Annotated in this window: 52 protein-coding genes and 1 pseudogene (1 of these 53 cut by a window edge); 26 read left to right on the forward strand and 27 right to left on the reverse strand. The window is 71.9% G+C overall.

Going from position 1 to position 52,030, the window contains the following annotated elements; translation table 11 throughout:
• On the reverse strand, positions 1 to 805 hold the 5' portion of the coding sequence (locus ABZ738_RS09910) for a PLP-dependent aminotransferase family protein (RefSeq protein WP_357212216.1). Its footprint begins 593 nt before the window's first position; only the first 805 of its 1,398 coding nucleotides appear in the window; it begins with the start codon at positions 803 to 805; its stop codon lies off the left edge, out of view.
• On the opposite strand from ABZ738_RS09910, the gene ABZ738_RS09915 reads away from it, so the two are divergent.
• Positions 804 to 1,721 carry a DMT family transporter gene (locus ABZ738_RS09915; protein WP_131052871.1) on the forward strand — a complete coding sequence of 306 codons (918 nt, stop codon included), beginning with the start codon at positions 804 to 806 and terminating at the stop codon, positions 1,719 to 1,721. The genes ABZ738_RS09910 and ABZ738_RS09915 overlap by 2 nt on opposite strands.
• 33 nt (positions 1,722 to 1,754) lie before the next feature.
• Here the strand turns inward: ABZ738_RS09915 and ABZ738_RS09920 are convergent, their stop codons facing one another.
• From ABZ738_RS09920 to ABZ738_RS09940, 5 genes are all read right to left on the reverse strand, one after another.
• Positions 1,755 to 1,946 carry a DUF397 domain-containing protein gene (locus ABZ738_RS09920; protein ID WP_131052872.1) on the reverse strand — a complete coding sequence of 64 codons (192 nt, stop codon included), beginning with the start codon at positions 1,944 to 1,946 and terminating at the stop codon, positions 1,755 to 1,757.
• Entirely contained in the window at positions 1,939 to 2,820 is an 882-nt protein-coding gene (locus tag ABZ738_RS09925) for a helix-turn-helix transcriptional regulator (RefSeq protein ID WP_357212219.1), read from the reverse strand. Before ABZ738_RS09925 ends, ABZ738_RS09920 begins: the two co-directional genes overlap by 8 nt.
• A 273-nt stretch (positions 2,821 to 3,093) precedes the next feature.
• Entirely contained in the window at positions 3,094 to 3,561 is a 468-nt protein-coding gene (locus tag ABZ738_RS09930; protein WP_357212221.1) for a hypothetical protein, read from the reverse strand.
• 109 nt (positions 3,562 to 3,670) lie between these two features.
• Positions 3,671 to 5,599 (reverse strand): DUF2075 domain-containing protein, encoded by a 1,929-nt coding sequence (locus tag ABZ738_RS09935; protein WP_357212223.1) that lies wholly within the window; start codon positions 5,597 to 5,599, stop codon positions 3,671 to 3,673.
• 125 nt (positions 5,600 to 5,724) lie between these two features.
• Positions 5,725 to 6,060 (reverse strand): nucleotide pyrophosphohydrolase, encoded by a 336-nt coding sequence (locus ABZ738_RS09940; protein ID WP_131052875.1) that lies wholly within the window; start codon positions 6,058 to 6,060, stop codon positions 5,725 to 5,727.
• Between the two features lie 76 nt (positions 6,061 to 6,136).
• Between ABZ738_RS09940 and ABZ738_RS09945 the strand changes: the two genes are divergently transcribed.
• The 4 genes from ABZ738_RS09945 to ABZ738_RS09960 all read left to right on the forward strand — a co-directional run bounded on the left by ABZ738_RS09945 (position 6,137) and on the right by ABZ738_RS09960 (position 10,807).
• Positions 6,137 to 7,426, forward strand: coding sequence for a serpin family protein (locus tag ABZ738_RS09945; RefSeq protein ID WP_357212225.1), 1,290 nt, complete (start codon positions 6,137 to 6,139; stop codon positions 7,424 to 7,426).
• 135 nt (positions 7,427 to 7,561) lie between these two features.
• On the forward strand, positions 7,562 to 9,178 hold the full coding sequence (locus tag ABZ738_RS09950; RefSeq protein WP_131052877.1) for a flavin monoamine oxidase family protein: 1,617 nt from the start codon (positions 7,562 to 7,564) through the stop codon (positions 9,176 to 9,178).
• 208 nt (positions 9,179 to 9,386) lie between these two features.
• Complete coding sequence (locus ABZ738_RS09955) at positions 9,387 to 10,502, forward strand: sialidase family protein (RefSeq protein WP_131052878.1); 1,116 nt, start codon at positions 9,387 to 9,389, stop codon at positions 10,500 to 10,502.
• Positions 10,499 to 10,807 (forward strand): MoaD/ThiS family protein, encoded by a 309-nt coding sequence (locus ABZ738_RS09960; protein WP_131052879.1) that lies wholly within the window; start codon positions 10,499 to 10,501, stop codon positions 10,805 to 10,807. Before ABZ738_RS09955 ends, ABZ738_RS09960 begins: the two co-directional genes overlap by 4 nt.
• A gap of 34 nt (positions 10,808 to 10,841) precedes the next feature.
• Here the strand turns inward: ABZ738_RS09960 and ABZ738_RS09965 are convergent, their stop codons facing one another.
• Genes ABZ738_RS09965 through ABZ738_RS09980 form a run of 4 tightly spaced genes read right to left on the reverse strand, consistent with a single transcriptional unit; the run spans position 10,842 to position 14,099 of the window.
• Positions 10,842 to 11,468, reverse strand: coding sequence for a response regulator transcription factor (locus ABZ738_RS09965; protein ID WP_131052880.1), 627 nt, complete (start codon positions 11,466 to 11,468; stop codon positions 10,842 to 10,844).
• Positions 11,465 to 12,667, reverse strand: a complete 1,203-nt coding sequence (locus ABZ738_RS09970) for a histidine kinase (protein ID WP_357212228.1) — start codon at positions 12,665 to 12,667, stop codon at positions 11,465 to 11,467. The genes ABZ738_RS09965 and ABZ738_RS09970 overlap by 4 nt, the downstream gene beginning before the upstream one ends.
• An 11-nt stretch (positions 12,668 to 12,678) precedes the next feature.
• Positions 12,679 to 13,122: an ABA4-like family protein gene (locus ABZ738_RS09975; protein WP_131052882.1), complete on the reverse strand. Its 444-nt coding sequence runs from the start codon at positions 13,120 to 13,122 to the stop codon at positions 12,679 to 12,681.
• Positions 13,119 to 14,099, reverse strand: a complete 981-nt coding sequence (locus tag ABZ738_RS09980; RefSeq protein WP_357212230.1) for a hypothetical protein — start codon at positions 14,097 to 14,099, stop codon at positions 13,119 to 13,121. The genes ABZ738_RS09975 and ABZ738_RS09980 overlap by 4 nt, the downstream gene beginning before the upstream one ends.
• Positions 14,100 to 14,268: 169 nt before the next feature.
• On the opposite strand from ABZ738_RS09980, the gene ABZ738_RS09985 reads away from it, so the two are divergent.
• Positions 14,269 to 15,279 carry a CehA/McbA family metallohydrolase gene (locus ABZ738_RS09985; protein WP_357212232.1) on the forward strand — a complete coding sequence of 337 codons (1,011 nt, stop codon included), beginning with the start codon at positions 14,269 to 14,271 and terminating at the stop codon, positions 15,277 to 15,279.
• A gap of 21 nt (positions 15,280 to 15,300) precedes the next feature.
• Here ABZ738_RS09985 and ABZ738_RS09990 read toward each other — a convergent pair whose 3' ends face one another.
• From ABZ738_RS09990 to ABZ738_RS10010, 5 genes are all read right to left on the reverse strand, one after another.
• Positions 15,301 to 15,501, reverse strand: a complete 201-nt coding sequence (locus ABZ738_RS09990) for a DUF4926 domain-containing protein (protein ID WP_357212234.1) — start codon at positions 15,499 to 15,501, stop codon at positions 15,301 to 15,303.
• 3 nt (positions 15,502 to 15,504) lie between these two features.
• Entirely contained in the window at positions 15,505 to 16,665 is a 1,161-nt protein-coding gene (locus ABZ738_RS09995) for a WXG100 family type VII secretion target (protein WP_357212236.1), read from the reverse strand.
• Complete coding sequence (locus tag ABZ738_RS10000) at positions 16,655 to 16,981, reverse strand: type VII secretion target (protein ID WP_131052606.1); 327 nt, start codon at positions 16,979 to 16,981, stop codon at positions 16,655 to 16,657. Before ABZ738_RS10000 ends, ABZ738_RS09995 begins: the two co-directional genes overlap by 11 nt.
• A complete protein-coding gene (locus ABZ738_RS10005; RefSeq protein WP_131052607.1) occupies positions 16,968 to 17,369 on the reverse strand; it encodes a YbaB/EbfC family nucleoid-associated protein in 402 nt (133 codons plus the stop codon). Before ABZ738_RS10005 ends, ABZ738_RS10000 begins: the two co-directional genes overlap by 14 nt.
• 77 nt (positions 17,370 to 17,446) lie before the next feature.
• A complete protein-coding gene (locus ABZ738_RS10010; protein ID WP_131052608.1) occupies positions 17,447 to 18,211 on the reverse strand; it encodes an SDR family oxidoreductase in 765 nt (254 codons plus the stop codon).
• Between the two features lie 160 nt (positions 18,212 to 18,371).
• On the opposite strand from ABZ738_RS10010, the gene sigJ reads away from it, so the two are divergent.
• Positions 18,372 to 19,256 carry an RNA polymerase sigma factor SigJ gene (gene sigJ, locus ABZ738_RS10015; protein ID WP_131052609.1) on the forward strand — a complete coding sequence of 295 codons (885 nt, stop codon included), beginning with the start codon at positions 18,372 to 18,374 and terminating at the stop codon, positions 19,254 to 19,256.
• Positions 19,257 to 19,266: 10 nt separating this feature from the next.
• On the opposite strand, the gene ABZ738_RS10020 is transcribed toward sigJ, so the two are convergent.
• Together ABZ738_RS10020 and ABZ738_RS10025 are read right to left on the reverse strand one after the other, a co-directional pair.
• Positions 19,267 to 19,890 (reverse strand): DUF6518 family protein, encoded by a 624-nt coding sequence (locus tag ABZ738_RS10020; RefSeq protein ID WP_176094209.1) that lies wholly within the window; start codon positions 19,888 to 19,890, stop codon positions 19,267 to 19,269.
• Between the two features lie 64 nt (positions 19,891 to 19,954).
• Complete coding sequence (locus ABZ738_RS10025; RefSeq protein ID WP_131052611.1) at positions 19,955 to 20,578, reverse strand: hypothetical protein; 624 nt, start codon at positions 20,576 to 20,578, stop codon at positions 19,955 to 19,957.
• Positions 20,579 to 20,736: 158 nt separating this feature from the next.
• Between ABZ738_RS10025 and ABZ738_RS10030 the strand changes: the two genes are divergently transcribed.
• Positions 20,737 to 22,353 carry a serine/threonine-protein kinase gene (locus ABZ738_RS10030; RefSeq protein WP_357212239.1) on the forward strand — a complete coding sequence of 539 codons (1,617 nt, stop codon included), beginning with the start codon at positions 20,737 to 20,739 and terminating at the stop codon, positions 22,351 to 22,353.
• A gap of 105 nt (positions 22,354 to 22,458) precedes the next feature.
• On the opposite strand, the gene ABZ738_RS10035 is transcribed toward ABZ738_RS10030, so the two are convergent.
• Complete coding sequence (locus ABZ738_RS10035) at positions 22,459 to 23,232, reverse strand: FadR/GntR family transcriptional regulator (protein WP_357212242.1); 774 nt, start codon at positions 23,230 to 23,232, stop codon at positions 22,459 to 22,461.
• Positions 23,233 to 23,420: 188 nt separating this feature from the next.
• Here ABZ738_RS10035 and ABZ738_RS10040 point away from each other — a divergent pair, with 188 nt between their 5' ends.
• The 12 genes from ABZ738_RS10040 to ABZ738_RS10095 all read left to right on the forward strand — a co-directional run bounded on the left by ABZ738_RS10040 (position 23,421) and on the right by ABZ738_RS10095 (position 36,064).
• Positions 23,421 to 24,662: a sugar ABC transporter substrate-binding protein gene (locus tag ABZ738_RS10040; RefSeq protein ID WP_131052614.1), complete on the forward strand. Its 1,242-nt coding sequence runs from the start codon at positions 23,421 to 23,423 to the stop codon at positions 24,660 to 24,662.
• Between the two features lie 70 nt (positions 24,663 to 24,732).
• The gene (locus tag ABZ738_RS10045) at positions 24,733 to 25,686 is read left to right on the forward strand and encodes a sugar ABC transporter permease (protein ID WP_236145676.1); all 954 of its coding nucleotides are present in this window, start codon (positions 24,733 to 24,735) and stop codon (positions 25,684 to 25,686) included.
• Complete coding sequence (locus ABZ738_RS10050) at positions 25,683 to 26,498, forward strand: carbohydrate ABC transporter permease (protein ID WP_131052615.1); 816 nt, start codon at positions 25,683 to 25,685, stop codon at positions 26,496 to 26,498. The genes ABZ738_RS10045 and ABZ738_RS10050 overlap by 4 nt, the downstream gene beginning before the upstream one ends.
• Positions 26,499 to 26,505: 7 nt before the next feature.
• Positions 26,506 to 27,654: a galactonate dehydratase gene (gene dgoD, locus ABZ738_RS10055; protein WP_131052616.1), complete on the forward strand. Its 1,149-nt coding sequence runs from the start codon at positions 26,506 to 26,508 to the stop codon at positions 27,652 to 27,654.
• A gap of 2 nt (positions 27,655 to 27,656) precedes the next feature.
• The gene (locus tag ABZ738_RS10060; protein WP_236145677.1) at positions 27,657 to 28,280 is read left to right on the forward strand and encodes a bifunctional 4-hydroxy-2-oxoglutarate aldolase/2-dehydro-3-deoxy-phosphogluconate aldolase; all 624 of its coding nucleotides are present in this window, start codon (positions 27,657 to 27,659) and stop codon (positions 28,278 to 28,280) included.
• A 75-nt stretch (positions 28,281 to 28,355) separates the two neighbouring features.
• Positions 28,356 to 29,315 carry a sugar kinase gene (locus ABZ738_RS10065; RefSeq protein WP_357212245.1) on the forward strand — a complete coding sequence of 320 codons (960 nt, stop codon included), beginning with the start codon at positions 28,356 to 28,358 and terminating at the stop codon, positions 29,313 to 29,315.
• Between the two features lie 26 nt (positions 29,316 to 29,341).
• The gene (gene manD / locus ABZ738_RS10070; RefSeq protein WP_131052619.1) at positions 29,342 to 30,571 is read left to right on the forward strand and encodes a D-mannonate dehydratase ManD; all 1,230 of its coding nucleotides are present in this window, start codon (positions 29,342 to 29,344) and stop codon (positions 30,569 to 30,571) included.
• A complete protein-coding gene (locus tag ABZ738_RS10075) occupies positions 30,561 to 31,127 on the forward strand; it encodes a gluconokinase (protein ID WP_131052620.1) in 567 nt (188 codons plus the stop codon). The genes manD and ABZ738_RS10075 overlap by 11 nt, the downstream gene beginning before the upstream one ends.
• A 219-nt stretch (positions 31,128 to 31,346) precedes the next feature.
• On the forward strand, positions 31,347 to 33,176 hold the full coding sequence (locus ABZ738_RS10080; RefSeq protein WP_131052621.1) for an AMP-dependent synthetase/ligase: 1,830 nt from the start codon (positions 31,347 to 31,349) through the stop codon (positions 33,174 to 33,176).
• A 301-nt stretch (positions 33,177 to 33,477) separates the two neighbouring features.
• A complete protein-coding gene (locus tag ABZ738_RS10085; protein WP_357212248.1) occupies positions 33,478 to 34,047 on the forward strand; it encodes a hypothetical protein in 570 nt (189 codons plus the stop codon).
• Positions 34,044 to 35,414 (forward strand): histidine kinase, encoded by a 1,371-nt coding sequence (locus ABZ738_RS10090; RefSeq protein ID WP_357212250.1) that lies wholly within the window; start codon positions 34,044 to 34,046, stop codon positions 35,412 to 35,414. The genes ABZ738_RS10085 and ABZ738_RS10090 overlap by 4 nt, the downstream gene beginning before the upstream one ends.
• Positions 35,411 to 36,064 carry a response regulator transcription factor gene (locus tag ABZ738_RS10095; RefSeq protein ID WP_131056940.1) on the forward strand — a complete coding sequence of 218 codons (654 nt, stop codon included), beginning with the start codon at positions 35,411 to 35,413 and terminating at the stop codon, positions 36,062 to 36,064. The genes ABZ738_RS10090 and ABZ738_RS10095 overlap by 4 nt, the downstream gene beginning before the upstream one ends.
• Here ABZ738_RS10095 and ABZ738_RS10100 read toward each other — a convergent pair.
• From ABZ738_RS10100 to ABZ738_RS10110, 3 genes are read right to left on the reverse strand one after another with little or no spacing between them, the layout of a single operon-like run.
• Positions 36,034 to 36,732, reverse strand: coding sequence for a lysoplasmalogenase (locus ABZ738_RS10100; protein WP_357212252.1), 699 nt, complete (start codon positions 36,730 to 36,732; stop codon positions 36,034 to 36,036). The two genes, ABZ738_RS10095 and ABZ738_RS10100, sit on opposite strands and share 31 nt — an antisense overlap.
• Positions 36,729 to 37,586 carry a sterol desaturase family protein gene (locus tag ABZ738_RS10105; protein WP_131056935.1) on the reverse strand — a complete coding sequence of 286 codons (858 nt, stop codon included), beginning with the start codon at positions 37,584 to 37,586 and terminating at the stop codon, positions 36,729 to 36,731. Before ABZ738_RS10105 ends, ABZ738_RS10100 begins: the two co-directional genes overlap by 4 nt.
• Positions 37,583 to 38,299, reverse strand: coding sequence for a GntR family transcriptional regulator (locus tag ABZ738_RS10110; protein ID WP_131056937.1), 717 nt, complete (start codon positions 38,297 to 38,299; stop codon positions 37,583 to 37,585). The genes ABZ738_RS10105 and ABZ738_RS10110 overlap by 4 nt, the downstream gene beginning before the upstream one ends.
• Positions 38,300 to 38,504: 205 nt before the next feature.
• Between ABZ738_RS10110 and ABZ738_RS10115 the strand changes: the two genes are divergently transcribed.
• On the forward strand, positions 38,505 to 39,197 hold the full coding sequence (locus tag ABZ738_RS10115; protein ID WP_357212255.1) for a hypothetical protein: 693 nt from the start codon (positions 38,505 to 38,507) through the stop codon (positions 39,195 to 39,197).
• Between the two features lie 158 nt (positions 39,198 to 39,355).
• Here ABZ738_RS10115 and ABZ738_RS10120 read toward each other — a convergent pair whose 3' ends face one another.
• Entirely contained in the window at positions 39,356 to 40,930 is a 1,575-nt protein-coding gene (locus ABZ738_RS10120; protein ID WP_176094195.1) for an FMN-binding glutamate synthase family protein, read from the reverse strand.
• A 51-nt stretch (positions 40,931 to 40,981) separates the two neighbouring features.
• Positions 40,982 to 42,109 (reverse strand): N-acetylmuramoyl-L-alanine amidase, encoded by a 1,128-nt coding sequence (locus tag ABZ738_RS10125; RefSeq protein ID WP_357212258.1) that lies wholly within the window; start codon positions 42,107 to 42,109, stop codon positions 40,982 to 40,984.
• A 358-nt stretch (positions 42,110 to 42,467) separates the two neighbouring features.
• Between ABZ738_RS10125 and ABZ738_RS10130 the strand changes: the two genes are divergently transcribed.
• The 4 genes and pseudogenes from ABZ738_RS10130 to ABZ738_RS10145 all read left to right on the forward strand — a co-directional run bounded on the left by ABZ738_RS10130 (position 42,468) and on the right by ABZ738_RS10145 (position 47,927).
• Positions 42,468 to 44,123, forward strand: a complete 1,656-nt coding sequence (locus ABZ738_RS10130; RefSeq protein WP_357212260.1) for a protein kinase — start codon at positions 42,468 to 42,470, stop codon at positions 44,121 to 44,123.
• Between the two features lie 36 nt (positions 44,124 to 44,159).
• A complete protein-coding gene (locus ABZ738_RS10135) occupies positions 44,160 to 45,059 on the forward strand; it encodes a hypothetical protein (RefSeq protein ID WP_236146059.1) in 900 nt (299 codons plus the stop codon).
• 86 nt (positions 45,060 to 45,145) lie between these two features.
• Positions 45,146 to 45,787 (forward strand): annotated as a pseudogene (locus ABZ738_RS10140) (hypothetical protein); the annotation flags it as partial.
• 898 nt (positions 45,788 to 46,685) lie between these two features.
• On the forward strand, positions 46,686 to 47,927 hold the full coding sequence (locus ABZ738_RS10145; protein WP_357212262.1) for an MFS transporter: 1,242 nt from the start codon (positions 46,686 to 46,688) through the stop codon (positions 47,925 to 47,927).
• 11 nt (positions 47,928 to 47,938) lie between these two features.
• On the opposite strand, the gene ABZ738_RS10150 is transcribed toward ABZ738_RS10145, so the two are convergent.
• The 4 genes from ABZ738_RS10150 to ABZ738_RS10165 form a co-directional block, all read right to left on the reverse strand.
• Positions 47,939 to 48,310 (reverse strand): YchJ family metal-binding protein, encoded by a 372-nt coding sequence (locus tag ABZ738_RS10150; RefSeq protein ID WP_131057111.1) that lies wholly within the window; start codon positions 48,308 to 48,310, stop codon positions 47,939 to 47,941.
• Between the two features lie 203 nt (positions 48,311 to 48,513).
• On the reverse strand, positions 48,514 to 49,056 hold the full coding sequence (locus tag ABZ738_RS10155) for a hypothetical protein (RefSeq protein ID WP_357212264.1): 543 nt from the start codon (positions 49,054 to 49,056) through the stop codon (positions 48,514 to 48,516).
• Positions 49,057 to 49,199: 143 nt separating this feature from the next.
• Positions 49,200 to 49,808, reverse strand: coding sequence for a class F sortase (locus tag ABZ738_RS10160; protein WP_357212266.1), 609 nt, complete (start codon positions 49,806 to 49,808; stop codon positions 49,200 to 49,202).
• Positions 49,809 to 49,933: 125 nt separating this feature from the next.
• Complete coding sequence (locus tag ABZ738_RS10165) at positions 49,934 to 50,425, reverse strand: hypothetical protein (protein ID WP_131057740.1); 492 nt, start codon at positions 50,423 to 50,425, stop codon at positions 49,934 to 49,936.
• 906 nt (positions 50,426 to 51,331) lie between these two features.
• Between ABZ738_RS10165 and ABZ738_RS10170 the strand changes: the two genes are divergently transcribed.
• Positions 51,332 to 51,919: a hypothetical protein gene (locus ABZ738_RS10170; protein WP_357212268.1), complete on the forward strand. Its 588-nt coding sequence runs from the start codon at positions 51,332 to 51,334 to the stop codon at positions 51,917 to 51,919.
• The last annotated feature ends 111 nt before the right edge of the window (positions 51,920 to 52,030 follow it).

Raw genomic sequence — 52,030 nt, forward strand, 5'->3', positions numbered from 1 at the left:
CGGCGTCGCGTACCGCCTCGGCGACCGGGGCCCGCCGGTCGGCCGCCAACGTGGCACCGTGCGGGTTGGCGTGCAGCGGCTGGCAGTAGAACAGCCGCGCGCCGGTCCGGGCGAAGGCGGCGGCGAGCTGGTCGGGGCGTACCCCCTCGGTGTCGGCGGGCACCGGCACCACCCGCAGCCCGGCGGCCCGCGCGGCGGCCAGCGCACCCAGATAGGTCGGCGACTCCACGAGCAGGGTGTCGCCGGACGTGGCGAGCGCCCGCAACGCCGTCGACAACGCGGCCTGACCTCCCGGGCAGATCACCATGTCGTCGGCGCGCAACCCGGTGCCCGCCTCGCGGGCGAACCAGGCCCGCAGATCCGCCCGCCCCTCGGTCGGACCGCGCTGCCACGCGGCGGGTTGCCGGGCGGCACGCGCGAGCGCGGTACCGAGCGCGACGGCCGGTTGCAGCTCGGCGTCGAGGTACCCGCCGGACAACGGAATCGCGCCTTCCGGCGGTAACGCCAGTAACGCCTGCATCTCCTGCTCGCCGGCCGGGCGGGGACCGAGCGCCACCGTCTGCCAGGACAGGTCGGGCGCCGGTCGCTCGTCCGGCCGGGCGGCCACGAAGGTGCCCCGGCCGGACCGCGCCTCGATCAGCCCTTCGCCCACCAACTGTCGAATGGCCTCGGCGACGGTGACCGGCGACGCGCGGTGCCGGGCGGTCAGCTCGCGTACCGACGGCAGTCGGGCGCCGGGCTCCGCAGCCGCCGCCAGCCGCCGCAGGTCCAGGACAACGCGAGCGGATGCGTTATCGTGATCCATGAGAGCACAGAGTAGCGGTACTGTCCGCGCGGCGATAACGGTGGACCGGCCGCTCGGCCTCGCCCTCGGCGCGCTCGGCGTCCTCACGTTCTCCCTGTCGCTGCCCGCGACCCGCGTCGCCGTGCAGCACCTCGACCCTTGGTTCGTCGCCTTCGGCCGGGCCGTCGGTGCCGCGCTGCTCGCCGGGGCGTACCTGCGACTCACCGCAGCCCCACCACCCACCCGCCGCCAGTGGCGACGCCTGGCGGTCGTCGCCCTCGGCGTGGTCGTCGGGTTCCCGCTGTTCACCTCGCTGGCCCTGACCACCCAGACCGCCGCCCACGGTGCCGTCGTCGTCACCGTGCTGCCCGCCATGACCGCCGTGTTCGCGGTGCTGCGCGCCGGGGAACGCCCACCGAGACGGTTCTGGGCCGCCGGTGCCGCCGGCCTGCTCGCCGTCCTCACCTTCCTCGTCGCCACCGGCACCGTGCACGGTGCCCTGTCCCTGGCCGACCTCTATCTGCTGGCCGCCGTCGTCCTCTGCGGCCTCGGCTACGCCGAAGGCGGCGCACTCGCCCGCGAACTCGGCGGCGCGCAGACCATCTGCTGGGCCCTGCTGCTCGCGCTGCCGGTCACCGTGCCCGTCACCGTCGTGGCCGCCGTGACCCACCCGCCGACGGCCGACGTCGCCGCCTGGTCGGCCTTCGGCTACCTGACCACGGTCTCCATGTTCCTGGGCTTCTTCGCCTGGTACGCGGGCCTGGCCCGGGGCGGCATCGCCCAGGTCGGCCAGATCCAACTCGCCCAGCCGGTGCTGACCCTGCTCTGGTCCGCGCTGCTGCTCGCCGAGACCGTCAGCGCGGCGTCGATCGTCGCCGCGCTGGTCGTGCTCGTCTGTGTCGTGTGGACCCAACGCACCCGCGTCCCCGCCGGGTGAGTGGTCTCGGCAACGGTGAGTGAGGTGTGTGCCTCAGCGGGACTTGGTGGCTCGGACGAAGCTGGTCCACTCCGTGGGGGAGAAGGCGAGGACAGGCCCGGCCGGGTCCTTGCTGTCGCGAACGGCGACGAGGCCGGGCAGGTTGTCGGCGACCTCCACGCAATTGCCGCCGTTGCTGCCGCTGCGGGTGCTCTTACGCCACTGGGCTCCAGCCAGATCAGCCATGGTGGACCTCCCCGATGATCTTGTTGATGAGCTGCCTTGATTCTGCCTCATCCAGGGACAGGTCATCGAGGCTTGCCCACACCTCTTCGTAGGCTGCGTATTCCTCGGGCCGGTCCAGATAGAGCGCTCCGGTCCATGATTCGCAGTAGACCACCGACGGTTCGGGCGTGGTCCGCTTGCCAGGTGGGAAGTCGAGGATGACGAACGTACCCGCCTCTGCTCCTCGGTGCATCCTCGCAGTCAGTGGAAGCACCCGGATGGACACGTTCGACATCTCGTCGGCCGTCAGGAGATGACGAAGCTGGTCGGCCATGACCGCAGCATCGCCGACGGTGCGAATAAGTGCCGCTTCGGCGAGGACGACCTCGAACTTGGGGGCCTGCGGGAGTAGACGTTTCAAAATCTCCTGCCGTTGCAGGCGCACCCTCACCAAGCGTTCCCGTTCCACTTCGGTAGCGTCGGCTCGCTGCTGATAGACCGCTTGTGCATAGTCACAGGTCTGGAGCAGGCCAGGGATAAGAGTGTCTTCGTACTCCCGAAGCTGGTGGGCGGTGGATTCCAGCCCCACGTATAGCTCGAACCAGTCAGGGATGGCGACCCCGTAGGAGTGCCACCAGCCTTTGGCCTTGGTCTCGGTGGCCAGAGCGACGAGGGCGGTGGTCAGCTCGGGTGTGGCGGCGTACAGCTCACACATGACCTTGACGTCGAGCGGGCGGGCCGGGCCGAGGCCGCTCTCCATGCGCCACATCTTCTGTCGGCTGCACTGCATCGCCTCGGCAGCGCCGTCGAGGGTCATGCGTGCTTCGGTGCGAAGGTCGCGCAGTGCTCGCCCGAGCTGTCGCCGGGGGACTGTCGATCCCATGTCGTCGGCCATCCGCCACCCTCCCGTGTTGCGTTTTGTTACATCCGCACGCCATCGGTGAAACGTCGAACGGTTGCGTGAAAATGATCGGTATCAGCGCCGTCCGCGCGAAAGTGCCTGAGCCTCTGACCTTACAAGAAGTTCCGACAACGAGCCATCACCGCGCAATTCCCCTGGGCGTCGCACATCTGTCGTCTGACGCTGCGCTGAGGTGCGCTGAAAAGCGGCCGTGCAACATCTTGTGATTCATGTACGCGAGTTTCAATGATTGCGGAAATGGCGACGTCAGCCGTCGATGACCCTGAGGTAGACGGTGCCGCTGGTGGTGTCGAGGTACACGACCCCGTGGTACTTCGTGGTCCGCACGTCGGCGGCATACTGCTCGTTGACCTGCCAGTTCCCGCTGTCTGGCAGGAAGGGACGAAGCGCGGCACCCAGCGTGCCGTCCCACCCGGCAGGAGCGGGCTGCCACTCGTACTGTTCGACGGCCGACACTCGGTCGCCAGGCTGCAACACGACCAACGCCTCGATGCGAATGTCGGTCGGACCGGGCGCGCGGGAATCGCCCGTCCCGGCGGCGCCCGCCTGCCAGTGCACCTCCGCGACGTCGCCGAGGTGCGGGAAACGCTTGGTGATCGGTTCCCGGTCGGTGCGTACGGGTGGTGGGCTCACGGTGGTGGTCCGCGCCGTCGGACGCCCGTGGTCGGGTGTGCCGGTGACACAGCCGGTGAGGCCCAACAGGACTGCTGTCACCAGGAGCCCAGTGCGCAGATCAGCCAATCGAACGTCCCTCCGCGCGATCCTCGGAGGCGTGGCGTTCGGGCCCGGTGCCGCCGTGAAGGTCGGAATTCTCTGGCCCACCCTAAGGTCGAGAAGCGGCCGTCGTGCCGCCGCCGGCCTCGGAGGGCTCGTACGTCGTCTCGACCGGACGTCGGACATCGAGAAGCGAGGCCAGGTAGTCGCGGGTCTCCGGGTCGGTGGAGTACAGGACGGTTCCGCGCATGCCCCGTGTCATGAGCACCTTGTAGGTGTTGCGGATCAGGCGGTCCGCCTCGTCGTCGCTGAGCGCCTTGCGGCTGCGGAACGCCGGGTCCTTCGACTCCGCCCGATCGGTGACCAGGCGGCCGTCCCGAGCGACGAGGTCCGGTCCGAGGATGACGCCCGACCACGCGTACTCGAAGCCCTGCGCCGTGTAGACGCAGCCCACCTGGCCGAATCCGTTCGGATCGGTGGCCCAGAACGCGCTGCCCGGTGCGTCGCCCACACTCCGGTCGCTCTTGACGTTCCACGGCCGCGCCCAGCTTCCGATCTGCACGTCCGCCACCAGGGAGTCGTCCGGGCAGGGGTCACTCCACGGCCAGCAGTAGCCCGCCGACATGCGGGCGGTCTCACCGGCGGCCTGCCGACCGGCCAGGAACGCCTCCATCTCCTCGGGTGACTCTGCCAGCCGCAGGTCGAGCCGGCCGTCGCCGGTCCAGACCGAGGGCTCACCACCGTCGAGGCCGAGCAGGTCGAGAACCCACTGCTCGTACGCGTCGCTGCCGCCGCACCGGAACTGGTCGTGCAGCGAGACGACCTCGACGTGCAGGTCGAGCTGTGCGGCGTACGCGGAGATGACCTCGACGTTGCCCAACTCGCCCGGCTTGACCACCTGGTGCTCGTCGAGCAGGAACACCGGCACCCGTGCCGCCGCGATCAGCTCGTCGATCTGGGGGCGTGCCTTGTCCCGCTTGGCCTTGGGCGTGAACCGGTTGACCGACGTCTCCCGGATGCGGTGTGCCTCGTCGCAGATCAGCACGTCGAGGCCGTTGCGTTCGGCGGTCATGAAGCTGTTGAAGTACCCGAACAGGTTCTTCAACCGCGACGAACCCTTGCCGGCGTACTTGCGCAGGGTCTGGGTGAACGACCGGGAACCGGTGGCGTGCATGACCGAGCGGTTCTGCCGGGCCAACTCACCGAGGACCGACAGGGCGATCACGCTCTTCCCACTGCCGGGGCCGCCCGAGACCACCACGACCGACTTGCGGTCCCCGGCGCGGGAGCGTTCCACGGCGTGCAGCACCAGTTCGTACGCCAGGCGCTGCTCGTCGAGCAACGTGAAGTGCGACCGCTGCTTCAACTCGGCTGCCGCGTACGACAACAGGTGCTTGCTCGGTCGGACGGCGCTGGTGAGGAACCGGTCGGCGGCGGCCGCGCCCGACGTGGGGGCCAGGTGGGTACGCAGGTGGTCGAGGAACTGGCCGCGCCGCTGCTTCGTGAAGATCCGGCTCTGCTCGGTGGCCCTGAGCTGGAAGAGTTCGTCGACGTCCCGGTCGACGGCGTTGTGCAGGTAGGCGACACCGGCGATCGGGGCACGTCGGTCGGAGAGCACACCGAGAAAGTCACCGAGGTACTCGCAGTAGTCACTGACCTGCACGCCCGGGTGCAGGCGCGGTTCGCGGGCGTGCTCGACCAGCACCAGCGTGTCGGACCCCTCGTAGGACTCCGCCCGCGACCACTGCTTGAGTTCCACCACCACGTAGGAGTCCTCGTCGGTGCGGGGGTGCGTGCCCACCAGGACCACGTCGACACGCTTGCTGGTCAATGGCAGTTGGTACTCGACGAGCATCTCGACCTGACCGAGTCCGGCATCGGCCAGATCCTGCGCGAGCACCGGCAGGCTCCGCTCCCAGGACCTGCGTTCGGCCGGGCTCACGCGACGGCCGATCGCGTCGATGATCCGGTCGGCGAGATCGCCGTTGGCGGCGTGACGGAGAAGTCCCTCGGCGGAGGTGCGGAACGCTGACAACACTTGCCCCCGGGCAGCACGAAATGATCGTGCGCATGGGGGGCGTGTCCGGTCGGCGCCGGAAGCCCGTCGTTACGCGCCTGTACGCGCCGGACTTTAGCGGAGAGATCATTTCTCCGCACGCACCGCTACCGCTTCGCCACCGAACCCTTGGCCTCGCTGACGGGATAGCGGGTGGCGACCTCGGTGAGCTTGTCCCGGGCGGCGTCCTCCAGGTCGATGTCGAGGACGTCCGCGAGTCGCGTCAGGTAGATCATCACGTCGCCGATCTCCGCGCGTACGCGGGCACCCGCCTCGGGGTCGGCCATGACCGCGCTCGCCTGCTCGGGGGTGAGCCACTGGAACTCGGCGAGCAACTCGCCGACCTCGCCCGCGAGGGCCATGGTGAGGTTCTTGGGCGTGTGGAACTGCTGCCAGTCCCGCTCGTCGGCAAAGGCGCGTACCCGCTCGGTCAGGTCTTTCACCGAGGCATGGTCTCACGGTGCGGGCCGCGAACCGTCGACCTGGCCCTACCGCACATACTTCGACTACCATCAATGTATGGTGTCGCGTCGATCTCTCTTGCGGACGGTGCCGCTCGCCGCCGCCGCGCTAACCGCCACCCGAGACCGTTCCCGTTGGTGGAACGAGTCGTCCACCTCGACAGAACCGACCCGCGTCCCGCCCGACCCGGCCGCGATGGCCGCCGCCGCGACTGCGGTACGCGGCTTCTCCGCCGGCCTCTACCGCGAGCTGGCATCGAGTCGCCCCGGCGGTAACGTGGTGTGCGCGCCGTACTCGGTCAATCTCGCACTCGCGATGACGCGGGCGGGTGCCCGCTCGACCACGGCGGACGAGATGGATGCCGTGCTCCACGCGCCGAATCCGCGGCCCGGCGCGCTCGACAGCGGGCTCAACACCGTCGCACAGTCGCTCGCCAACCGGTACCAGAACGGTGACGGCGTCGCGCGGCCCCTGCTGACCACGGCCAACGCTCTGTGGACGAGGCTCGACCTGGGCCTGCGCCACGGTTTCCAGAACACTCTGGCCGGCTACTACGGTGCCGCGCCGCACCCGGTCGACTTCCGGGGCGCTCCGGAGGCGACCCGCCAGGAGATCAACACCTGGGTGTCCGATCGGACCAACGCGAAGATCCCGGAGCTGTTGCCCTCCGGTGTCCCGACCCCCGACACCAGTCTGATCCTCACCAACACGACCTATCTGAAGGCGGCCTGGCTCTACCCGTTCAGGGCGACGGCCACGGCGGCGGAGCGGTTCACCAGGGATGACGGTGCCGGTGTCGACGTCGCGATGATGCGTGGGCCTTTCGACGGGATGGGCTACCAGGAGGGCGATGGGTGGCGCGCGGTCGACGTGCCGTTCGCAGGTGACGGACTGGGCATGGCGATCGTCATGCCGACCCGCAACGACCTGGCGGCGATCGAGGCCAACCTCGACGTCACGTGGCTGGGTGCATTGCTCACCGGCTTCCGGAACGCCCTCGTCGAACTGCGCCTGCCCCGGTGGACTTTCCGCCTGCCGGCGGAGTTGGCTGCCGCGCTGGGCAACCTCGGCATGCCGACCGCGTTCAGCTCGCGGGCCGACTTCACCGGCATGAGCACCGAACCGGCCCTGAGTATCGACGACGTGCTGCACGAGACGTTCATCGCCGTGGACGAGAAGGGCACGGAGGCGGCGGCCGCGTCGGCTGTCATCGTACGGCCGCCGTCGATCCCGCAGGGTCCGCAGTTCTTCGTGAACCGGCCGTTCCTGTACGTCATCCACGACCGGTTCACCGGTGTGCCGCTGTTCCTCGGGCGGGTGCACGACCCGCTGGTCACCGGCCCGTAGGGCGGCCTCCTCGCTGATCCGGGCGCCCGCCGCCTGCCCGGTGGCGCGCGCTGACCGGTCGGGCGGGTGTTACCGATGGGCTACGCCGATGAAACACGCCGCTGAGATCGTCGTCCATCGATCAAGGAGGCGGCGATGACGACACCCACCACGCGACGGCAGTTTCTCCAGGCGGTCGGGGTATCCGGCGGTGCCGGGGTGCTCTACGGGACGATGGGCGCGCTCGGGTTGGCTCCCGCCGCGCAGGCCGCACCGCCGTTCCGCGCGCCGAACCGGTCGGACTTCACGCTGACCGGGCGGTCCGCGAAGTCCGTCGTCGTGCTCGGCGCGGGCATCGCCGGACTGACCACGGCGTACGAGTTGGGCAAGGCGGGTTACCGGGTGACCGTGCTGGAGGCGCGGAGCCGCCCGGGTGGGCGTAACTGGACGGTGCGCGGTGGCACCAGCGAGACCGACCTCGACGGGCACACCCAGCGCGCCCGGTTCACCGGTGGGCAGTACATGAACGCCGGTCCGGCGCGGATCGCCCAGCACATGGTGACCATGGACTACTGCCGGGAGCTGGGCGTCCCGGTCGAGATCTTCGGCAACCAGAACGCCGACGGCTACTACTACAACGAGGACGTCGGTCCGCTCTCCGGCACACCGATTCGGCACCGCGAGGCGAAGGCGGACGTCTACGGGTACGTCTCCGAGCTGCTCGCCAAGGCCACCGACCAGGGTGCGCTCGACGGGCAGCTCACCGCCGACGACAAGGAACGTCTGCTGGAGTTCCTGCGCGGATTCGGCGCCATCGGCGGCCGGGTGGCGGGGAACCCGGCGGCCAGTTGGCGGTACGCGGGCACCAACCGCCGTGGCTACCAGGTCGAACCGGGCGCCGGCAACGAGGCGGGTACGCCGAAACTGACCCCGCACTCCCTGCCGGACGTGCTGGCCAGCGGCGTCGGCCGGTACTTCTCCTTCGAGTTCGGCTACGACCAGGCGATGCTGATGTTCCAGCCGGTCGGCGGAATGGATCGCATCGCGTACGCCCTGGAGGAGGCCGTGGGGCGCGGACGCATCAGCTACGGCGCGGAGGTGCGGTCGATCTCGAACACCGGCTCCGGGGTCTCGGTCGTCCACGCCGGACCCGGCGGTCGGGTGCGGACCGTCACTGCGGACTTCTGCGTCTGCACGATTCCGCCGCCGGTGCTGGCGCGGATCCCGTCGAACCTGTCCCAGCCGGTGCGGGCCGCCCTCGACTACGCGGTGCCGACCGCCACCGGCAAGATCGGGTTGCAGTACCGTCGGCGCTGGTGGGAGCAGGACGAGAACATCTACGCCGGCATCACCAACACCAACCTGGACCTGTCCGCGATCTGGTACCCGTCCTACGGCTACCACGGCGCGAAGGGTCTGGTCATCGGCTACTACAACTTCGGTGCCAACGCCCAGTCGTACGCGGCCCTGCCCCCCGCCGAGCGGGAGGCCCGCGCCGTCGCCCAGGGCGTGAAGATCCACGGCGAGGCGTACCGCAGCGAGGTGGAGGCGTCGTTCTCGGTGGCCTGGGAGCGGACCCGCCACAGCGAGGGCGGCTGGATGTCGTGGCCCTCGCGGACCAGCGGTGGGCACTACGGGCGGCTGCTGGAGCCGGACGGTCGGGTCTACTTCGCCGGTGACCACCTCAGCCACTACATCGCCTGGCAGGCCGGTGCCTTCGAGTCGGCCCGCAAGGTCGTGTCCGACCTGCACGCCCGCGTGATGTCGACCTGAGCTGTCCGACCCCTCCTCGTCTGCCCGCCGGGCGGACGGGTGTCGCGCGCCCACCGGCCGGAACTTGTCGTACCCGGCCGGTATGACCGTCAGTGAACGGCACCGGCGTGGCAATCGGGGTTCATCGGACACGACAGGAGAATGGCGACATGGCCACACGACAACACACACCACACCAGGTCGGCACCACGCGCCACGGAGAGCCGCGATGACCGGCGTACGGGTGCTGGTCGGCACCCGCAAGGGCGCGTTCCTGCTCACCTCGGACGGTCGACGCGCCGACTGGACTGTCGACGGGCCGCACTTCGGCGGCTGGGAGATCTTCCACCTCACCGGCTCACCGGCCGACCCGGACCGGCTCTACGCCTCACAGTCCGGCGGCTGGTTCGGGCAGTTGATCCAGCGCTCCGACGACGGCGGTAAGACCTGGGCCACCGTCGGCAACGACTTCGCGTACACCGGCGAGGTCGGCGAGCACCTCTGGTACGACGGCACGCCGCGCCCGTGGGAGTTCAAGCGGATCTGGCACCTGGAGCCGTCCCGCGACGACCCCGACACCGTGTACGCCGGTGCCGAGGACGCCGCCCTCTACGTCTCGAACGACGGCGGCCAGAAGTGGACCGAGCTGACCGCGTTGCGGACCCACCGGACCGGCCCGTCGTGGCAGCCCGGCGCCGGTGGTCTCTGCCTGCACACGATCATCCTGGACCCGGTGCACCCGGGCCGGATCTACACCGCCATCTCGGCGGCGGGCGCGTTCCGCAGCGACGACTCGGGCGCGAGCTGGCTGCCGATCAACAAGGGCCTGCGGTCGGGGGAGATCCCCGACACCGACGCCGAGGTGGGCCACTGCGTCCACCACATCGCCCAGCACCCGTCGCGGCCGGACACGCTGTTCATGCAGAAGCACTGGGACGTGATGCGCAGCGACGACGCCGGTGCGAACTGGCGTGAGATCAGCGGCGACCTGCCCTCGGACTTCGGGTTTCCGATCGCGGTGCACGCCCACGAGCCGGAGACGATCTACGTCGTACCGATCAAGAGCGACTCCGAGCACTACCCACCGGAGGGGCGGTTGCGGGTCTACCGCAGTCGCACCGGCGGCGACGAGTGGGAGCCGCTGACCACCGGGCTGCCGCAGTCCGACTGCTACGTCAACGTCCTGCGCGACGCGATGGCGGTCGACACGCTCGACGAGTGCGGCATCTATGTCGGCACCACCGGCGGGCAGGTCTACCACTCGGCGAACGGCGGCGACACCTGGGCGCCGATCGTCCGGGACCTGCCCCCGGTGCTCTCCGTGGAAGTCCAGGTGTTGCCGTGATCCGGGTCGTCCTCCCGGCCCACCTGAAGACCCTCGCCAAGGTCACCGGCGAGGTACGCCTGGAGGTGGCCGGTCCGGACGGGGGGCCGGCCACCCAGCGCCTGGTGCTGGACGCGTTGGAGGCGCGCTATCCGATGCTGCTCGGCACCATCCGGGACCGGCACAGCGGCAAACGTCGCGCCTTCGTCCGCTTCTACGCCTGCGAGGAGGACCTCTCGCACTCCCCACCCGACGCACCGCTGCCCGAGGAGGTGCTCACCGGCGCGGAACCGTACATCGTCCTGGGCGCGATGGCCGGCGGATAGCGGGCCTCCGTCGCGGCCGGGGGAGAGCCGACCGTCACAGCCCTCGGGCGAACAGCGCCAGCCGGACCCGGTTGGGGCTGCCGGTCTTGGTCATCAGGCTGGTGATGTGGGTCTTCACCGTGGTCACGCCGATGTGCAGCCGCTCGGCGATCTCCCCGTTGGACAGTCCCTCCGCGACCAGGTCGAGCACGTCCTGCTCCCGAGCGGTCAGACCGTCGACCGGTGCCGGTGTCTCGGCGCGGGCGTGCACCGCCCGAGTCACGAGGCGGCGTAGCACGTCCTGGCTGAACGGGCTGTCCCCGGCGGCGGCCCGCCGGACGCCCTCCAGCAGCTCGGTGGGGGGCGCGTCCTTGAGCAGGAACCCACAGGCGCCGGCGGTGAGCGCCGGATAGAGGTGGTCGTCGTCGCCGAACGTGGTCAACACCAGCACCCGGATGGCGGGCCGGTCGGCCAGGATGCGGCTGGTCGCGGTGATGCCGTCGACGCCCGGCATGCGCAGGTCCATCACCACCACGTCGGGGACCAACCGCGCCGCCAACGTGATCGCCTCGCGGCCGTTGTCGGCCTCACCGACCACCTCGATGTCGGGCTGCGCGTCGCAGAGCATGCGCAACCCGGCGCGGATCAGGTGCTGGTCGTCCACCAGCAGTACGCGGATCATGATGCCTCCACCGGGTGCGGCACGTCGCGGTCCGGCGTGGCGGGCAGCACCGTACGGACCCGCCAGCCGCTGCCGGTCGGCCCCGCCTCCAGGTGCCCGCCGAGGACCTCGACCCGTTCCCGCATCCCGGTGATGCCGTGGCCGCCGCCCGCCGGCACCGCCGTCGGGACCGCGCCGCGCCCGTTGTCCGTCACCTCCAGGTGCACCGCGCCGTCGACCACGGTGACGCTCAGCCGGGCCAGCGCGGCGGCACCGGCGTGCTTGGCGACGTTGGTCAGCGACTCCTGGGTCAGGCGCAGCACCGCCAGGCCCCGGACCGCGTCGAGTGACGCGACCGCCGGGTCGACCTCCGCCTCCACCGTCACCCCGGCCTGACGGGCCCGATCCACCGCCGCGCCGATCGCGGCCGGTACCGCCGACGGCTCGATCGCGGTGAGGGCCGCGTCGCCGCGTACGCCGTCCGGGTCGCGCAGCACCGCGACCAGCCGGCGCAGGTCGGCCAGGGCGGCGCTGCCGGTGCCGTGCACGTCGTCGAACACCTCGTCCACCCGGGGATCCAGGTCGGTCAGCACGTGCCGGGCCACGCCGACCCGCAGCACCATCGACGCCACGTGGTGCGCGACGACGTCGTGCAGTTCCCGCGCGATGGCGCTGCGCTCGTCGGCCCGGGCGGCGCGGTTCTCCGACTCGCGCCGCCGCTGCTCCTCCTCGGCGCGCTGCTGCGCCTGCCGGCCCAGCTCCTGCGTGGTCCGGATGACCAGGCCCAGCAGCACCGGCACACCGACGTCCACCACCAGCCCGGACGCCGCGGCGAGAAGCCACTCGACCGGTTCGCCCCGTACACCGGTCAGGTCGACCAGGGCCAGCAGACCGGCGCCCCACCAGATCGTGCGGGTCCGGCTCGCCCGCACGGTCAACTCCAGCAACGCCCACCCGGCGCCCACCTGGTTGATCATCACGTCGTCGATGACGTGGATCGCGACCGCCAGCAGCGCCACCTGCACCAGCAGGTTGCCCACCAGCCGGCGGAACAGCAGCAGCCCGGCGGTGAACGCGGCCACCGCCAGGACCAACTGCGTGGTGGTGGGCGTACCGGCGTGCAGCCCACCGAAGGAGAGGTAGAAGACGCCCGCGATGATGACCAGGACCATCCGCACGCGGGCGTCCCGCGCGTCGAACAAGCGACCCAGCCATCCCACGGTGACCAAGCCTAGGCCCTGCTGCTCGGCGCTGAGACCGGCCGGGTCCAGCGGGTACGCACCACCAGATAGACGGCCAGCCCGATCGGCCCGAGCAGAATCGTCGATACCAGCACCGGCGCCATGACCAGCGCGGGCATCCGCCGCTCGCGGCTGTCCCGCCACGCCCACGCCCCGACGAAGAGGTCGAACGCGATCATGTGCGCCCAGGCCGCCGCCGCACCGTCGTCGGTGCCCAGCAGGTCGCGGATACCGTCCAGGGTCGGCGAGGCCACCGCCGGCAGCACGTCGCCCAACGCGGGGAGCACCAGCACCGTGTAGATCACCAGGACCGGGGCCACGATCAGCGGCGAGGCGATGATCCGGCTGGTCATGTGCCAGCGCGGCAGCAGGATCATCAGCACCCAGAAGGGCGCGGCCAGCGCGAACGTCAGCGTGAACAGGGCGCCGGTCACACCGTCACCTCGTCCCTCGCGGCGTCGGCCTGCGCCGGGCTGCCGTCGACGGGCGCGGCCACCGGTTCGGGTCGACGTGGGCGCGCGAGCACCGCACCGACGGCGACCACGGTCGCGACCAGCAGCGCCGCGGCGGTGCCCAGGGTCAGCGCGTCCGGGCCCAGCAGCGGCTGTCCGCGCAACGCCTGCCAGGTCAGGAGCAGAGTTCCCGCACCGTACGCCGTGCCGGCCACCACCAGCAGCCGCACCTGGGCACGCTGATCCAGCCGCCCGCTGCGGAACCGGCCCAGCAGCAGGGCCAGGACCGGCAGCACCTGCAACGCGTGCATGCCCACGAAGTGCGGGATCCGCAGGTCCCCACCGGTGGTGCTCCAGCCCAGGACCGGCAACCCGGGGCCACCGTCCGGTACGCCGACACTGTGCGCCCCGACGATCCCGGCGACAGCCGATTCCGCGCCGTTCATCGTCATCGGGACCGCGGTCAGCATGCCGAGCAGCGTCAGACCCAGACCCAGCCCCACCGCGTACCGGCCGACCCGGTCGGGGATCGGTCGCCGCAGCACCGCCACACCGATGACGATGTGCGCGACCATCAGCACGTTGATCGCTATCCCCATCGCCTGCCAGAGAGCGGCGTTCAGCGGGCTGCTCACGTTGAAGTGGCTGGTGGTGCCGCGCAGCACCTGCCCGACGATGATCGTCATCTCCACCACCCCCATGGCGACGACGACGGTGCCGGCCCATTCCGCGACCCGGCTGCGCCGGGGCAGCAGGGTGAGCATCCAGGCCAGGGTGGCGCCGTACAGCATCAACGAGACGGAGAACTTCAACGGCTTGAGCCAGATCGGCGCGCCGGTCAGGACCCGGGGATCGGCGAAGACACCGACGGCGCAGACGACGGCGAGGACCGCCATCGCCGAGACGAAGACCAACAGGGGACGGTGCCAGGGTGCCCGCAGGGGCAGCGCGGAAGACATGTCCTGATGCTGTTCGGGCGGCGACCCGGAAGCGCCCGACCAGCGGCCCCACCTGCGGCCGTCGGTTCGAGCGGCGTCTCCTACCCAGGTCGGAGGTGCCGGCCGTACCTCCGGCCCGGACCGGGGGAGTGCCCCCTGGCGGGGACGCGATCCGCGTACGCTGCCGGGCATGGTCACCCGACCGGACGCCGCGCCGCGATACCCGGCCCTGCGGGCCACGGGCCGGGGTCCGGCCTGGTATCGGGGCGACTGTCACCTGCATTCGGTGCTCTCCCAGGGCGCGGAGCTGAGCGTGCCGCAGCTCACGGCGGCGGCCCGTGCGCTCGGGTTGGACTTCGTCGCGACCACCGAACACGACACCGTCCGTGGCCATGAGCAGTGGGCTCCGCCCCACTCCGGCGACGACCTGTTGGTGATCCTCGGTCAGGAGGTCACCACCCGCACCGGCCACTGGCTGGCCCTCGGACTCCCGCCGGAGCAGCACGTCGACTCCGGCTACGGCATCCGTGACGACACCGTCGAACGCCATCTGGATCGGGTACGCCACACCGGCGGCCTCTGCGTGCTGGCCCACCCGTACGCGCCGTACCCGTCAGGGACGTCGGCCTACCCGTACCGCTGGTTCGACGCGGTGGAGGTGTGGAACGGCCTCTGGGCATCTGACCTGCCGTGGAACGCCGACAACGAGGCCGCCCTGGCCGAGTGGGGACGCACCCTAGCCCACGATGTCCACCGGGGACGCTGGCGACCGGCGGTCGGCAACAGCGACACCCACCTCGCCGGCCAACTCGGCACACCGCACACCGTCGTGTTCGCCGAGGACCTGAGCACCGAAGCGATACTCGCCGGCCTCCGCCGGGGCCGCAGCTGGATCGCCGAGTCGACCGCCGTCCACCTCAAGGTCGAGGCGTCGACCGCCGACCACGTCGCCGCCGTCGGCGAACACCTACCCACCGGCGCTGAGCAGGTCACGGTACGCGTCCAGGTGTCCGGCGTACTCGCCGGTGTCGTCACCCTGCACACCGAACGCGGCACCGTGCACCGCGCGGCGCTGTCTCCCGACGGAACGGGAACGACCGGGTGGCACACCACGGCGGACGAGGCCGGCTACGTCCGTGTCGAGGTCCGCCACCCCACCCACCAGATGGCCGCCCTCACCAACCCCATCATCCTGACCTGAACGCGTGCTCCGCCGTAACAGTCAGGACGGGGCGTCGAGCGGGCGGATCTGATCGAGGGTGAGGGTCACCATCCCTACCGTTCGCCCGTCCGAGTCGGCGAACTCCACCTCGTAGGCGGCCGGAACGTGATCGAAGACATGCACGATCGTGCCGACAGCCCCAGGTTCCAGGTTCTCGTCGGGGATGGCCTCCCTCAGCTCGACCACGTCATACAGGTCCAACGGTCATCCTTCTTTCGGTGGGAACGAGATGGTCACCATGCGGGGCGTCGAAGTGCCGCTCTCAAGTATCCAGGCGGTGCGGACGATGATCGTTCCTTTCGGGCCGGACAGCGGCAGGTCGACGCTCCATCGCTCGCCGAACTGATCCGACTTTCCCAGCAACGGGCTGCCGGCCCGGACACCGTCGCGGACCTGTCGCAGGACCGACTCCGAGTCGTCGGGGCCCAGCCCGGTGGCGGAGTTGATGACCCGGTACTTGTTCTTGCCGACGGGATGGTCCGGATTCATGGCGTACGCCGTGATCTTCTTCGGGTCGATGTCCGGACTCGTGAAGTCAGGCTGACGGGGATCGCGGGGCGTATGGGCCGGCCTGGGATCGTCAGGCGTGTGAGGCGCTGGAGGCTCTCGCCGGAGCCTGTCCAGGGCGCGTTTGAGGTGGTCGATGAGGTCGGCGAGGCGGCGGATGTGGGGGATGATCGCCCGGAGGCTGTTCAGCAGCCCGCGCAGCAGTCTGGCGATCCGTGCCGCCCAGGACGCGACAAGTGTGGTGACCTGCTCCACCACCAGTGGGGTGGCCAGTCCGGCGGTGGCGACGAGTTCGGCGGCGTACACGGTGAGGCGGGAGACGCAGGTGGCGATGGCGTCGCGGACCAGGAGCCGGACGGCGGCGACCAGACCGGCGGTGCCCTCGGTGATGGCGGCCATCGTGTCGGCGCCCTGAGCCAGACCGGTGACGGCCTGGTGTTGCTCGGTGGCCCAGGCGCGGTAGGCGCGCCCGGCGTTGCCGTCCCAGCCGGTCACCTGCGTGCGGACGGCGTCGGCGAGCGCGGTGGCCTCGGCGCGCAGCGACGCGGCGACGTTGCGCCAGGTCTGGGCGTGTGCGGTGATCTGCGCGGGGTCGCCCGCCAACCAGTCCAGTGCCTCGCTGAGGGGCTTGACGTGCTCGATGAGCCAGGCGACACCGTACTGGAGGAGGGCGCCGACCGGGTCGGAGACGAAGGCGAGGGCATCCAGGCCGGCGCTGACCACACCGAGGCTGCCGTCGATCCAGCTTCCCTCGCGTACGCCCCGGGCGATGAGCTCGATGTCCTCGCAGATCCAGACGCCGGCCCAGGCGCTCGGTGCGACCTGCGTCGGGGCGGCGACGAGCGGGTTACCGGTCACGCCGCTCCCGCACCCGGTCGAGACGATGCCGGGCGCGTCCGTCGGCGGTCCGGTAGTGGTCGGCGCCGGTGCGCAGGCGGGTGGCCGTGTCGCGGACCGAGGTGGTGGCGGTGCCGATGCCGTCGACCAGGACCCGGTGCAGGCCGTCGAGCAGCGTGGGCATGATCGCGCAGAGTTGCCCGTACGCGGCGGTGCCGAGCCGGACCTGCTGCCCGGCCCGGCGGGCGGTGTCGAGGGTGTCGGCGTGCCGGTCGAGGCGTGCCGCGTGGGTGGTCAGCTCGTCCGGGTCGACCCGGAGCGGGTCATCGGTCGGCATCGGGGTGGCGTCGCCCGTCGCCCAGCCGCCGTCGGTAGGAGTCGACGACGGCCTGTCCCGTCGGGTCGTCGGCGCCGACGGTCTCGCGGGTCGTCGCGGTGACGCGGCGCAGCAGGTCCGCGTGGGCGGCGCGGGTGGTGGTCAGGATGAGGCGGGCGGTGTGGGCGGCGGAGTGTTGGCGTACCCGGTCGTGCAGCCGCAGGTCGACGAGGAGCCCGGCCGAGTCGACGGTGACCTCGACGGTGCGGTCCGGGCTGTGCGCGGTGCCGGTGAGGGCCGCGACCCGGGCCGCCAGGGACTGTGCTCGTCGGGCCCGGTCGGCGGCGGCGGACTCCCATTCGTCCAGGCGGCGCTGCGTCGCGTCCAGCGCCGCCTCGTCCGCCCACACGCGACCCTCCCCAGGGGACACCACCGCAGAACGCCGCCACGTTACCAACCGGTGGCGCTGCGTGCTGTCCCGCCGATCTAGCGGGCGGCGACGTGTTCGGCGAGGAACGCCTCCCAGGTCCGGCTGCCGACGGTGGCGCCGCGCAGCGTCAGGTTCGCCCCGTCGCGGTAGGCGCGTCCCGCCGCACCGGGCAGGCGGACCGGCAGGGTGAGTCGACGCTTCCCGCTGGCCCGCAGGTAGCCACGCATCAGCTCCCCGGTGGTGTGCACCTGGGGGCCGACGATGTCGGGCACCAGGCCCGCCGGGGTGCCCAGGGTCAGTTCGGCGAGGCGGGCGGCGACCTCGCGGCCGTCCACCGACTGCAACCGCAGACCGGGCAGCGGCACCACCGGCAGGGCGGTCAGCTTCTGTGCCATGGTCAGCACCAGGCTGTGGAACTGCGCGGCCCGCAGGATGGTGAAGGGCAGGCCGGAGCCGCTGATCGCCTCCTCGGCGTGCAGCTTGCTCCGCAGCCAGGCGAGCGGGACGCGGTCCGCGCCGACGACCGAGACGACGACCAGATGCCGTACGTCCGACTGTCGGGCGGCGTCGACCAGGGTGCGGGCGATCGTGTCGTCGCCCTTCTGACCGCCGGCCAGGTGCAGCACGGTGTCGACGCCGCGTACCGCTCGCTCCACGCCCTCGCCGGTCAGGAGGTCGGCCCGGACCTGTTCGGTGCCGGGGGTGGGACGGCCACCTCGTCGGCTGAGGACGCGTACCGGGCGGCCGGCGTCGCGCAGCAGCGGGGTGACCAGGCGGCCCAGGGTGCCGGTACCGCCGGTGACCAGGATCGGTGGGTGCATCGTCTCTCCCTGCGTCGGGGCCGTCCGCCGTGCGGTCGGCTACCGTTCGTGGCTTCACCGGGCTCGACCCCGCGCGGACGACGATGGTGACCGGTGATCGGCGTCGTCACATCGGCGGGCTCGGCGGGGTCGAGCGGGTGGACCCGGAGGAGGGCGAACGATGATCGAGTCTGATCGGCTGGCCGCGCAGTTCGAGGAGCAGCGGCCGTACCTGCGGGCGGTGGCCTACCGGATGCTCGGCTCCCTGGGGGAGGCCGACGACGCCGTGCAGGAGGCGTGGTTGCGGCTGGCCCGTACGGACGCCGCCGCGCTGGACAACCTGACCGCCTGGTTGACGACGGTGGTGGCGCGGGTCTGCCTGAACACCCTGCGGACCCGTCGGCGTCGTGGCGAGGAGCCCCTCGACGCCCGGGTGCCCGATCCGGTGGTCGACCCGGAGGGTGCCGACGATCCGGAACACGCCGCGGTGCTGGCCGACTCGGTGGGGCTGGCGCTGCTGGTGGTCCTCGACACGCTCGCCCCGGCCGAGCGGCTGGCGTTCGTGCTGCACGACATGTTCGGTGTGCCGTTCGACGAGATCGCGCCGATGGTCGACCGGACGCCGACGGCCGCGCGTCAACTGGCCAGCCGGGCCCGACGCCGGGTACGCGGACAGGCGCCGCTGCCGGACGCCGATCTCGGCCGTCAGCGCGAGGTGGTCGACGCGTTCCTCGCCGCTGCCCGGGACGGTGACTTCGACGCGCTGGTCGCCGTGCTGCACCCGGAGGTGGTGCTGCGGTCCGACGGCGGTGCGGGCCGTGCCCGGTTCACCACCGTGATCAGGGGTGCCACCTCCGTCGCCGCCGAGGCCACGTCGTTCGGCCGGTTCTCGCCGTTCGCCCGGCCGGCGGTGGTCAACGGCGCCGCCGGGGTGGTGGTGGTCGCCGCCGGACGTCCCCTGTCGGTGATGGCCTTCACCGTCGCGGACGGACGCGTCGCCGCGATCGACGTGATCGCCGATCCGGACCGGCTGGACGCGCTGGATCTCGCCGCGTTCACCGACTGACGCCGGGCGGTCAGCCGAAGTTCGCCAACCGGAAGGCCGCGAACCCCACCAGCGCGAGCGGCACCGCCGTGGCCAGCGCGACCAGCCGCTGCCGGGCGGTGCGGCCGACCAGGACCACGACCAGGACGCCGAGTACCGCGTTGATCAGGGCGTTCCAGAGCGGTTCGATGCCGTAGCTCGGGTGGTTGATCCGTCGCGCCTGCAACAGCGCCTCGGCGAAGAGAACGGCGGCGGGCAGCGCTGTCCCGATCACCCGCCGCCACCCCGTTCCGCGTGCCCAGACACCGCCGACGCCGAAGACCACTCCGGCGAGGACTCCGAACGCCATCCAGATCAGCGAGGTGGTCGCCCCCAGCACCGCCCAGTCGTCGCCCTGGATGAGCGCCGCCGCGACGTAGTAACTCGGCACCGCGACCACGAGCCCGACGGCGGCACCGACGGCCGCCCGGACCGGGCCGGAGCGGACCCGGAACCCGAAGGCGAACGCCGCCACCGCCCACACCGCGCTGGAGTTGCCCAGTTCGGCGAAGGGATACGGCACGTACTTGATCCACACGAAGTCGAGGAAGCCGAGCAGGAAACCGCCGAGCACGGCGAGGAGGGCCACGCGTCGGTGGTCGGGGGCGGGACGCATGGCGCAGAAGCATACTCGGTATGCAGCGGGTCGCCGCTGGCTGGGGAAGCCGTATCGGCGGTGGTCAGCGCGGTGCGGCGTACGCCAGCGGCGCGCTCACGTCGTCCCAGGTGCCGATCAACGCGACCCCGGTCGCCGTCGCGCCCGCGCCCGGACGGCGGACCACGGTCAGCTCGACGCCGTCCGTGACGATCACGGTCAGGTCGCCGTCCACGATCGACCGCACGGCACCGACCGGAGGCACCTCGGCGGCCGGGGCGTCGCTGGCGATGTCCATGTTCGGCGGGCGTACCTGCCGCTCGCCGTCCTCCTCGAAGTACTCCTCGGCCTGGCCGGTGCCGGCGAGGACGGCGTCGGCCAGCGCGGACGCGTACACCGGGTCGCCGCAGGCGTCGTAGACCCACCGTCGGCCCAACGCCGAGTGCTCCATCGTGCCGACCAGCCGGTCCTCCGCGCCGGCCAACGGCTCGCCGCGATAGGTGAGCGGCACCTGGTGCACCGGGCCGGTGCCGACGCGCACCAGCAGCGTCTCGATCCCGACCTCACCGGCTGGATCGTCGAAGCGGTACGCGCCCACGCGGACCACCTCGGCGTCGGCGTCCCCGCGATACCAGACGCGGCCGGGCAGCCACGTCGCCAACAGCTCCAGTTTGGTGGGGCGCAGTTCCGCCCGGTGCAGCAACGCCATGTCCGCATGGTACGGAGGCGGCCCGCCGGGCCCGCACTCACCGTTGGCCGTTTCGCTCAGGAGTGGCGGTAGGGTGTCGAATCGACCTCCGAGTATCCGTAGGGGAAGATCATGCGCAGAACGGTTCCCGGGTCGGCCACGAACTGTGGAATGGGGACGTGAACCAGCCACTGCGCCCCGGTGATCCGGCGCGGCTCGGCGGGTACGACCTGCTCGGCCGGCTCGGTGAGGGCGGTATGGGTGAGGTGTTCCTGGCCCGCAACGGGCAGGGCCGGCAGGTGGCGATCAAGATGATCCGCCCGGATCTCTCCGACGACGGCGAGTTCCGGGCCCGCTTCCGCAGCGAGGTGAACCAGGCTCGCCAGGTGCCGCCGTTCTGCACCGCCGAGGTGCTGGACGCCGATCCGGATCACGATCCGCCGTACCTGGTGGTGGAGTACGTCGACGGGCCGAGCCTCGCCCAGGTGGTCCGGGCGCAGGGACCACTCGGTGCGGGCGCCCTGCACAGCATGGCCGTCGGGGTGGCGACGGCGCTGGCCGCGATCCACGGCGCAGGGGTGATCCACCGGGACCTCAAGCCGGCCAACGTCCTGGTCGCGTTGGGCGGCATCAAGGTCATCGACTTCGGCCTCGCCCGTGCCTTCGAGGCGACCAGTCAGCACACCCGGACGAACCACATGGTCGGCACCATCGCGTACATGGCACCGGAGCGGTTCGAGACCGGGCGTGATCGTACGGTCGGTCCGGCGGCGGACGTCTTCGCCTGGGGTGCGGTGGTCGCCTACGCGGCCACCGGGCGGACGCCGTTCGCGGGCGACTCGCCGGCTTCCACCGCGATGCGGATCCTCAGCCAGCCGCCGGACCTCACCGGCCTCGGCGGGCCGTTGCGCGGGTTGGTCGAGCGGGCGCTCGCGAAGGACCCGGCGGAGCGTCCCACCGCCCGCGCACTGCTCGACGAACTGTTGACGACGGCACCGTCGTCGCGCGAGGCCGACCGCATGCTGGCCGCCGCGGCGTCGGCATCCGCCGTCTCGTCGGTGTCGGCGGTGAGCGGCGGTGGGACGCCCGGTCGTGGGAGCGACGCCCCGGTGGCACCGAAGCCGGTGTCCGACGGCCGGGTGAGGAAGCGGCGGAGCCGGCTGGTGCTGGTCGCCACGGTGGTCGCGGCGTCGCTGCTGGTGCCGGCCGTGCTGGTCGGCCCGCGTCTGCTGCGTGGCGTCCTCGATGGTGCCGCGACCTCCACCGGGCCGTCCGTCTCCCGGAGTCTGGATCCGGTGCCGGCCGGATCGGGTAAGCCGAGGACCTCGCTGGATCCCGTCGAGGCCGCCCTGGGCATTCTCAACGGGCAGCGTCGGACCCTGCTGCACGTGGCGGAGATCGACCGCGACCTGTCGGTGGACGGCGACGGCAGGGTCCACGTCGGTGACGGCACGGGGCCGGACGCCGTCTTCGTCCTTCAGCCGTTCGGCGTCGACTACATGATCAAATCCTTGAATCCCGAGATCGCACACCGGCCCTGCCTCGGGGTGAAACGCCAGCCGAGCACGTCCTCCTCGCTGGTGGGCGCCGATTGTGTGGCGACCCAGGCGACACTGTTCAGCATCAGGCCGATCGAGGAGAGCAAGGACGACCAGGGTCGCCCCACCCACGTGCTGTACAACGAGGAGCACGGCTTCGTGCAGTGGAGCCGGAGCCGCAAGGTGATCTACGTGGAGTTCCTCGGCGACGGCGAGGTCGACACCACGTTCAGCCTGGTCGACCGAGGGGCCGTCTGATCCGACCGTCCTGCCGGCCGGTCCGATCCGGCAGGACGCGGACGGCCTGGCCGTGCCGACCCGGGACGGACGTCGACCGCTCCGCCCGGGCCGGTTCCGGTCCCGTCAGGCGGGCTCGGGCTCGGGCTCGGGGGTGAGCCCCTGCTCCCAGATCGAGGACATCTCCTCGAACGCGTGCTCCATGATCTGCACCATCGCCTCGCGTGCGGTCTCGCCGTCGTGGCGCTGGATCGACTGGGCGACGTCGGCGTGCAGTTGCAGGGCCTGCTCGTGCGGGTAGTGCGGCATCAGGTGGTAGTGGTGGCGTCCGATGAGGACCTCGGCGACCAGGCTCTGGAGCTTGACGAACATCTCGTTGCCGGAGGCGCGGAGCACCCGCTGATGGAACTCGATGTCGAGGTTGAGGAAGCGTTCCTCGTCACCGGCCTTGCCGGCGGCCCACATCTTGGCGGCGAGGCCGACCAGGTCGCTGGCCTCGTCGTGGTCGACCCGGCGTGCGGCGAGCCAGGCGGCGTGCGGCTCCACCGCGGTCCGTAGCTCGGTGATCGAGCGGATCTGGGCGATGCGTCCGGCGGAGGCGAGCCGCCAGCGGATCACCTGGGGATCGAAGACGTTCCAGTGGTGCGCCGGCCGGATCATGACGCCGACCCGGCGGCGGGTCTCGATGAATCCCATCGACGCGAGCACCCGGAGGACCTCCCGGACCACCGAGCGGGACACGGCGTAGCGGTCCACCAGGTCGTCGATGTTCAGCACGGCTCCGGAGGCCAGCTCGCCTCCGCAGATGGCCGTGCCGAGGTGATCGAGGACGCGGCCGTGCAGCCCGGTCTCGGTCGGGGCGGTTTGGGTGGGTGTCACCCCGGGTGAGGGAACCTTCACGGCTCGGATCATATCAGTTAGGTCTCCCCCTTGTATAAGTCTGCTTTTTCGGCCTAACATCCGGACGTTAAGCGGATGTAACAGCCCGAGGTCGCGCTCGTCCCCCCGAGGCGTCGGCCAGGACAGAAGGAGAGACGGACGTGGGACGTCGATCAATAGTTGGGACATCTCTGGCGGTCGTGGCCGCCATGACCCTCTCCGCCTGCGGCGGTGGTGGTGAGGACAGCGGAGCCTCGGACACGGTGCGCGTGACGCTGGTCAACCACGTCTGGACCGAGAACATCCGGAAGGCGCTGCCCGAGTTCGAGCAGCAGACCGGTCTCAAGGTCGAGGTCACCCAGCTCGGCGAGGACCAGCTTTCGGACCAGTACAACGTGAAGCTCAACGCGGGCTCCGACGACATCGACGTGATGATGTACCGGCCGCTGCAGGAAGGCCGACTGTTCGCCAAGAACGGGTACCTGGCCGACCTGACCGACAAGGCCAAGGACAGCTCGGACTTCGACTTCGCCGACTTCCAGGACGCCCCGGTGAGCGCCACCACCTACGAGGAGAAGGTGGTGGGCATCCCGATCATCACCGAGCAGCAGGTGCTCTACTACCGCAAGGACCTGCTGGAGAAGTCCGGCTTCAGCGCCCCGCCGCAGACGCTCGACGAGCTCAAGGCGCAGGCGACCAAGATCCAGGCGGACAACCCCGGCGTGGCCGGCTTCGTGGCCCGGACCGGTAAGGCCGCCGCCGTCACCCAGTTCTCCAGCTTCCTCTACAGCTTCGGCGGTGACTTCGTCGACGAGGCGGGCAACTCCGCCGTCAACAGCGAGGCCGCCAAGCAGGCGTACGCCTTCTACGGCGGGCTGCTGCGCGAGCAGGGTCCGGCCAACATCAGCACCGACATGAGCTGGTCCGAGGCGATGGCCATCTTCACCCAGGGCCAGGCCGCCTTCTACCCGGAGGCCAACTCGCTCTACGCGAACGCCACCGACCCGAGCAAGTCGCGGGTCTCCGAGAACGTCGGCTTCGCGCCGTTCCCGGCCGGTCCGGCCGGTTCCAAGCCGTACAACATCCCCTCGTGGGGCCTGGCGATCAACGAGGCCTCGGGCAACCAGACCAACGCCTGGAAGTTCATCGAGTGGGCGGCCGGCAAGGAGCAGTCGCTGGACCAGCAGAAGGCCGGCACCCCCGGCGCCCGCGCCTCCGTCTTCGAGAACCCCGAGGGCACCTCGACCTACCCGGAGGACATGGCGCAGGCGATCACCGTGAGCCTCGCCAACGGCGTGGGTCACGACCGGCCCGTGGTCGAGCGCGTGGCGCAGGCCCGGGAGATCGTCGGTCAGCCGATCGTCGACGCCATCACCGGTCGGGACGCCGCCGCCTCGGCGGACACCGCCCACGAGGCGTTCCAGAAGTTCCTGGACGACGAGGCCCGCTAGGACCGAGCGCGGGGGTGGCGGGGCCGATCGTCCCGCCACCCCCGCCCGGCCTTCCCATCACGGAGATCTGATGTCAGCAGTCAGCGCCCCCGAGCGGGCGACCAGTAGCGCCTCCGTCATGCCCGACACGCCCGGTTGGGCGCGTTGGGCCAACGACCATCGCAAGTGGCTCTTCGCGGCCCCGGCCATGGCCTTCGTCGCCGCGCTGATCATCTTTCCGCTCGCCTGGACGGCGTACCTCAGCCTCACCGACTCCTCGGGGTCGGTCCGCGCCGAGTCGGAGTTCATCGGTTTCCGGAACTACGTCGACGTCCTGACCGACACCGACCGGTTCTGGCCCGCCGTCGCGCGGACCGGTGCCTTCACCGGTGTCGCGTTGCTCGTCGAGGTCGTGCTCGGCATGGCTATCGCCCTGCTGTTGTGGCGGCCGTTCCGGGGCGAGAAGTGGGTCCGCGTCGCCATCCTGTTGCCGCTGGTGGCCACCCCGGTCGCGGTCGGCATGATGTGGCGGCTCATCTTCGACCCGAACATCGGCCTGGCCAACCAGGCGCTCGGCTGGGTCGGCATCGGGCCACAGCCGTGGCTCGCCGGTCAGCACACCGCGCTGCCCACCACGATCTTCATCGACATCTGGCAGTGGACGCCGATGGTCGTGCTGATCCTGCTCGCCGGGCTCACCTCGCTCTCGGACGAGCCGCAGGAGGCCGCGATGATCGACGGTGCCAGCGCCTGGCAGCGCTTCCGGCACGTCACACTGCCGCTGCTGATGCCCACCGTGATCGTCGCGGTGCTGCTGCGCGGCATCGACGCGCTGAAGACCTTCGACATCCTGTACGCCACCAAGGGGCGCGGCGGCGGTTCGTTCAACGAGGTCGAGACGCTCAACGTGTACGCGTACGGGCTGAGCTTCGACTACAACGAGTACGGCCTGTCGTCGACCGTGTTGATCCTGTTCTTCCTGCTCATCATCGCCCTGATGTGGGTCCTCACCGCGCGCAAGAAGAAGGAGGAGGCGGGCCGATGAAACCGGGCAAGGGTTTCAAGATCTTCCGCGTGGTCGCGCTGATCGTCGTGGTGCTGTCGCTGGTGGCGCCGCTGATCTGGATGGTCGCCGCCTCGTTCAAGACCAACGTCGACATCTACGACTCCAGCAAGGCGCTGGTCTTCACGCCCACGCTGGACAACTACAACACGGTCCTGCAGCAGGCCAACTACGTCCAGTTCATCGTCAACAGCCTCTGGGTGGCGTTCGCGGCGACGACGCTGTCGTTGCTGCTGGGCGTGCCGGCGGCGTACTCGATGAGCCGCTTCAACATGAAGAAGTCGGCGCTGGTCGTCCTGATGGCCCGGATCATCCCCGGCGTCTCGCTGCTGGTGCCCTGGTACTACGTCTTCTCGAACCTGCGCATGGTCGGCGGCTTCAGCGTGCTGATCCTGAGCCACATGTTCGTCTCGCTGCCGCTCATCGTCTATATCATGATGGGCTACTTCGACGGCCTGCCGGACGAGTTGGAGGAGGCCGCACTGGTCGACGGGCTCACCCCGATCGGCGCGTTCCGGCGGATCACCCTGCCGCTGTCCGTACCGGGCATCGCCACCGCCGGCATCCTGTCGTTCATCTTCTCCTGGAACAACTTCATGTTCGCGCTGGTGCTCTCCGGTGCGAGCACGAAGACCCTGCCCGTGGCGATCTTCGACTTCGTCGGATACGCCAGCATCGACTGGGGCGGCCTGATGGCGGCGACCACCGTGGTCACCCTGCCGATCATGCTGATCGCCCTGTTCGTGCAGAAGTACGTGGTCTCCGGTCTCACCGCCGGTGCGACGAAGGGCTGACACGATCATGACCACCATCGCCCGCGTCGAGACCTTCCTCGTCGCACCCCGTTGGCTGTTCGTCCGGGTGGAGACCACCGACGGCATCGTCGGCTGGGGCGAGGCCACCTGCGAGGGCCGCTCGGAGACCGTCCGCACCGCCGTCGAGCAGCTCTCCGAGCTGCTCGTCGGGCAGGACGCGCTGCGCATCGAGGACCACTGGCAGGTGATGACCAAGGGCTCCTTCTATCGCGGCGGGGCGATCCTGGCCAGCGCCGTCGCCGGGCTGGACCAGGCGCTGTGGGACATCGCCGGCAAGCGGTACGGTGCGCCCGTGCACCAGTTGCTCGGCGGACCCGTCCGGGACCGGATCCGGGTCTACGGCTGGGTCGGCGGTGACGAACCCAGCGAGGTCCGTGACCACATCGCCGCGCGGGTCGAGTCGGGTCTGACCGCGGTCAAGATGAACGCGTCCGGGCGGATGAGCCCGCTGGCCTCCGTCGCCGAACTCGACGCGGTGGTGCAGCGGGTCGCCGCCGCCCGCGAGGTGCTCGGCGACGAGCGGGACGTGGCGGTGGACTTCCACGGCCGGTTCACCCTGGCCAACGCCCGTCGGGTCGCGCCGCTGCTGGAGCCGTTCCGGCCGCTGTTCCTGGAGGAGCCGGTGGTGCCGGAGAACTCCCACCTGATCGGCGAGTTCGTCCGCTCCACCAGCACGCCGGTCTCCACCGGGGAGCGGCTGTACAACCGGCAGGAGTTCCTCCCGGTGCTCCAGGCCGGCATCGCGGTGGCCCAGCCGGACCTCGCGCACGCCGGTGGCATCACCGAGGTACGCAAGATCGCCGCGCTGGCAGAGACGTTCGACGTGCAGCTCGCCCCGCACTGCCCGCTCGGGCCGATCGCGCTGGCCGCCTGCCTCCAGGTCGGCTTCGCCACGCCGAACTACCTGATCCAGGAGCAGAGCATCGGCATCCACTACAACCTCGGGGCCGAGGTGCTGGACTACTGCGTCGACCAGCAGCCGCTGACCTTCGTCGACGGGTACGTGCAGCGACTCACCGCACCGGGGCTGGGCATCGAGATCGACGAGCAGGCGGTGCGGGCGGCCGACAAGCGCGGCCACGCCTGGCGCAGCCCGATGTTCCGGCACCCCGACGGCTCCTACGCGGAATGGTGACCATGACCTTCGACATCACCGCCGAACTCACCCGGTCCCGGATGCTGGCCATCATCCGGGGCACCGACACCGCCGCCGCCATCGCCACCGGCACCGCCCTGCTGGCCGAGGGCGTACGCGTGGTGGAGGTGGCCCTGACCACCCCGGGTGCGCTCGACGTCATCGCGGCCATCCGGGCCGACGCCCCGGCCGACACGTTCGTCGGCGCCGGCACGGTGCTCACCGTCGCCGACGTCGCCGACGTGTCGGCGGCCGGCGCGCAGTTCGTGGTGACGCCGGCCGTGGTCGAATCGATCGCCGAGGCGGCCGGGCGTGGTCTGCCGGTCGCGGCCGGCGCGCTGAGCCCCACCGAGGCGTACACGGCGGTGCGGTCGGGGGCGAGCGTGGTCAAACTCTTCCCGGCCTCGGTCGGCGGGCCCTCGTACCTCAAAGCGCTGCGCGACCCGTTCCCGGACATCCCGTTCGTCGCGGTCGGCGGGGTCGGCCTGGCCGAGTTGCCCGGCTACCTGGCGGTCGGCGCGATCGCCGTCGGCGTGGGCGGTCCGCTGGTGGGCGACGCCGCCTCCGGTGGAGACCTCGACGCCCTGCGCGACCGGGCCCGCCGCTTCCTCGACGCGGTGCGGTGACATGAACGAGCGTCAGCGAGTGAATCATCGTGTTCGGGTGTGTCATGGCGACGCGCAGCGCAGCGGAGCGGTGACATGACCGAGCCTCGGCGGGATCTGCTCACCGTCGGTGAGGCGCTGGTGTCGTTGCGGTCCTCCGGTCCGCTGGCGGCCGGCGGCCCGTTGCGCATGCACCTCGCCGGCGCCGAGTCCAACGTGGCCATCGGTGTGGCGCGGCTCGGGCACCGGGCGGCCTGGGCCGGCCGGGTCAGCGACGACGAGTTGGGCGAGTTCGTGCTGCGGCAGTTGCGGGCCGAGGGCGTCGACACCGCCGACGTACGGCGGGACCCGGAGCGCCCGCCCGGCGTGATGTTCCTGGAGCGGCGCACCGCCGACGTGTCCCGGGTGCGCTACCTCCGGGCCGGTTCGGCGGGCGCGGCGCTCGACGTCGACGACCTGCGCGCTCCGCTCGCCGCCGGTGCCCGCCTGCTGCACCTGAGCGGGATCACCCCGGCGCTCTCCGACAGTGCGCGGGCTGCGGTGAGCTGGGCGGTCCGCACGGCGGCCGAGTCCGGCATCCCGGTCAGCCTGGACGTCAACTACCGGGCCGGCCTCTGGTCGCGGGACGAGGCCCGCGCGGCCCTGACCCCGCTCGCCGGGTACGCCTCGGTCGTCGTGGCCTCCACCGACGAACTGGACCTGGTCGCCGAGGCCGGGGCCGACGAACACGGTGCCGCCGCCGACCTGCTCCGGCGGGGGGTGTCGACGGTGCTGGTCAAGCTCGGTGCCGACGGCGTCCGCGCGTACACCGTGGACGGTGTGGAGCACGTGCCGGCGGTGCCGGTCACCGCCGTCGACACCGTCGGCGCGGGTGACGCGTTCACCGCCGGCTATCTTTCCGGGCATCTGGACGGGCTGGACCTGACCGACCGGCTCCGGCGCGCGGTGGCGCTCGGGGCGTTCGCGGTCGCCGGACACGGCGACTGGGAGGGCCTACCCCGCCGCGACGAGTTGTCCCTGATCACCGGCAGCGCCGCCGGCACCACCCTTCGCTGAGCATCACCTGCGAGAAAGGCACCCTCGTGAAGATCGTCGCTGCAGACGTCATCGTCTCCAGTCCGGACCGCAACTTCGTCACCTTGAAGATCACAACCGAGGATGGCATCACCGGCCTGGGCGACGGCACACTCAACGGGCGTGAACTCTCGGTCGCCTCGTACCTGCGTGACCACGTCGTCCCGCTGCTGATCGGCCGGGACGCGCACCGCGTCGAGGACGCCTGGCAGTTCCTCTACCGCTCGGCGTACTGGCGGCGGGGACCGGTGACCATGGCGGCCATCGCCGCGGTGGACGTGGCGCTCTGGGACATCAAGGCCAAGGCCGCCGGGATGCCGCTCTACCAGTTGCTCGGCGGTGCGTCCCGCAACGGCATCATGGCGTACGGGCACGCGTCGGGGCGGGACCTGCCGGAGCTGTTCGACTCGATCCGGGCCCACCTCGACCAGGGTTACCGGTCGATCCGGGTGCAGACGTCGGTGCCCGGCATCAACGCCGTGTACGGGGTCGCCGCGCAGCCCAGCACCGGCGGCAAGCGGTACGACTACGAGCCGGCCCAGCGCACCCCGCTGCCGGCCGAGGAGGACTGGGACACCCGGGCGTACATGCGTCACCTGCCCGGGGTCTTCGAGGCGGTCCGCAACGAGTTCGGTCCGGAACTGCCGCTGCTGCACGACGGCCACCACCGGATGACCCCGATCCAGGCCGCCAAGCTGGGCAAGTCCCTGGAGCCGTACGACCTGTTCTGGCTGGAGGACTGCACCCCGGCGGAGAACCAGGAGGCGCTGCGGCTGGTGCGTCACCACACCACCACGCCGCTGGCCATCGGCGAGATCTTCAACACCGTGTGGGACTACCAGACCCTGATCCGGGAGCAGCTCATCGACTACGTGCGCTCCGCCGTCACCCACACCGGTGGCATCACGGCGATGCGCAAGCTGCTCGACTTCGCCGCGCAGTACCAGATCAAGTCCGGTATCCACGGCCCCACCGACATCTCGCCGGTCGGCATGGCCGCCGCCCTGCACCTGGACCTGGCCATCCACAACTTCGGCATCCAGGAGTACATGCGGCACGGTCCGCTCACCAACGAGGTGTTCCGTCAGTCGTTCACCTTCGACGACGGTTACCTGCACCCGGGTGAGCAGCCCGGCATCGGTGTCGAACTCGACGAGGAGGCCGCCGCGCGCTACCCGTACCAGCCGGCCTACCTGCCGTTCAACCGGCTGATGGACGGCACGGTCCATGACTGGTGACCTACCGACCCGGCACATCGTGGTGATGGGGGTGTCGGGCGCGGGCAAGACGACCGTGGCCCACGGCGTCGCCGCGCTGACCGGGCTGGTGTTCGCCGAGGCCGACGAGTTCCACTCGGAGGCCAACGTGGCGCGGATGCGGGCGGGCGTACCCCTGGACGACGACGCACGGTGGCCGTGGCTGCGGGCCCTGGCCGGATGGATGGCCGACCGGCACCGGGAGGGCGTGTCGACGGTGCTGGCCTGCTCGGCGTTGAAGCGCTCCTACCGGGACGTGCTGCGGCAGGGCCCGCCGAGCGTCGACTTCGTCCACCTCGACGGACCGACCGAGACCATCCGGCAACGGATGTCGTTGCGCGCCGACCACTACATGCCGCCGAGCCTGCTGGACTCGCAGACCGCGACGCTGGAACCGCTCTGGCGGGACGAGCGTGGCGTGGTGCTCGACCTGCAACTCTCCACCGGTGAGCTGATCGAGTCGGCGGTACGGCGACTCGGCCTGCCGGTGCGTGACCTGGCCACCGGCGTACCCGTGGTGGCCGAGCCTCCGGCGTAACCACCGGACGGCGCGTGGGGGGCGGTGGTCCGGCTTGTCCCGGTCGGGCCACCGCCGTCCGTGTTCCCGGGCCGGTCCGGCAGGGTGCCGGTCGGGCGGCGGCGTGCGGTTCTAGCACGGGCCGCACCGGCGCGGGACGCGTATTCGCGTTTCCGGGACCGGGCTCGCGCCACCGGGCCACCATCAGCCCGACGGCGACACGACGGCAGGTGGGCGGGCGTGCGGGAGACAGCGGTTGATCCGATCGTCGGCGGCGAGGACGGCAGCCTGGCCGACCGGGTGTGGCGCAACGCGGCGGAGGATCCGGACGCCGTCCAGTTCGTACGCCCCGACCCCGACCCCCGCTCCTGGCCGGTACGGCGCTCCGGGCGGGGCGGCCCGCTGCCGGTGACCTGCCGGCAGTTCCGCGACGACGTGCTGGCACTGGCCCGGGGCTTCCTCGCGGTCGGCGTCGCGCACGGCGACCGGGTGGGGCTGCTCAGCCGGACCCGGTACGAGTGGACCGTGGTCGACTACGCGCTCTGGTCCGTCGGTGCGGTCACCGTGCCGATCTACGACACCTCCAGCACCGACCAGATCCGGTGGATCCTCGGCGACTCGGGCGCGGTCGGCTGTGTGGTGGAGACCGCGGACCACGCCGCGACCGTCACCGGACTGCGGCCGGACCTGCCCGAGCTGCGGCAGACGTGGCGCATCGACGCGGGCGACCTGATCACGTTGACGGCCCAGGGGCGGGCCGTCGACGCCGACGAGGTGGACCGGCGGCGTGCGGCCGTGACCGGCCGGGACATCGCCACCATCGTCTACACCAGCGGCACCACCGGCGCGCCGAAGGGCTGCGTCCTGACCCACCGCAACATCTCCACCGACATCGGCAACGCCACCGCCGTGCTGCCCGACCTGCTGCACCCCGGCGCGTCGACGGTGCTGTTCCTGCCGCTGGCGCACGCCTTCGCCCGGCTCATCCAGGTCGGCATGGTGCACACCCGGGCCACCATGGTGCACAGCGCCGACATGTCCGGCGTGCTCGACCAGCTCCGCCGGTTCCGGCCCACGTTCATCCTCACCGTGCCCCGGATGTTCGAGAAGATGTACGACCAGGCCCGGCAGACCGCGCAGGACGGCCACCGCGGCGCGGTGTTCACGCTCGCCGAGAAGGTGGCCGTGCGGTACAGCCGGGCCCTGGACCGCGCGGGCGGGCCCGGACTACCGCTGCGCCTGGCCCACCGGGTGTTCGACCTCGTCGGGTACCGCCGGCTGCGGGCCACCCTCGGCGGGCGGTGCCGGTTGGCGATCGTCGGCGGGGCGCCGCTGGGGGAGCGGCTCGGACACTTCTTCCGGGGCGCGGGCCTCACCGTGCTGGAGGGGTACGGGCTGACCGAGACCTCGCCGGCACTCGCGGCCAACCTGCCGACCGCGATCCGTATCGGCACGGTGGGTCGGCCGCTGCCCGGGGTCCGCGTCCGCATCGCCGACGACGGGGAGATCCACGTCCGCAGCGAGGTGGTGTTCCCGGGGTACTGGAACAATCCCGAGGCCACCCGGGCGGCGATGACCGACGACGGGTGGCTGCGTACCGGTGACCTCGGTCGACTCGACGACGACGGTTACCTGCGGATCACCGGCCGGACGAAGGAGATCATGGTCACCGCGGCGGGCAAGAACGTCGCGCCCGCGCCGATCGAGGAGCTCATCCGCGCGCATCCCCTGGTCAGCCAGTCGATGCTGGTCGGCGACGGCCGCCCGTACGTCTCCGCGCTGGTCACCGTCGATCCGCAGGCGTGGCTGCGGTGGCGGGAGAGTCACGGGCACTCCGGTGCCTCGCTGGCGTCCCTGCGTGACGACCCGGGTCTGCGCGGCGAGATCCAGCACGCCATCGACGACGCCAACCGCACGGTCTCCCGCGCCGAACAGGTCAAGACGTTCCGCATCCTGGCCCGGGACCTGACCGAGGACGACGGCGAACTGACCCCCACCCTCAAGATCAAGAGAAACACCGTCGAGTCCCACTTCGCCGACGACATCTCCGCCCTCTACCACCAACCCTGACCCCGCCCGTTACCCCCCGCCCGCCCCGCCCCCGCCCCTGCCCCTGCCCCCGCCCCTGCCTTGTTGATCAAGGAGTTTGGTTCACGATCCACGAAGAAACAGGACTCAAACTTCTTGATCAACCCGGGCGGGGCGGTGGGGGGCGGCGGGGCAGGGCAGAGCGGGGCGGGGTGGTGGGGTGGGGGTCGGGTGAAGGGGGGAGGTGTCAAGCGGCGGGCGGACGGATTCGGTGTCGGTATCTGACAGCCGGATGATCGTTTTCGGCCTACGGTTCACGCACCCGCTCCCCCGGAGGACCAGAGTGTGCGTCGACACGGCCATTCGCGCCGAGATCAGAGTTTCCGTCCAGGACCGTCGTGCGACCGACCGGGCCGCCGGCCACGTCGCCGCCGGTGTGTTGATCGACGGCGACCAGGTGCTCGTACCCGACCCGCCGAAGCTGCTGCTCGACCCGCACGCCGACCTCGAGGTCGTGATCTTCCCCGCCGGGCTGGTCGAACACCTGCCGATCGAGGTGGCGCCGGTGTGGAAGTGGCGGCGTTTCGGACTGACCGACCGCGCGCCGCTGGCGCTCGTCGCCTCCCTCGGCCGGACCTCGGGCTACCGCGCCCAGGTCGGGCACGCCGATCCGGCCGCCCTGGCCGAGGCGATCGAGGCCGCCGGTGGTGACCTGTGGGAGGCGCTGCGTCGGCAGGAGATCGTCCGGGGCGACATCCACGTGATCGACGAGGACCTGCTGCGCCGGGCCGGTGAACTGGAGCAGGCCCAACGCGAGCCGCGCCGGGCCGAGCACCGGTTCGACTCGATGCGCGACCTGACCGGCGGCTTCTGCATCCTCTTCTGCTTCTGCCAGCCGCACGGCCCCCGATGACCACCCCGCCCGGCCCGCCGAGCGCCGCCGGCCCGCCGAGCGCCGCCGGCCCGCCGAGCGCCGCCGGCCCGCCGAGCGCCGCCGGCCCGCCGCCCACGCCGCCCGGCCCGCCGACCGCCGCCGGGTCACCGCCCGCACCGGCCGTCCGGCCCGAGTCGGCGGCGGTCGGGAGCGTGGACCCGTCGGACCGTACCCGCCGACCGGCCGGGCGGGACGTCCTGGTCTCCGCGGTGGTCTGGGTGCTCGACCTGGCGCTCTTCTCCACCGCTGGCTCCGACCTGGGTCGGGCCGGACCCGACGGTTCGACGCTGCTGCTGGTGGCCTTCGCGGCGTTGGCCCCGGTCGCCCTGCTCTGGCGTCGCCGGGCGCCGGTCACCGTGTTCGCGCTGGTCTGGGCACTCGGCCTGGTCGGCACCGCGCTGGTTCCCGGCTACCAGCCGGTGCTCGGCGTGCTGGTGGCCCTCTACGCGGTGGGTGCCCACGCGCCGGCCGACCGCGCCTGGGCCACCGTCCCGGCACTGGCGCCGTACCTGGTCATCGCCGCCAACGAGGCGTGGCTGGCGGGACGGGAGGACGCCGGCCGGCGTACCGCCGTCTTCGTCGGGCTCGCCCTGGTCTATGCCACGGTCGTCGCCGGCACGTGGGCGCTGGGCCGGTGGGCCGGCAGCAACCGGCGGCGACTCGCCGCCGCCGAGCGGCTGCGGGTGGTCGAGGCGCAGCGGGCGGTCACCGACGAGCGGGCCCGGATCTCCCGCGAGCTGCACGACATCGTCGCGCACAGCGTCACGGTGATGCTGTTGCAGGCCGGTGGCGCCCGCCGGATCGTGACGACCGACCCGGACCGGGCCGGTCAGGCGCTGGCCCACATCGAGCAGGCCGGCCGGCAGGCCGTCGAGGAACTGCGGCGGATGCTCGCCGTCATCGCGCCCGGCGACCCGCCGGCCCCCGTCGAGGACCGGCATCCCGGGCCCGCCGATCTCGACGACCTGGTCGTCCGGATGCGGGACGCCGGACTGCCGGTGACCCTGACCGTCGACGGCCCGCCGCGACCGGTGGACGCGAGCGTGGGCCTGGCCGCCTACCGCACGGTGCAGGAGGCGCTGACCAACGCCGCCCGGTACGCCGGCCCGCAGGCCACCGCCACCGTGCGGCTCACCTGGGGCGACGACCTGGAGGTCGAGGTCCGCGACACCGGCGGCACGCCGTCGGGCGGGCTGCCGTCCACCGGTCGGGGCCTGCTCGGCCTGCGCGAGCGTGTCGCCGTGGTCGGCGGCGAGCTGGCCGCCGGACCGCTGCCGGGCGAGGGCTTCCGGGTGTACGCGCGCCTGCCGCTGCGCGCCCTGTCGACCGTGGCGGTGACCTCCTGATCCGGGTGCTGCTCGCCGACGACCAACCGCTGGTGCGGTCCGGGATCGCGATGCTGCTCGCCGCCGAGGCGGACATCGAGGTGGTCGGCGAGTGCGACGACGGTGCCGCCGCCGTCGAGCTGGCCCGCCGGATCCGCCCCGACGTGGTGCTGATGGACGTGCGGATGCCGGGCACCGACGGGGTGACCGCCACCCGCCAGATCACCGCCGACGACGCCGAGGTGCGGGTGCTGGTCCTCACCACCTACCACGTCGACGACGCGGTCCGCGCCGCGCTGCGGGCCGGTGCGTCCGGGTTCCTGCTCAAGGACGCCGTCCCCGACGAACTGACCATGGCGGTCCGTGCCGTCGCGGCCGGCGAGGCGTGGCTGGACCCGGCGGTGACCCGGGCGCTGCTGACCGAGTTCGCGGCGCTCGGCGAGCACCGTGCGCCCACCACCGCCGAGCTGGACCGGCTCACCGACCGCGAGCGGCAGGTGCTGGTGCAGATGGCACACGGGCTGTCCAACGCCGAGATCGCCGCGCGGCTGCACATCGGCGACGCGACGGTGAAGACGCACGTCGGCCGGGTGCTGATGAAACTCGGACTTCGTGACCGTGCCCAGGCGGTCGCCGCCGCCTACCGGGGCGGGCTGATGCCGCCGGTATGACCGGGCTCGTCGCGGGCCGCCCAGCCCGTGGTGATCAGCAGCAGCGCCGCGCTGTAGGTCGTCATCACCAGCACCCCGTGTGCGGGCAGCGTGGTGCCGGCCGCGCCGAGGCCGATCAGCAGGTCCGACACGAGGAACAGCGCGGCGCCGACCGCGACCCACCGGTTGACGGCTGTCGCGGTGGCGGCCATCAGGGTCAGCGCCAGGCCGTACCCGAGCACCGGCCAGCGCAGGTCGCCGAGGCGCGGCCAGAGCAGCGCCATCGCGCCCGCCCAGAGCAGCAGGTACCCGACCAGCGCCGGCACCGGCGGCCGCCTCAGGCGGACGAACGCGGTGATCAGCGCCAGTTGCGTACCGAGGAAGCAGCCCATCCCGACCAGGAACGCGACCTCGCCCGGCACCAGCAGCGCGATGTCACCGGCGGTGGCGAAGACCAGCGCGACAGCGACCAGGCCGGTCTGTCCGCGTACCCGCCAGAGCCAGGCCAGCAGCAGCGGCGCGAGCAGCGGCTTGGCCAGCCACTGCACCGGGGTCGCGTCGACCGCCACCGCGATCAGCTCCACGACCGCCACCACCAGGAACGCCCCGAGCCAGGGCGTGCCGCGCCGGGTACGCGCTGACCGGTCCGGTCGACGCGTCGGGTCGGTGGTGTGAGTCGGCCCGCTCATCCGGCCAGCGCCCCGGGTCGGGCGGTCGCCCGCGCGGGCTGCCAGCCGGGGCGACCCAGCAGGTAGCCGAGCCGGTGTCGCCAGCTCGTGGTGCCGCGCAGGTCCCGCCAGATCGCCGCGTACTCGTGGGTGGCCACCCGCAGTGGGTGGTACGTGCCGATGTTCGTGGTCAGTCCGTACCGCACGGCGTTGCCCTCCGGGGCGAAGGTGCCGAACAGCCGGTCCCAGACGATCAGGATGCCGCCGTAGTTGCGGTCGAGGTACTCGTTGTTCGACCCGTGGTGCACCCGGTGGTGCGACGGGGTGTTGAAGACGAACTCGATCGGCCGGGGGAGCACGGTGATCCGTTCGGTGTGCAGGAAGAACTGGTACAGCAGGCTGATCGACTGCTGGAGGAAGATCATCCACGGCGGGATGCCGAGCAGCGCCAGGACGAGCCAGAACGGCAGCGAGGTCATCGGCGTCCAGCTCTGCCGCAGGGCGGTGGAGAAGTTGAAGAAGACGCTGGAGTGGTGCACCACGTGCCCGGCCCAGAAGAGCCGTACCTCGTGGTGTGCCCGGTGGAACCAGTAGTAGGCGACGTCGTCGGCGAAGAACAGCAGCACCCACACCCACCAGTCGCCGGGGGAGAGCTGGAAGGGCGAGACGGTGTACGCCGCCGCGTACAGCCCGACGGTGAGCAGCTTCCAGGGCACGCCGACGAGTTGGCTGCCGGCACCCATGGTCAGGCTGGTGGCGGTGTCCCGTGCCTGGTAGCCGCGTGCGGTGTCGTCCGGCGCGAACCGGTACGACAGCGCCTCGACGAGAATCAGCAGCAGGAACGCCGGAACGGCGTAGAGCACGGCGGGGATCATGCGCGGCTGTCCTTCCTGGCGGGATCGGTGAGGGGGGCTGTCAGCAGGGCCCGCGCCTGGTCGGCGGCGTCGTCGGCCCGGCCCTCGGCGATGGCCCCGGCCAGCCGGCGGTGCCCGGTGACGTCGAGCAACTCGGCGGCGCGCCGCTGCGGCGGGACCTTGCCGACCGCGAGGGCGCCGGCCACCAGACTGTTGAAGGCCAGCAGGTACGCGGTGTTGCCGCTGCCGCAGAGGATCCGCCGCCAGAGCACGATATTGGCCTCGCCCATCGCCACCAGGTCCGGTGCGAGGGCGCTCAACTCCTCGACCGCGCGGACGACCTGGTCCCGGGCGGCCGGGTCGGCCCGACGGGCGCAGAGCCGGGCGGCGTCGACGCCGATGCACGCGCGCATGTCCATCATGTCGCGCAGCAGCGTGGTCACCGGGAGTACGTCACCGGACTGCACCAGCGACAGGGCCAGGTCCAGCCCGGCGTGCACCCGCCAGTCGAGCACCCGGGTCGCCCCGCCCTGGCTGACCCGCACCAGGCCGAGCTGCTGCAACCGGCGCAGCGCCTCGCGGACGGCGTGCCGGTTGACCTGGAACGCGGCGGCCAGTTCCCGCTCGCCGGGCAGGGTGTCGTCGGTCCGGTAGGTGCCGCTGACGATGGCGTCGCGGAGCTGCCCGAAGACGAGGTCGGAGACGGAGGCACGAGTGACGGGGACGAATGCCATGCCGGGCAGTGTGGCGCAACGCACGTCAACTCGTCAACTGGTTGGACCAGTGTCCGTGAACTGTCCATGTCCCAACACATGGAGCAATCTGTGATCGGAGTATCGCTGTGGGTTAAGGTCGTTCGCGTTCGCTGACCGTGACCAGACGGCACCGGCCGGCACCGGTGTCCGCGTCACCGACCGGCCCGACGACACAGGAGCTCTCGTGCAGGTCACCCCGCTGGTCCACCGCGCCCGCTGGAGCGACATCGACTGGATCGTCGACCTCGTCACCGCCACCGTCGCGCCGACCGCCACCGGCGCATGGCTCGTACCCGATCCGCGACGGCGGCCCGCCGTCCTCGCCGCCGTGGCCCGGATCCGGGTCGAACACGCCCTTCTCTTCGGCGACGCCTTCCTGCTGGCGAACGGCGCGGCGGCCACGGTCTGGTTCCACCGGTACCGGCCGATCCCGCCGCCGCCCCGCTACGACGAACGGCTCGACGACGCCTGTGGCGTGCACGCCGCCCGCTTCCGCCGGTTCGACGAGGTCCTCGCCGCGCGACGCCCCGAGGAGCCACACCAGCACCTGGCCCTGCTCGCCGCACCGCCGGACGCCGACCGGGCGGGGCAGGCCGCCACCATCCTCGCCGGCAGTCACCAGTGGATGGACACGCTCGGCCTGCCCACCTACGCCGAGGCGCACCACGAGGCCGACCACCGCCTCTATCGCCGTGCCGGCTACCAGGAGCGGTGCCGTCTCGTCCGTGCCGACGGGCGCCGGGTCGCCGGGCTCTGGCGCCCCGCCCCGCCCGCCCGCCTCGACCGGGTCGTCGACGTCGGGTCCCGTGCGGGCATCGCTGCACACCGCGACACGCCCCTGCCCGCCGCCGACGCGGACGCCCCGCTCGTCCGGTGACCGGGCCCCGGACCCGCCGCGCCCGCATCGACCGAGGCCACAGGTCGGGCAGCACCCGCAGCAGCGCCCGCGCGGTGCCGAGCACCGTGACCGTGTCGGCGGTCGGCTTCGCCAGGATGCGCGAGCGCGTCGCCCGACACGTCAGATCGTCGGGAGAATCATCTGCGTGCGGTCGGGGACGGGGGAGCGCTGCCGCCCTGCGGAGCCTCGGTGGACATCAGGTCCCGGATCGCCTTCTGATCGGCGGCCGAGGGCAGGCCCCAGTCCGGCTGGTACCCGTACACCTCGCGTAGCGGGGTGGAACTGGTGCGGCCGCCGAGGATCTCGACGGAGTCGGCGTCGATGAGTCCGGGGTGTTCCACCCCGCAGGCCTCGGCCACCTTCATCAGATCCCGTCGCAGGGTCTTGACGTAGTGCGCGGCACGCTCGGCCTTCGACGTCGGGTCCAGGCCCCGGGCCAGCCAGGCGTTCTGGGTGGCCACCCCGGTCGGGCAGCTGTCGTCGTGGCACTTCTGCGCCTGGATGCAGCCGATGGCCAGCATCGCCTCGCGGCCGACGGCGAGCATGTCGCAGCCGAGCGCGAACGCGACCACCGCGTTGTCCGGCAGGCCGAGCTTGCCGGCACCGACGAAGACCACCTGCTCGTGCAGGTCGCGCTCGGCGAAGATCGGATAGACCCGGGCGAAGCCCTGCTGGAACGGCAGTGACACGGAGTCGGTGAAGATCATCGGTGCGGCGCCGGTGCCGCCCTCGCCGCCGTCGACGCTGACGAAGTCGACGCCCCGGTCGGTGTCCCGCATCAGGTCGGCCAGCTCGGTCCAGAAGCTCAGGTCGCCGACGGCGGACTTGATGCCGACCGGCAGGCCGGTCTCGGCGGCCAGCAACTCCACCCAGTCGAGCAGGCTGTCGCAGTCGGAGAACTCGGCGTGTCGGGACGGGCTCACGCAGTCCCGACCGACCTGGATGCCCCGGGTCTCGGCGATCTCCGCGGAGACCTTCGCCGCCGGCAGCAACCCGCCGAGGCTCGGCTTGGCACCCTGACTGAGCTTGATCTCCAACGCCCGGACCGGGTTGGCGGCCACCACGTCCTTGAGCCGGGCCAGGTCGAACCGGCCCCGGTCGTCGCGGCACCCGAAGTACGCCGTGCCGATCTGGAAGATCAGCTCACCGCCGTTGCGGTGGTACGGCGACACCCCGCCCTCGCCGGTGTTGTGCAGGCAGCCGGAGAGCGCCGCACCCCGGTTCAGCGCCTCGACCGCCCGCCCGGACAACGAACCGAAGCTCATCCCCGAGATGCTCACCACCGACTCGGGCCGGAAGGCGCGGGCCCGGCCCCGGGCCGCGCCGAGCACCTTGGCGACGGGCAGCCGGACGTCGTGGCCCATGGTCGGGACCGACGGCGGTACGGGCCGACCGAAGGTGCGGTGCTTGATGATCGGATAACCGGCGGTGTACTCGATGTCGTTGTCGGTGCCGAACCCGAAGTAGTTGTTCTCCTGCTTCGCCGAGGCGTACACCCAGCGGCGCTGGTCGCGGGTGAACGGGCGTTCCTCGTTGTTGCCGGCGACGATGTACTGCCGCAGCTCCGGCCCGATCGACTCCAGCAGGTAGCGAGCCCGGCCGAGCACCGGGAAGTTGCGGCGCAGCGCGTGTTCGCGTTGAAGCAGGTCGCGTGCGGCGAGCGCGGCGAGTGCGGCGACGGCGGCGGGTACGGCGTGGCGGGCCCATCTCATCCCGCCACACTTTCCGACTCCGGGCCAGGTCAAACGTCCCGGCGACGCGGCTCAGGCCCGGACCAGCGACTGCCGCACCACCCCGCCGACGATCGTGCACCAGGTGCCGCTGTCGACCGTGCCGGTGCGGGGCAGCCGGTGTAGCGCCTGCAGGTCGCGTACCGCCCGTCGGGTCGGCTCGTCGAGCACCCCCGTCGGCGCCACGTCGGCGTACCCCTTGCCGGCGAGCAGGTCCTGCGCGGCGGTGACCGGCAGGCCGGCGCTGCCCCGGCCCAGGTCCGGGGCGAGGGTCTCCCAGGTGGCGGCCGTCAGCGTGGCGTCGACGTCGACCGGAAGCCCCTGGAGGGCCTGCCAGTCCTGCACCGCCGCCACGGTGGCCGCGTCGAAGGTGCCGGTCGGCTCGACGGGGTAGCCGTGGTGGGCGAGCAGGTACTGCGCCACGCGGACGGTGGGGGCGTTGACGAAGCGCCACACGTCCGGCCAGCGGCGGGCCGGCACGTCGCGGGGCGGTGTGCCCAGGGCCCGGAAGACCCGGTGCCGCAGCGTCGGGAACTCTCGATAGAAAGCCGCCCCGGGACACTGGGTGGTGCGGAAGTCCCAGTGCCCGAAGATGTCGGAGGCGTGCAGGCCGTACCGCCGGCAGACGGCCACGCAGAGCCGCACCAGCGAGTCCAGCAGCGCGTCCGGCGGGGTCTGGTCGACGTACGTGCCCTCGTTCTCGATGCCGATGGCCCGCCCGTTCTCCCCGGGGCAGTGCGCGGCGATCATCTGCCGCTCACCGGCCTGTAGCCGGTCCAGACTGCCGTGCCGGCCCTCGAGGACGAAACCGCCCCGGCTGATCGTGAAGTGTTGGCCGGTGTCCGACCAGCCGTTGCCGTCGACGTGCAGGTCCTGACACTCCCGGGCGAGCGCGACCGCCCGCTCCCGCGAGTGGTCGGTGACGTTGGGGAAGGCCATGTGGTGCACGATGATCTTGTTGGTGGCTGTCCCGCTGGCCGACAGCGGGCCGGTCGGCGGGCGGGCGCCCCACTCGTCGCAGTCGATGATCCAGTCCAGGTCGTCGGCGGCTTCGGCCGGTGCGGGGTGGGCGAGACCGGTCCCGACGACGACGGCGGTGGCGGCGCCGAGGCCCGCGCGCAGCATCGTCCGGCGGTCCCACTGGGTGTGCTCGGCAGGCATCGCCTCTCCTCCGGAACGGCGCGTTCGTGAAAACCAGCTCCACAGATGACTCTAAGAGTGGAGGATATTGCCGGACCGTTCCCGGCGCCAGAGGTCGACGGAGTTCGACGTCCGACTCCGCCGTGCCGGGTGCGCCGCAGGTGTTGACCCGAGGTGCTATCTCTGACGTCGTGTCCGAGACCGACCATCGTCCGTCGACCGCCGAGCCCCCGGCGGCCACGTCGTCGATCGGACGAGCCGCAGGGCGGCCACCCGGGGTGACGAAGGCACCTGTCGGGCGGATGGTCCCGCCGCCGTCGACGGCCACAATGAGCAGCGTGCCCACCCTCACGCTGGGCGGAGCGCGGGGAGCGGCGACATGATCGGATGGCAGGTTCCCGGATACACCCTGGTCCGGCGGCTCGGTGCCGGCGCGTCCGGCACCGTCGACCTCGCCGTGCACGACGCCACCGGCACGCCCGTCGCGATCAAGTACCTGACCGGTCAGCTCCACGACGAGCTGTTCCGGTACGCCTTCCGGGACGAGGCCCGACTCCTGGCCGAGATCGACGACCCGTACGTCTGCCGCCTCTACGAGTACGTCGAGGCGCCCGACGGCGCGGCCATCGTGATGGAGCTGGTGAACGGCGTCTCGCTGCGCCAGATGCTGCGCGCGCAGGGGCCCACCACACCCGAGTCCGCCCTCTGTGTCCTCAAGGGATCACTCGCCGGGCTGGCCGCCGCGCACACCCACGGGGTGGTGCACCGCGACTACAAGCCGGAGAACGTCCTGGTCACCGCCGAGGGCACCAGCAAGTTGGCGGACTTCGGCATCGCCATGCCGGTCGGTGCCGACGCCGGTGCCAGCGTCACCGGCACACCCCGCTACATGGCCCCCGAGCAGTGGACCGGTGCCCCCGCCGAACCGGCGTGCGACATCTACGCGGCCACCGCCACCTTCTTCGAGTGCCTGACCGGCCGCCCCCCGTACGACGGGGGCGACCTGGCCACCCTGCGCCGCCAGCACGCGCGTGCGCCGATCCCCACCGACCCGGCCCCGCGACCGGTGCACGGGTTGCTGCGGCACGGCATGGCCAAGCGCCCCGACGACCGGCCGCAGCCCGCCCGGGTCTTCCTCGCCGAGCTGGAGGAGACGGCCGTCGGCGCGTACGGGGCGGACTGGGAGGAACGCGGGCTGCGGGAGCTGGCGCAGCGGGCCGCCCTGCTGGCCGCCCTGTTCCCGTTCCGGGACGGCAGCGGCGGCACCGTCAGCGTGGCCACCACCGCGCTCGGCGCGACCACCACCGACGACGGCACCGGTCGCCGCCCGGCGACGCGGCGGACCGGCCGGGCCCGGGCCGCGCTGGTCGGCGGCGGCCTGGTGGCGGCCATGCTGGTCGGCGGCGCCGGACTCGGCTACACGATGGAGGAGCCGCCGGTGCCGACCGGCGCGGCCTCCGAGGCGACCACGGACCTGACCGGGCCACCCGCGCCGACCGGAGCCGCGCCGACCCCCACCCCCACCCCCACGCCCGGCCCCACCGCCACCCCCGCCCCGACGTCTGTGACGCCCCCCGCCCCGACCGCCACCACCACCGCGCCGACCGGCTCGCCGACACCCACCGATCCCGCACCGTCCACGGCGGACCCGTCGCCGTCGACGAGCACCAGCGCCCCGCCGCCGGACGTCACCGCACCCACCGTCGGTCGGGTCGCCGCGAGCCCGACCGCGCTCGATCCCGCCGGCTGCCCGTACGGGCCCACCGCCAGCACCGTCACCGCGTTGGTGCAGGACGACCGCACGGACGCCGAGGACCTGCGGGTCCGCGCCCGCTACACGATCGAGAAGCAGTCGTACGAGCGGCGCATGGACCCGGCCGGCGGCAACCGCTTCCAGGGCGTCCTCGCGAATCTGCCCCGTCCCGCGACCACCGTCCGGATCCCGGTGACGGTGGTCGCGACGGACGCCGCCGGCAACACCACCAGCGGTGACACGACGTACGTCACCCTCTACTCCTTCTGCACCCCGGGCTGACCGGGCGCGCGCCTCACGACCTCCGGGAGACCTGCCGTGACCCAGCCCGACGACCCGACCCACGCGTGGCCGCCCCCGCCCACCTCGACCGACGAACCGACGGTCCGGGTGGACGGCGCCCATCCGACCACCCGTCCCGGTGGCACGGCACCGCCGACCCGGCCGGGCACGGCGGAGCCGACCGTCTATCTCGGTCGCACCGACGCGTCGGCCCGACCGGCGGCTGCGGAACCGACGGTCTACCTCGGTCGCACCGAGACGGCGACCCCGTCGGGCGTTGCCGGGCGGCCGGTGTCGCGGGACGGCACCGCGTCGTGGCCCACCCCGGACCTCGACGCCACTCAGGGGGCGACCCATCCGCCGTCCGGCACGACCACCGCGTACCCGGTAGGGGCCGCCACGGTGCGTACGAGCGGTGCGCTCGCGGCACCGACCACCGGACCCGGCGGTGAACTGCGCTTCGGGCCCGGAGTGCCGGCCGCCCCGCCGTCGGCGCCCGCGTGGCCGACACCGGCACCGCGCCGCAGGTCGCTCTGGCGTCGGTCGGTGTCGGTGCTGTCCACTCTGCTCACCCTCGTGCTGCTGGCCGCGGTCGGCTTCTGGATCTGGCAGCGGCTGAACCCGATGGAGATCAGCGGGGTGAGCGTCGCGGTGCCCCACCCGGCGGGACAGCGGTGCGACGTCACCGTCGACGTCGTCGCCACGGTACGCACCAACGGCCGCCCCGGCACCGTCGAGTACCAGTGGCTGCGGTCCGGGAGCGCACCGGGTGCCCTGCTGACCGAGCGGGTCGGTCCGGGGCAGCGGACCGTGGAGCTGACCCTCCGGTGGACGTTCAGCGGGGTCGGCAGCACCACCGAGACGGCCACGGTGAACGTCGTCTCGCCGTCGTCGGCGCAGGCGGCCACCGAGGTCGCGTACTCCTGTCCGGGCTGACGGCCGGACACTCGCGACGTTTCTCGCGCCGCGCCCGGGGGTAGGTCGGGCCGGACGAACCGACCGCCCCTGCAAAGGACCAACGGATGCGAGACAACTTCGGCGACGCGGTAGGGGACACCCTCCGTGGCATACTCCTCTTCCTACCCAAGGCCGTCGCCTTCGTGGCGATCCTGGTGGCCGGCTGGCTGATCGCCAAGGCGGTGCTGAAACTCGTCGGCCGGCTGCTGGAACGCGTCGGTTTCGACCGGGCGGTCGAACGCGGCGGTATCCGTCGGGCGTTGGCCCGCTCCCGGTACGACGCCAGTGACGTCGTGGCGAAGCTCGCGTACTACGGGATCCTGCTGCTCACCCTCTATCTGGCGTTCGGTATCTGGGGGCCGAACCCGATCTCGGACCTGATCGCCGGGGTCATCGCCTGGCTGCCGAGGGCCTTCGTCGCCATCGTCATCGTGGTGGTCGCCGCCGCCATCGCCAGCGCCGTCAAGGACCTGATCTCGGGCGCGCTCGGCGGGCTGTCCTACGGCCGGCTGCTGGCCACCATCGCCTCGGCGTTCATTCTCGGTCTCGGCGTCATCGCGGCGTTGAACCAGATCGGTGTGGCCACCGCCGTCACCACCCCGGTGCTGATCGCGGTGCTCGCCACCATCGGCGGCATCCTCGTCGTCGGTGTGGGCGGCGGGCTGATCCGCCCGATGCAGAACCGCTGGGAGTCGTGGCTGTCCCGCGCCGAGGCGGAGTCGCGCACCATCGCCGAGCACGCTCGGGCCTACTCCGCCACCCGCCGCGAGCGCGAGGAGCAGGCGGCCCGGGAGCGGGAGGCGGAGGCCGCCCGGGAGCGCGAGGCACAGGCCGCCCGCGAGCGGGAGGAGCAGCGGACCGCCGCCGAGCGTCGGCTGGCCGAGTCGGCGGCGGCACCCGTACCGCCCGGTGGGGCGACCTTCGGCGCGCCGGCCGCCGACCCGCCGCCCGCCACGCCGGTGTTCGCGACCGGAACGTCGTCGGGTGTGCCGGTGGCCGACGACCCGGAGGCGACCCAGGTCGTCACCCCGCCCCACGTCGACTCAGACCCGACCACGCTGCTCCCGCGTCAGTCCACGGCCGACTCCGACGACCCGGACGCCACCACGGCGTTCCCGCGTCAGTCGGCGGCGGACTCCGACGACCCGGAGGCCACCACGGCGTTCCCGCGCCAGCAGCCGGTCGACGACGACTCCGACACCACGACCGCGTTGCCGCGCCAGTCCGCCGCGACGACCGACGACCCGGACACCACCCAGGTCACGTCGACCGGCCCGGACGTGCCGTCGCCGCGGACCGCTGCCGACGACAGCGAGTCGACGATCATCCTGCCGAAGAACGACGGCCCGTCCGGTCGCTGACCCAGACGGCGTCACCTCGCGGGACGGGACCGTACGGGCCCGTCCCGCGTCGCGTCGCGGCAGTCGTCGTCTGCCGCGACGCCGTCGTCCGCCCGAGCCGCAACGGGGTGGCATCGGGTGGTGCCGGCGCCTACGATCACCGCATGACCTGGCGACATTGATGCCTTGACCGAGGCCGGGGACCGCCCTCGGACGCCGTACACACGGTGTCCGTAATCGCCCCCCACCCGTCCGGATGGCCTCGATGACCCTCGCCACCGCCGCCGGCCGTCGCCTAGCGGCCACTCTCTACGCCTACACGTTCCTCACCGACCTGGTCCTGCTCTACCCGGTGTACGTGCTGCTCTTCTCCGACACCGGGCTGTCGGTCGGGCAGATCTCCTCGCTGTTCGTGATCTGGTCGCTGGCCGGTCTGGTACTGGAGGTGCCCGCCGGTGCCTGGGCCGACGCCACCTCCCGGCGTCTGGTGCTCGCCCTGGCGCCGCTGTGCAGCGCTCTCGGTTTCGGTCTGTGGACGCTCCTGCCGTCCTATCCGGCGTTCGCCGTCGGGTTCGTGCTCTGGGGAGCCGGCGGTGCACTCGCGTCCGGCGCGCTGGAGGCGCTGGTCTTCGACGAACTCGACCACGTGGGCGCCGCCGACCGGTACGCCCGGACCATCGGCCGCGCCCGCACCGCCGGCACGGCCGGGGTGCTCGGGTCGATCCTGCTCGCCGGGCCGGTGCTCGGGCTCGGCGGCTACCCGATGGTCGGGGCGGCCAGCGTCGCGGCCTGTCTGCTGGCCGCCGCCGTCGCGACCCGCCTCCCGGAACACCGCCGCCGCCACCACCGCCTCGCCGCCGCGCCGTCCACCGAACCCGACGAGCCGGGCTGGTGGCAGAGGCTACGGCTCGGCGTGGCCGAGGCGCGCGGCAGTCGATCCGTCCGCGTGGCGGTGCTGCTGGTGGCGGTGGTGAGCGCGATCTGGGGCGCGCTGGAGGAGTACCTCCCGCTGCTGGCCCGGGACACCGGCGTCGCCCTGACCACCGTGCCGTTGCTGCTGCTGGTGGTGACCCTCGGCCAGATGGCCGGCGGGCTGCTCGCCCCGGCCGGGCAGCGGCTTCGCACCGGCGGGTACGCCCTGCTGCTGGCCGCCTCGGCGGTGGCCCTGGCGGTGGGGGTGCTGCTGCGCAAGCCGGTGGGGTTCCTGCTGGTCGCGGCGGCGTTCGCCGGCTTCCAACTCGCCTCGGTGCTGGCCGACGCCCGCCTTCAGGCCCGGATCAGCGGCCCGACCCGGGCCACCGTCACCTCGCTGGCGGGCACGCTCACCGACCTGACCACGATCGCGGTGTACGCCGGGTTCGGCCTGCTCGCCACGGCGACGGACACCGCGTGGGCGTTCGCCCTGGCCGTCGTGCCGTACCTGCTGATCGCGGCGGCGCAGGTGCTCCGGGCGGGCCGGATCCGACGTGGACCGGTCGACGCGCCGACCGCCCGGATCGACGCGTGACCCCGCCCGGCTCAGGGCCGCTCGGCATCCAGGTAGACCCAGCGACCGTCCTCCCGGCCGAAGCGGCTGCGTTCGGTCACCGTGCCCGGATCGCGGCCCTCCCGGTAGTGGGCGCGGAACTCCACGGTCCCGGTGCTGTCGAACAGCCCGCCCCCGTCGGTGCCGACGACCTCCAGCCCGGTCCACCGCTGGGCGGGGTCGAGGTGCAGGCGAGGTGGACGGGTCCGGGAGTGCCAGCTGCGCATCAGGTAGGCGTGGTCGCCGACGGCGAAGGCCGCGTAGCGGGAGCGCATCAGCGCCTCGGCCGTCGGCGCGTCCGCCTCGCCACGGTGCAGTCGCCCGCAGCAGTCCGCGTACGGCATGCCCTGCCCGCAGGGGCACATCCCGGTCACCTCGGTCCGCCTGTCTCGCTTCGCCACCTCGACATCCTCTCGACACCGGACCCGACGGCTGACGCCGGGGGCGTGGCGTGCCCCCGGACATCGGAGGCGGTGGACGGTGTGGCGCGCCCATCGCGCTCCGGCCCGGAGATCACCGAGCGGGCCCGGGGCTTCCTCCACCGGTTGTCCGACGGGTAGCGCCCCGGTCAGCGGGTCCGTGCGCCGCGCCGACTGCCGAAAGACTCCATCGTGGTCGCCTTCCGCGCCGGCCTCGGTGCTCCGGCCGCCCGGGACCGCGCGGCGGTGGCCTGGGTGGCCGACGTCTTCCGGGTCGCCGCCTTCTTCGTGGTGGTCTTCGTGGCCGGCGCCCGGCCACCGGTGGCCTTGCCCGCCGGTGCCGTCTTCGCCGCCGTCCTCTTCGCCGCAGGCGCCTTCTTCGCGACAGCGGTCTTCTTCGCGGCGGTCGCCTTGGCGGTGGGACGCCGGGTCGGGCTCGCGGTGGCGGAGACGGCCTTCTTCCGCGCCGTCCGGGCGGAGGTCGCCGCTGCCGTACCGGCCGTGGCCTTCCTGCTCGTGGACCTGCCGGCCGCTTTGCCGGCCGCCTTGCTGGTGGCTGCCTTGCCGGTCGTCTTCGTGGCGGCTGCCGTCCCGGGAGACCGCTTGGTCGCCGGGCTGCTCCGCTTGGTCGCGGTGCGCGACGACGCGGCCGTGGCCTTTCCGGTGTTCTTCCTGATCGCTGCCTGGGCCATCGTTGCTCCTCGGGTCTGCCGTGGACGCTCGGGTCTTCCCGGCGTCGGGATGGTCGAACGCACGCCACCGGCCGCGCGGGCTCACCTCGGACGGGTTCGCGCCGTGCGGGTTCACGCCCGTGCGGGTTCACGCCCGCGCGGGTTCACGCTGTGCGGGTGGCGAAGACGATCACGTTGTCGGCGTACTCGCCGCGTGCCGGATCGAACCGGCCGCCGCAGGTGATCAGCCGTAACCCGGCCAGGCCGCCGGGACCGTAGACCAGGTCGGTGGGGAACCGCTCCTTCGGGTACGCCTCGACCGCGTCCACGGTGAAACGGGCCACCGTGGCATCGACCCGGGTGATGTGGACGGTGTCGCCGGGGCGCAGCCGCCCCAACTCGAAGAAGACGGCCGGGCCGTCCCCGGAGTCGACGTGGCCCACCAGGACCGCGTTGCCGATCTCACCCGGGCTGGCACCGGGTCGGTACCACCCGGCGACCTGCGGCCGGTCCAGCGCCGGCACCTCCAGCGCGCCCGAGGCGTCGGCGGCGACCGGCACCAGCGGAGCGCGTACGCCGATGGCCTCGATCCGCACCTCGACGGGGTCGGCGCGCGGCAGCGGCGGCAGGCTCGGCGCGGTGCCGGCCCGGTGCGGAGCGCCGTCGGGCTGCGGCGGCCCGGCCGGCAGCCGCCCGATCCCCGCGCCCACCAGCGCTACTCCGACGGCCGCGACCAGCGTGAGCAGAACGCGCCCCCCGTGGTATGCCCGCACGGTCACCTCCGATCGCGAGAGTCAGACGGCTGTCGGGACACCTGCCGTGCGGTATCCCTCGGGTGCCCGCACCGTGGCGTACGGCGCGGGCACCCGTCGCAGGATGGATGGGGTGTGCCGGCGCGTCAGAGACGCGCGGCGGCCTCGGCGTGCCGGCGGCGGCGGGCCAGGATGACGCCGCCACCGAGTGCGGTGGCGATCAGGGTCGCCCCGGTGGTCAGGGTGCCGAGCCCGTCGTCGCTCGTGCGGCCCCCGGCCTGGGCGCCACCGATCGGGGTGACCGTGAACGTGGTGCTGCCGTCCGAGGTGCCGTCTCCGCAGGTGGCGGCCACCGTGTAGGTGCCGAGGGTGAAACCTGCGGTGAACAGTTCGGCGCTCAGGCCGCCGCCGGCTGCGGCGGTGGTGGAGCGTACGTTCTGGTCCCGATCGGGTCCGGTGACCCGGAACAGCGCGTCACCGGTGCTCGGGTTGCAGGTGGTCGCGGTGAGCACGACCGTCCCCCCGACCGGGGTCGTCGCCGGTGACACCGTGGTGTCCGCCCAGGCGACTCCGGGCATGAGCAGCGCGCCCAAGGCGATGCTGCCCGCAGCCGGTACGAGAACTCTGGTTGCCTTCATACGCGTCTTCCCTCACTTTTCGTCCGCTGACTGCGTGGGACGTCGTTCGGGTGGCCAACTCCGCGACTAGCACCGGTGTGCCCAACACTAGGTGGGCTTGGGACCCGATCCGGTGAAAATGAGAAATCTTCGTTGCCGTCACGTGTCCGCCCGACCGCCTCGGGCGTCGCGGAAGGTCCCGCCACGGGCCCGGCGGTCCGGCGCATCCGGTCGATGTCGGCCTGCCGCGCAGTGGGACCGGTGGGCGGAAGGCGAGGTCGACACGGAGTCGCGCCGATCGTGGCAGCCGTCCCGTTCCCACCACCCAATTCCCCCAAGTCCCCCCGCCCCAGCGCGCCCGGCCCCGGCCCGGCCCCGGCCCGGCCCCGGCCCCGCCCGGCCTTGGATGAGTTGATCAAGAGGTTTCCGTCGCGATTCCTGTCGTGCTTGCACCAAAACTTCTTGATCAACGGGGTTGGCGCGCAAGGCGGGCGACGGCGGAGATGGGCTGGCGCGCCGTTTGCGCTGAATGTCGGTTTGTCGGATGCGGGTGGGTGGGGGTTGGGTGGAATCCGGGGTGGGGTCGGGGCGTTGTAGTCGGGTGGCTGACCGCGCAGGGCCGCATGCGCCGGGCAGGTCGCGGACGAATTCTCGCTCCGCCGGATTGGTGGCGGGCGGGTGTCGGAATGGCTTGGCCCGGTCGGTGGTTATGCCTGGTCGCGGCGCCGGGTCAGGCTTCCGGGTGGCCGGGGAATGATGCGGGCTGGCGGGTGGTTGTGTATTGACCCGACGCCGCAAAGCCTGGTCCGGTGATTCCCCTTCTCGGACCTGTGTGCGTCGGATTTCCCCTTTCTTCTAGCGCCTGACGGCGTTTGCGTCACTCTCAATCCCCCTGTGGGTGGCGTCTACCCCCGAATGGAGCTTGTGATGAACTCGAAGCTGCTGCGTAAGAGTGTTCTTGGTGTTGCTGGTCTGGCGTTTGCTGGTGGTGTGTTCGCTGGTCCGATCGGGCAGGCTGACGCCACCCCCGTCACGGCTGGTTCGTTGGTGGCGGTGCAGGCGGACAAGCCGGACTCCGGCAAGCTGGTGCCGCATGGTGTGCAGGGTGCCCAGTCGCGTATCGATTTGGACGATGAGCAGGTCGCCAACGCGAAGGCGATCATCGCGGCGACGAAGAAGGCCGGTATGGACGAGCGTGCCGCCGTCATCGCGATCGGCACCGCGTTTCAGGAGTCGAAGTTGGAGAACCTGGGTCATCTGGGTGACCGCAACGACCACGATTCGCAGGGCTTGTTCCAGCAGCGTCCGTCCAGTGGTTGGGGCACGGTGGAGCAGATCACCGACCCCGAGTACTCCACCCTGGCCTTTCTGAAGGGTTTGAAGCAGGTCGACGGCTGGGAGGACATGCCGTTGACGGTGGCGGCGCAGACGGTGCAGGTGTCGGCGTTCCCGGATCACTATGCCCAGTGGGAGCAGCAGGCCGCCGACCTCGTCGCCGAGCACTGGAACAGCTGACCCCACACTGAACAGGCTTTCCTCGCACAAGGGGGAGCAAGAACGCTGCCGGCCGGTACCCACCACGGGTACCGGCCGGCAGCGTCTGTCCATGGAGAGATGTTAGGAAGG

Origin of the sequence: Micromonospora sp. NPDC047793 (assembly GCF_040642635.1) — a bacterium.
GTDB lineage: Bacteria > Actinomycetota > Actinomycetes > Mycobacteriales > Micromonosporaceae > Micromonospora.

Bases quoted from the DNA above. Each gene is read 5' to 3' on its own strand.
- ABZ738_RS09915 (WP_131052871.1), top strand. From the start codon at position 804: ATGAGAGCACAGAGTAGCGGTACTGTCCGCGCGGCGATAACGGTGGAC.
- ABZ738_RS09920 (WP_131052872.1), bottom strand. From the start codon at position 1,946: ATGGCTGATCTGGCTGGAGCCCAGTGGCGTAAGAGCACCCGCAGCGGC.
- ABZ738_RS09925 (WP_357212219.1), bottom strand. From the start codon at position 2,820: ATGGCCGACGACATGGGATCGACAGTCCCCCGGCGACAGCTCGGGCGA.
- ABZ738_RS09945 (WP_357212225.1), top strand. From the start codon at position 6,137: ATGGTGTCGCGTCGATCTCTCTTGCGGACGGTGCCGCTCGCCGCCGCC.
- ABZ738_RS09950 (WP_131052877.1), top strand. From the start codon at position 7,562: ATGACGACACCCACCACGCGACGGCAGTTTCTCCAGGCGGTCGGGGTA.
- ABZ738_RS09955 (WP_131052878.1), top strand. From the start codon at position 9,387: ATGACCGGCGTACGGGTGCTGGTCGGCACCCGCAAGGGCGCGTTCCTG.
- ABZ738_RS09965 (WP_131052880.1), bottom strand. From the start codon at position 11,468: ATGATCCGCGTACTGCTGGTGGACGACCAGCACCTGATCCGCGCCGGG.
- ABZ738_RS09980 (WP_357212230.1), bottom strand. From the start codon at position 14,099: ATGTCTTCCGCGCTGCCCCTGCGGGCACCCTGGCACCGTCCCCTGTTG.
- ABZ738_RS09985 (WP_357212232.1), top strand. From the start codon at position 14,269: ATGGTCACCCGACCGGACGCCGCGCCGCGATACCCGGCCCTGCGGGCC.
- ABZ738_RS10000 (WP_131052606.1), bottom strand. From the start codon at position 16,981: ATGCCGACCGATGACCCGCTCCGGGTCGACCCGGACGAGCTGACCACC.
- ABZ738_RS10010 (WP_131052608.1), bottom strand. From the start codon at position 18,211: ATGCACCCACCGATCCTGGTCACCGGCGGTACCGGCACCCTGGGCCGC.
- sigJ (WP_131052609.1), top strand. From the start codon at position 18,372: ATGATCGAGTCTGATCGGCTGGCCGCGCAGTTCGAGGAGCAGCGGCCG.
- ABZ738_RS10020 (WP_176094209.1), bottom strand. From the start codon at position 19,890: ATGCGTCCCGCCCCCGACCACCGACGCGTGGCCCTCCTCGCCGTGCTC.
- ABZ738_RS10025 (WP_131052611.1), bottom strand. From the start codon at position 20,578: ATGGCGTTGCTGCACCGGGCGGAACTGCGCCCCACCAAACTGGAGCTG.
- ABZ738_RS10040 (WP_131052614.1), top strand. From the start codon at position 23,421: ATGACCCTCTCCGCCTGCGGCGGTGGTGGTGAGGACAGCGGAGCCTCG.
- ABZ738_RS10045 (WP_236145676.1), top strand. From the start codon at position 24,733: ATGTCAGCAGTCAGCGCCCCCGAGCGGGCGACCAGTAGCGCCTCCGTC.
- ABZ738_RS10050 (WP_131052615.1), top strand. From the start codon at position 25,683: ATGAAACCGGGCAAGGGTTTCAAGATCTTCCGCGTGGTCGCGCTGATC.
- dgoD (WP_131052616.1), top strand. From the start codon at position 26,506: ATGACCACCATCGCCCGCGTCGAGACCTTCCTCGTCGCACCCCGTTGG.
- ABZ738_RS10060 (WP_236145677.1), top strand. From the start codon at position 27,657: ATGACCTTCGACATCACCGCCGAACTCACCCGGTCCCGGATGCTGGCC.
- ABZ738_RS10065 (WP_357212245.1), top strand. From the start codon at position 28,356: ATGACCGAGCCTCGGCGGGATCTGCTCACCGTCGGTGAGGCGCTGGTG.
- ABZ738_RS10075 (WP_131052620.1), top strand. From the start codon at position 30,561: ATGACTGGTGACCTACCGACCCGGCACATCGTGGTGATGGGGGTGTCG.
- ABZ738_RS10090 (WP_357212250.1), top strand. From the start codon at position 34,044: ATGACCACCCCGCCCGGCCCGCCGAGCGCCGCCGGCCCGCCGAGCGCC.
- ABZ738_RS10100 (WP_357212252.1), bottom strand. From the start codon at position 36,732: ATGAGCGGGCCGACTCACACCACCGACCCGACGCGTCGACCGGACCGG.
- ABZ738_RS10105 (WP_131056935.1), bottom strand. From the start codon at position 37,586: ATGATCCCCGCCGTGCTCTACGCCGTTCCGGCGTTCCTGCTGCTGATT.
- ABZ738_RS10110 (WP_131056937.1), bottom strand. From the start codon at position 38,299: ATGGCATTCGTCCCCGTCACTCGTGCCTCCGTCTCCGACCTCGTCTTC.
- ABZ738_RS10120 (WP_176094195.1), bottom strand. From the start codon at position 40,930: ATGAGATGGGCCCGCCACGCCGTACCCGCCGCCGTCGCCGCACTCGCC.
- ABZ738_RS10125 (WP_357212258.1), bottom strand. From the start codon at position 42,109: ATGCCTGCCGAGCACACCCAGTGGGACCGCCGGACGATGCTGCGCGCG.
- ABZ738_RS10130 (WP_357212260.1), top strand. From the start codon at position 42,468: ATGATCGGATGGCAGGTTCCCGGATACACCCTGGTCCGGCGGCTCGGT.
- ABZ738_RS10145 (WP_357212262.1), top strand. From the start codon at position 46,686: ATGACCCTCGCCACCGCCGCCGGCCGTCGCCTAGCGGCCACTCTCTAC.
- ABZ738_RS10150 (WP_131057111.1), bottom strand. From the start codon at position 48,310: ATGTGCCCCTGCGGGCAGGGCATGCCGTACGCGGACTGCTGCGGGCGA.
- ABZ738_RS10155 (WP_357212264.1), bottom strand. From the start codon at position 49,056: ATGGCCCAGGCAGCGATCAGGAAGAACACCGGAAAGGCCACGGCCGCG.
- ABZ738_RS10165 (WP_131057740.1), bottom strand. From the start codon at position 50,425: ATGAAGGCAACCAGAGTTCTCGTACCGGCTGCGGGCAGCATCGCCTTG.
- ABZ738_RS10170 (WP_357212268.1), top strand. From the start codon at position 51,332: ATGAACTCGAAGCTGCTGCGTAAGAGTGTTCTTGGTGTTGCTGGTCTG.